We start from the raw sequence: 57,205 nt of genomic DNA, 5'->3' as shown, positions 1-57,205 counted from the left end.
ACAAGACCGGCACGGTCACCACGGGCCGTATGACCCTCCAGGAGGTGTACGCCGCTGCCGACGCCGACGAGAAGCAGGTACTGCGGCTCGCGGGCGCCCTGGAGCACGCCTCCGAGCACCCGATCGCACGGGCCGTCGCGGCGGGCGCGGAGGACCGCATAGGGGAGCCGCTGCCCCCGGTCAACGGCTTCGAGAACGTCGCGGGGCTCGGCGTACGCGGCACGGTCGACGGGCACGAGGTGCTGGTCGGGCGTGCGCGGCTGCTGGACGAGGCCGGTGTCGCGCTGCCGGACGAGCTGGTCGCGCTGAAGACGCGGGCCGAGGCGGAGGGGCGTACCGCCGTGGCCGTCGCCTGGGACGGGGTGGCACGCGGTGTCGTGACCGTCGCCGACGCGGTCAAGGGGACCAGCGCCGAGGCGGTCCGCGAGCTGCGCGCCCTGGGGCTGACGCCCGTACTGCTGACCGGGGACAACCGGACCGCCGCCGAGTCCGTGGCCCGTTCCGTCGGCATCGACGACCGGTTCGTCTTCGCCGAGGTGCTACCGCAGGACAAGGTCGATGTGATCAAGCGGCTCCAGGCCGAGGGGCGGGCCGTCGCGATGGTCGGCGACGGCGTCAACGACGCGGCCGCACTCGCCGTCGCCGATCTGGGCCTTGCCATGGGCACGGGGACTGACGCGGCGATCGAGGCGGGCGATCTGACGCTCGTACGCGGGGATCTGCGGGTGGCCGCGGACGCGATCCGGCTGTCGCGGAGGACCCTTGCCACGATCAAGGGCAATCTTGTCTGGGCCTTCGGCTACAACGTGGCCGCGCTGCCGCTCGCCGCGGCGGGACTGCTGAACCCGATGATCGCGGGCGCCGCGATGGCGTTCTCCTCGGTGTTCGTGGTGACGAACAGTCTTCGGCTCCGGGCATTTCGGTGATGTCGAAGTAAGAACCCCTCTGGAGTCCGACGCGAGCCTCACATAAGCTCTTCACAAGGCTCGCGCATCTTCCTTACGCTTGGGCTCCGATCGGCGTATCAGGTCTCTTGTACATATTCAGGACATATGCAAGAGACGCAGATCACAGTGATGCGAAGGTAACCATCGAAGGGGTTCGTGAGTCTAAGTTGGCGATGTCAGAAGCGTCTTGGGGGGCGTGACTGGCATCTGGGGATGTCTTGGGGGACATTTCCGGACTGCGTTGCCGGGGCACGTACACGGGGAGCTTGAGCGGCCCTCCCGTACGGGTCCCGGCAGACCGCACTCGCTGCAGTACAGAGAGTTTTGCTCGTTTAGATCACAGCGATTCAGGCGCTGTCCTCAGACGCCCGGCCGGATCCCGTGGGGGGAATCCGAACCGGGACAAGGAAGGCGCCCCGACTCCGGCCCGTGGGGGGACCGGCAGCGGGGCGCCTTCCGTTTATTTCGTGCGCCGTAGCTTGCAGAAGCCGTTTAACGCGCCTCGACCGGGACGAAGTCCCGCAGAACCTCGCCCGTGTAAATCTGCCGCGGGCGGCCGATCCGCGAACCCGGCTCCTTGATCATCTCGTGCCACTGGGCGATCCAGCCGGGGAGACGGCCGAGTGCGAACAGGACCGTGAACATCTCGGTCGGGAAGCCCATCGCCCGGTAGATCAGCCCGGTGTAGAAGTCCACGTTCGGGTAGAGGTTGCGCGAGACGAAGTAGTCGTCGGAGAGCGCGTGCTCCTCCAGCTTGAGCGCGATGTCCAGCAGCTCGTCGGACTTGCCGAGGGCCGAGAGGACGTCGTGCGCGGCAGCCTTGATGATCTTGGCGCGCGGGTCGAAGGACTTGTACACCCGGTGGCCGAAGCCCATCAGGCGGACGCCGTCCTCCTTGTTCTTCACCTTGCGGATGAAGGAGTCGACGTCGCCGCCGTTGGCCTTGATGCCTTCCAGCATCTCCAGGACGGACTGGTTGGCGCCGCCGTGCAGCGGACCCCAGAGCGCCGAGATGCCGGCGGAGATCGAGGCGAACATGTTCGCCTGCGAGGAGCCCACCAGGCGGACCGTGGAGGTCGAGCAGTTCTGCTCGTGGTCCGCGTGCAGGATCAGCAGCTTGTCGAGCGCGGACACCACGACCGGGTCCAGCTCGTACTCCTGCGCCGGGACCGAGAAGGTCATACGCAGGAAGTTCTCGACGTAACCGAGGTCGTTGCGCGGGTAGACGAAGGGGTGGCCGATCGACTTCTTGTACGCGTACGCCGCGATCGTCGGGAGCTTGGCGAGCAGGCGGATCGTGGAGAGGTTGCGCTGGGTCTCGTCGAACGGGTTGTGGCTGTCCTGGTAGAAGGTGGACAGCGCGGAGACCACAGACGACAGCATCGCCATCGGGTGGGCGTCGCGCGGGAAGCCACGGTAGAAGTTCTTGACGTCCTCATGCAGCAGCGTGTGCTGCGTGATGTCGCCCTTGAAGGTGGAGAGCTCGTCGACCGTCGGAAGCTCACCGTTGATCAGCAGGTAGGCCACCTCGAGGAAGGTGGAGCGCTCTGCCAGCTGCTCGATGGGGTAACCGCGGTACCGGAGGATGCCCTGCTCACCGTCGAGATAGGTGATGGCGGATTTATAGGCGGCGGTGTTGCCGTAACCACTGTCCAGCGTGACCAGACCGGTCTGAGCGCGGAGCTTCCCGATGTCGAAGCCCTTGTCGCCGACGGTGCTGTCTATCACCGGGTAGGTGTACTCGCCGTCGCCGTACCGCAGTACTACAGAGTTGTCGCTCACGTCATCCCTCACCGACGTTGTGCCTCTTCTTCGAGGTGCCCTGACTGCTTCTACCATCCCCCATTTGGCGCAGGAGAGTGCACTCGGGGTCGACCATGGGGCCTAATGGCGGCACTCAGTGCCGTCACCCTGCTCATCCTGCCCCCCTTCGTGCCGCTTCCGGAAGGGCTCTGTGACCCTTGCGACTCATTTGATCGATCAAATCTGGCTCACGGGTCGAGAGGGCGGGGTGAGAGCCGGAAATCCAGGGCCGTACAACGTCGGCCCGCCGACACCGTGCGCACCGCCTGCCCTATCGCCCTGCGTGAACCGACCAGCACCACAAGCTTCTTGGCGCGGGTGACGGCCGTGTAGAGCAGGTTGCGCTGGAGCATCATCCAGGCGCTGGTGGTCACCGGGATCACCACCGCCGGGTACTCACTGCCCTGGGAGCGGTGGATCGTCACCGCGTACGCGTGCGCCAGCTCGTCGAGCTCGTCGAATTCGTACGGCACCTCCTCGTCCTCGTCGGTCAGCACCGTCAGCCGCTGGTCGTCCAGGTTGAGGGAGGTGACCACGCCGACCGTGCCGTTGAAGACACCGTTCGTGCCCTTCTCATAATTGTTGCGAATCTGCGTGACCTTGTCGCCGACGCGGAAGACCCGGCCTCCGAAGCGCTTCTCGGGGAGGTCGGGGCGGGCGGGTGTGATCGCCTGCTGGAGCAGTCCGTTGAGGGTGCCGGCGCCTACCGGGCCCCGGTGCATGGGGGCGAGGACCTGGACGTCACGGCGCGGATCGAGGCCGAATTTGGCGGGGATACGCCGGGCCGCCACGTCCACCGTGAGCCGGCCCGCCTCCTCCGTGTCGTCCTCGACGAAGAGGAAGAAGTCCTTCAGGTCCTGGGTGATCGGCTGCTTGCCCGCGTTGATCCGGTGCGCGTTGGTCACGACTCCCGACTGCTGGGCCTGGCGGAAGACCCGGGTGAGGCGGACAGCGGGGACTGGGCCGCCTTCGGCGAGCAGGTCGCGCAGGACCTCCCCCGCGCCGACGCTCGGCAGCTGGTCGACGTCTCCCACGAAGAGCAGATGCGCCCCCGGAGGCACCGCCTTCACCAGCTTGTTGGCCAGCAGCAGGTCGAGCATCGAGGCCTCGTCCACGACCACCAGGTCGGCGTCCAGCGGGCGGTCCTTGTCGTACGCGGCGTCCCCGCCGGGCTTCAGCTCCAGGAGCCGGTGCACGGTCGAGGCCTCCGCGCCCGTGAGCTCGGCCAGCCGCTTGGCGGCGCGGCCCGTGGGCGCGGCCAGCACCACCTTGGCCTTCTTGGCGCGGGCCAGCTCCACGATCGAGCGGACCGTGAAGGACTTGCCGCAGCCGGGGCCTCCGGTGAGCACGGCGACCTTCTCGGTGAGCGCGAGGCGGACGGCCTCCTCCTGCTCGGGGGCCAGCTCCGCTCCCGTACGGTCCTTGAGCCAGGCCAGGGCCTTGTCCCAGGCCACGTTCCGGAACGACGGCATGCGGTCCTCGTCGGTGCGCAGGAGGCGCAACAGCTGGGCGGACAGGGAGAGTTCGGCCCGGTGGAAGGGGACCAAGTAGATGGCGGTCACGGGGTCACCGCCGTCGTGGCCGGGGACCTTTTCGCGTACGACGCCGGGGTCGCCGTCGTCCTCCTGGGGCGCCGCCAGTTCCCCGAGGCACTCGATGACAAGGCCGGTGTCCACCTGGAGCAGCTTCACCGCGTCCGCGATCAGCTGCTCCTCCGGGAGGAAACAGTGGCCCTGGTCGGTGGACTGCGAAAGGGCGTACTGGAGACCGGCCTTGACGCGCTCCGGGCTGTCGTGCGGGATGCCGACGGACTGGGCGATCTTGTCGGCGGTGAGGAAGCCGATGCCCCAGACGTCGGACGCGAGCCGATACGGCTGGTTCTTGACCACCGAGATCGAGGCGTCGCCGTACTTCTTGTAGATGCGGACCGCGATCGACGTCGACACCTCGACGGTCTGGAGGAAGAGCATGACCTCCTTGATCGCCTTCTGCTCCTCCCAGGCGTCGGCGATCTTCTTGGTCCGCTTGGGGCCGAGGCCGGGGACTTCGATGAGCCGCTTGGGCTCCTCCTCGATGATCTGGAGGGTGTCGAGCCCGAAGTGCTGGGTGATGCGGTCCGCGAAGACCGGGCCGATGCCCTTGACCAGGCCGGAGCCCAGATAGCGGCGGATGCCCTGGACGGTGGCGGGCAGCACCGTCGTGTAGTTCTCCACCGTGAACTGCTTGCCGTACTGAGGGTGCGACCCCCAGCGGCCCTCCATGCGCAGGGACTCCCCCACCTGGGCGCCGAGCAGCGCGCCCACGACCGTGAGCAGGTCGCCGCCGCCCCGTCCGGTGTCCACCCGGGCGACCGTGTAGCCGTTCTCCTCGTTGGCGTACGTGATGCGCTCCAGCACGCCCTCGAGAACCGCCAGGTTCCGCGCCCCGGTGCCCGCCTGGTTCCCCGCCAGATTCGACATGATCCGACGCTACCGCCCGCCTCTGACAACGCGCGAAGCCTGTGGACAACTTCATCACGATCCGATCCCGAGGGCTTGCCAAGTCTCATGTAATCGATTCCAATCCTCCGTGTAATCGATTCCACAAGGAGGTGGGACGGTGATGGCGAGCATCAAGGACGTCGCCGCGGAGGCGGGTGTCTCCGTTGCCACGGTGTCCCGTGTGCTCAACGACCACCCGTCCGTCAGCTCCGGGGCACGCACCCGCGTCCTCGCCGCCGTCGACGCTCTCGGCTACCGGCGCAACGCCGTCGCCCGTTCCCTGCGCACCGACCAGACCCACACCCTCGGCCTGGTCATCAGCGACGTACTCAACCCGTACTTCACCGAGCTGGCCCGCTCCGTCGAGGAGGAGGCCCGCACCCACGGCTACAGCGTCATCATCGGGAACGCCGACGAGCAGCCGGAGCTGCAGGACCACCACGTCCGCAACCTTCTCGACCGCCGTATCGACGGCCTCCTGGTGTCCCCCACCGACGGCGGCTCGCCCCTGATGCTGGACGCCGCGCGCGCGGGCACCGCGATGGTGTTCGTGGACCGGTGGATCCCGGGCGTGGACGTGCCGGTGGTCAGGGCGGACGGGCGCGAGGCGGTGCGCGATCTGGTCGCCCACCTGCACGGCCTCGGCCATCGCAGGCTCGCCATCATCGCGGGCCCGGCGGCCACCATGACCGGCAGCGAGCGCGTCGAGGCGTTCCGGGAGGCCCTGCGCGAGTACGGGCTTCCCCTGCCCGACGCCTACGTGGGGCAGGGCGACTTCCAGGCGGCCAGCGGACGCCGGGCCACCGAGGCGTTCCTGAACCTCCCCGAGCCGCCCGAAGTGGTGTTCGCGACCGACAACTTGATGGCCCTGGGCGCCCTGGACGCCATCCGCGCGCGCGGGATGTCGGTTCCGCACGACATCGCGCTCGCCGCGTTCGACGACATCCCGTGGTTCGTGCACACCGATCCGCCGATCACGGCGATCGCCCAGCCGACGGGCGAGCTGGGCCGGGCCGCCGTACGCGCCCTCGTCGACCGCATCGAGGGGCGGCCCCCGCAGTCCGTGACCCTCACCGCCCGTCTCGTCGTCCGCCGCTCGTGCGGCGAGCCGCCGGCCATGCACCCGTCCCCGCAAAGGAGCGACACGTGAGCAATCAGGACGAGTTGCCGCGTAACGAAGGCGAGCCGCCTCGAAACGAAGACAAGTTGCCCCGTAACGACGCCAAGTCGCCGCGTAACGAAGACGAGTTGCTGCGTATCGAAGGGATGCGCAAGACCTTCCCCGGTGTGGTCGCGCTCGACAGCGTCGACTTCGATCTGCGCCGCGGCGAGGTGCATGTGCTGCTCGGTGAGAACGGCGCGGGCAAGAGCACCCTCATCAAGATGCTGTCGGGCGCCTACCGGCCCGACTCCGGGCGCGTAGTGGTCGGCGGCAAGGAGGTCCGCGTCCATGGCGCCCAGGACGCCGAACGGCTCGGGATCGCGACCATCTACCAGGAGTTCAACCTTGTCCCCGATCTGACGGTCGCCGAGAACATCTTCCTGGGCCGCCAGCCGCGCCGCTTCGGGTTGATCGACCGGAAGCGGATGGAGGCGGACGCCGCCGAACTCCTTGAGCGTGTCGGCGTGCACGTGTCCCCACGCGCGCGGGTGCGTGAACTGGGAATCGCCCGCCTACAGATGGTCGAAATCGCGAAGGCGCTGAGCCTCGACACACGCGTGTTGATCATGGATGAGCCGACCGCGGTGCTCACCTCCGAAGAGGTCGAAAAACTCTTCTCCATCGTGCGCCGGCTGCGCGAGGACGGCGTCGGCATCGTCTTCATCACGCACCACCTGGAGGAAATCGCCGCCCTGGGAGACCGCGTCACGGTTCTCCGGGACGGCAGGAGCGTCGGGCAGGTACCCGCCGCCACGCCCGAGGACGAACTCGTACGCCTCATGGTGGGCCGGTCGATCGAGCAGCAGTATCCGCGCGAGCGCCCCGCCGAACGGGCCGCTGAACGGGCCGACGCCGGGACCGCGTTGCTCACCGTCAAGGGGCTCACCAGGGACGGTGTCTTCCACGACGTGAGCTTCGAGGTGCGGGCCGGTGAGGTCGTCGGCATCGCGGGCCTGGTCGGTGCGGGACGTACCGAGGTCGTACGGGCGGTCTTCGGCGCCGATCCGTACGACAGGGGCTCCGTGGCGGTCGCGGGCACGCGGCTGCGCGGGCACGACGTCGGCGCGGCGATGACCGCGGGCATCGGGCTCGTCCCTGAGGACCGCAAGGGGCAGGGGCTGCTCCTCGACGCCTCCGTGGAGGAGAACCTCGGGCTCGTGACGATGCGCGCGGCGACCCGTGGCGGGCTCGTCGACCTCAGGGGCCAGCGGGAGGCCGCCGCGCGGATCGCCGGGCAGCTCGGCGTGCGGATGGCCGGACTCGGCCAGCATGTGCGCACCCTCTCCGGCGGCAACCAGCAGAAGGTCGTCATCGGCAAGTGGCTGCTCGCCGACACCAAGGTGCTGATCCTCGACGAGCCGACGCGCGGTATCGACGTCGGCGCCAAGGTCGAGATCTACCAGCTCGTCAACGAACTCACGGCCGCGGGCGCCGCCGTCCTGATGATCTCCAGCGACCTGCCCGAGGTGCTCGGCATGAGCGACCGGGTGCTGGTCATGGCCCAGGGCCGGATCGCGGGCGAGCTCTCGGCCGACGAGGCAACCCAGGACTCCGTGATGGCACTCGCCGTCAGCACGACCCCGGAAAGCACTGCCGCCACCGGCAGCACGTACAGCGCGGACTCGGAAGAGAAGGAGGCCCCCCGTGGCCACTGACACGCTCAAGAGCCGGTCGGGCACGAGCGGCGCCCCAGGGCTGGGTCGCCTCCTGCTCGACAACGGGGCACTCACCGCCCTGATCGTCCTGGTCATCGCCATGTCCGCGCTCTCCGGCGACTTCCTGACGACGGACAACCTGCTGAACGTCGGCGTCCAAGCGGCCGTGACCGCCATCCTCGCCTTCGGCGTGACCTTCGTGATCGTGTCGGCGGGCATCGACCTGTCGGTCGGTTCGGTCGCCGCGCTCTCCGCCACCGTCCTTGCCTGGACGGCGACTTCGGAGGGCGTGCCCGTCTGGATCGCCGTGATCCTCGCGATCGCGACCGGTATCGCCTGCGGCCTGGTCAACGGCGTCCTCATCTCGTACGGGAAGCTGCCGCCGTTCATCGCAACGCTGGCCATGCTGTCCGTGGGCCGAGGCCTCTCCCTGGTGATCTCGCAGGGCAGCCCCATCGCCTTCCCGGATTCGGTCTCGCACCTCGGTGACACCCTCGGCGGCTGGCTGCCCGTCCCGGTCCTGGTGATGATCGTGATGGGCCTGATCACGGCCGTGATCCTGGGCCGTACGTACCTCGGCCGCTCCATGTACGCGATCGGCGGCAACGAGGAGGCGGCCCGCCTCTCCGGCCTCCGCGTGAAGAAGCAGAAGCTCGCGATCTACGCGCTGTCGGGTCTGTTCGCGGCAGCCGCGGGCATCGTGCTCGCCTCCCGCCTCTCCTCCGCGCAGCCGCAGGCCGCCCAGGGCTACGAGCTGGACGCGATCGCCGCGGTCGTCATCGGCGGCGCCTCGCTCGCGGGCGGTACGGGCAAGGCGTCCGGCACCCTGATCGGCGCGCTGATCCTGGCGGTGCTGCGCAACGGGCTCAACCTCCTTTCCGTGTCCGCCTTCTGGCAGCAGGTCGTCATCGGCGTCGTCATCGCGCTGGCGGTGCTGCTGGACACGGTGCGACGCAAGGCGGGCGCGACACCGGGCGCCGCCGGGACCGGCGCGTCGGGCCGCAAGGGGCCACAGGCCGTGAAGTACGCCCTCGCGGTCGTCGTCGTGGCGGCGGTCGTGGGCGCGACCTCCCTCCTCAACGGAGGCTCGTCCTCGTCGAGCGCGTCGAGCCAGAAGATCGGCTTGTCCCTGTCGACCCTCAACAACCCCTTCTTCGTGCAGATCAGGCAGGGCGCGGAGGAGGCCGCGAAGAAGGCGGGCGCGGATCTGACCGTCACGGACGCCCAGAACGACGCGTCCCAGCAGGCCAACCAATTGCAGAACTTCACCAGCGAGGGCGTCGGCTCGATCATCGTCAACCCGGTGGACTCGGACGCGGCAGGCCCGTCGGTGCGCGCCGCCAACAAGGCCGACATCCCCGTCGTCGGCGTCGACCGGGGCGTCAACAAGGCGGACACGGCCGCGCTCGTCGCCTCCGACAACGTCGCGGGCGGCAAGCTGGGCGCCGAGGCGCTGGCCGAGAAACTGGGCGGCCAGGGCACGATCGTGATCCTGCAGGGCCAGGCGGGCACGTCCGCCAGCCGCGAGCGCGGCGCGGGCTTCGCCGAGGGCCTGAAGGCCTACCCGGGCATCAAGGTCGTCGCCAAGCAGCCCGCGGACTTCGACCGCACCAAGGGCCTCGACGTCATGACGAACCTGCTCCAGGCCCACCCCGACGTCAACGGCGTCTTCGCCGAGAACGACGAGATGGCCCTCGGCGCGATCAAGGCGCTCGGTTCGAAGGCCGGCAAGTCGGTCCAGGTCGTCGGCTTCGACGGCACGCCGGACGGCCTCACGGCCGTCAAGAACGGGACACTGTACGCCTCCGTCGCCCAGCAGCCGACGGAACTCGGCCGGATCGCGGTCGAGAACGCGCTGAAGGCCGCGGACGGTGAGAAGGTCACCGCGACGGTCAAGGTCCCGGTGAAGGTGGTGACGTCCGAGAACGTCGCCGACTTCACGTCCTGAGCCGGTCCACACGGGGATTCACGGGGAACTCCACGAGGAGAGAGTGATGTACGACTACGACCTGCTGGTCGTCGGGTCGGCCAACGCCGACCTGGTGATCGGCGTCGACCGCCGCCCCGGAGCCGGGGAGACCGTCCTCGGCTCCGACCTGGCCGTCCACCCGGGCGGCAAGGGCGCCAACCAGGCGGTCGCCGCCGCCCGACTGGGGGCGCGTACGGCTCTGCTGGCGCGGGTCGGCAACGACGGCCACGGGCGGCTGCTGCTCGACTCGATGAGGGACGCCGGCGTCGACACGACCGGCGTCCTCGTCGGCGGGGCGCCCACCGGCGTCGCACTGATCACGGTGGACCCGTCCGGCGACAACAGCATCGTCGTGTCACCCGGCGCGAACGGCCGCCTGACCCCGGAGGACGTCCGCGCGGCATCGGCCCTCCTCGCCGCCTCCCAGGTGGTCTCGGCCCAGCTGGAGATCCCGCTGGAGACGGTCGAGGAGGTCGTACGGAGCTTGCGGCCGGGCACCCGTTTCGTACTGAACCCGTCCCCGCCCCGGGAGTTGCCCGAGGACGTACTCGCCGCCTGCGACCCGCTGATCGTGAACGAACACGAGGCGCGCGTGGTGCTGGGTGCCGACGCGGGCGCCACGCCCTCGGAGTGGGCCGAGGCGCTCCTCGCGCGGGGCCCGCGCTCGGTGGTCGTCACCCTCGGCGAGGAGGGCGCGCTGGTCGCGGACGCCACCGGCACGGTCACCCAGGTCCCGTCCGTGAAGGTGAACGCCGTGGACACGACCGGCGCGGGCGACTCCTTCACCGCCGCGCTGGCCTGGCGGCTGGGCGCTGGGGATTCCCTCGCGGACTCGGCGGCGTACGCGGCACGCGTGGGCGCCGTGGCGGTCACCCGGGAGGGCGCCCAGGCTTCGTTCCCCACCGCCGAAGAGGTCGCAGCCCTGTGAAGAAGGCCGGAATCCTCAACCGTCATCTCGCGGGTGCGATAGCCGAACTGGGCCACGGCGACGGCGTACTGATCTGCGACGCGGGCATGCCCATCCCGGCCGGGCCGCGGGTCGTGGACCTGGCTTTCCGAGCCGGGGTGCCGTCCTTCGCGGAGGTCCTGGAGGGCCTGCTGGACGAACTGGTCGTGGAGGGCGCCACGGCGGCAAAGGAAGTACGGGAGGCGAACCCGGAGGCGTCCGCCCTGCTGACCGACCGCTTCCCGGCCGCCCTGACCCACGTCTCCCACGACGACCTGAAGGCCCTCTCGGCGAACGCCCGCCTGATCGTGAGGACCGGCGAGGCCCGCCCGTACGCGAACGTGCTGCTGCACTGCGGAGTCTTCTTCTAGGCAGCACTGCGAGAAACCTCAGGAAATGCTTCGAGGGGGCCCCGTCCGTCGACCGGGCCCCCTCGCTCTACCCCTCCCCCATCAGAACCCCCGCGGATCCCCCCAGATCCCCCCTCCAGAAGTCCTGATGCCAAATACGACCCACGGGGTGCGGGGAGGGTTGCACTGTGTCTTGAGAATTTTTTGCGGCTCCGGGCGAGCCCTCAGCGACCCTCGGCGCGCACGCGGTCGGCGATGCCCAGGGTCAGCTGCTCCGCCTGGTCCTCGAGGTTCCACTTGCCGTCCTGGTAGGCGTGGTTGCTCACCCAGTAGACCAGGACGCCGTCGCGCAGGGACCTTGTCAGGACCGCCAGCGACCACCCGTTGCCGCCGTCGTGCCAGGCGACCCGGCCGTCGGCGGTCTCGCGGACAGCCCAGCCGTATCCGTACGAGCCGTCGGACCCGGGAACCCGCACTCGGGGCGCGAACAGCTTCTGCCTGGCCCGCGCGGGCAGAATCTCGTCGCCCGAGAGGGCACGGTGCCAGCGGAACATGTCCTGTGCGGTGGAGAGCATGCCGCCGTTGCCGCGCAGGTTCCAGTACGGTCCGTCGGCGGCCCAGGGGTGGTCGAAGGGCCTGCCCTTGCTCCGCCCCTCGCTGTCGTACTCCACCGCGACCAGGTGCCGCGGCCACCGGGGCAGCACGTATCCGGTCCGGTCCATCCCGGCCGGAGCGAACAGGTGCCGGGCCAGGAACGGCTCGTAGCCCTCCCCGGACGCCTCTTCTACGATCACGGCGAGCAGACTGTATCCGGTGTTGGAGTAGTGGAACTCCTCCCCCGGAGCCGACTGCGGCTTCGATGCGAGAGCCCGCCGCACCAACTTGTCGCGTGAGACGGGGTCGTAGTCGTCGCCGAGCCCCTCGACCAGGCCCGACGTGTGTGTGAGCAGCTGCTCGACCGTGATCTCACGCTTGTCCTCGGGCACCGGCCCGAGGAACCGGCTGATCCGGTCGCTCACCCGCAGCCGACCCATCACCTCCAGCTTCAGGATCGCGGCCGCGGTGAACTGCTTCGTGATCGACATGACGTCGTACACGGTCCCGCAGCTCGCGGGGGTACCGGCGGCTCGGTCCGCCGCCCCGAATCCTCCGCAGTACGCGAGTTCGTCGCCGCGCGCGGCGATCACGGTGCCGCCGGGCCCGGCAGGGAGGGTGCGACGGAGGAAGTCGGCAACCGACTCCCCGTCGCGCGCCTTCGGGGCTGCCGCGGCGGATCCGGTGGCCGGCCGCCGGGCGGCGGGCTCTTCGGCGCACGCGCCGACCATCAGCAGTGCCGCCAGGGCGGTGACGGCGGCGCCGGTACGACGGCAGCGAGGCAGACTCATATGACCTCCAACATCGGGAATCCGCACCGAGGTTGACCGTCACTGTCGCCGTTCCTCAAGCTGTCAGGGTGTTCGAGCTTGTGCGAGCCCGTGTACGTCCAGCTCACCAGGGGGGACCACCATCATGACCACCGCACCGCCCACCCCGCCGGACACTGACGCGGCCGCCTTCGTGGCGGCGCTACGACGCCTCAAGGCGTGGTCGGGCCTGAGCTACCGCCAGCTGGAACGCCACGCGGCGGACGCGGGCCGCTGTCTGCCGTACTCCACGGCGGCGACCATGCTCGGCAGGGAACGGCTTCCCCGCGAGGAACTGGTCGCCGCGTTCGTCGCGGCGTGCGGAGTGGGCAAGGACGAGACGGAGGCGTGGGTGGACGCGCGCACCACGATCGCCTGCGGGCATGTGGAAGCCCCACCCGCGTGCAACAGCGGGACCAAGCGGTCGTGGCGGTCGCGGTGGGCGTTCGCCGGTGCGGCGGCGCTCGCCACGGCACTCCTCGGCGGGGCGGTGGCATCCGGTGCCTTCACTGACGAACAGGAGGTACAGGAGACGCGGGAGACGCAGACGTCTCTCGGCCTGTAGCTCGCTTGCGCAGGTGTCGACCGCCCACCAGCCGCCCACCAGCGACAGTGTGCCGTTCGGTCTGATGGCCCAGCGACGCTGCGCCACGGTGTGTCGCGCGATGGAGGGTCCATAGGGGCCGACGGAGGCTCCGATGAACGATCACCCGAACATCGCTGTGTTCCAGCGCGCCATGGCCGCCTTCGCGGCTTGACCGGGAGACGCGGGAACACCCGTCACGTGGCCGACGGCCGTGGCTGTTCCGGCGGGACCGACCCCTCGGCGACCGCCATCCACTGGTCGAGGTCGGCCTGTGTGAACTCCGGCCACGCCGGAATCTCGGGAAGCCGGCGGAGAAGGTCGAATGCCTCCACTGTCTGCGGCCCGCGAAGCACCGGCGTGTGGCAGCCGGCGATGACCTCGGCGTCCAACCGCTGGAAGTCGTCCACCACCGCCCGGAACTTCTGGCCGTCGAGCAACGCGACCCAGGGCGAGACCAGGCGCCCGCCGAAGAACTGGCCGTCGCGAAATTCATCGGCGGACAGGTCGGCGATTTCAGGGATGGGAGTGGGCACGTTCGTCGCGAAGGTGTCCACCGCCCACAGGACATTGGTCTTCGGGTCGAAGAGGGCGCGGGTTGTGGGGTTGTCGTACAACGGCGGCCGCTTGGCCACCAGCGTTCAGTCACCCACATCCACCGTATCGCCGTCGATCATGAAGCGGCACCGGTTGATGGGCGTCTCCCACTCCTCGGCCATGCGCCCGATCGAGAACCACGTCGTCAGCAGTGTCGCGTTCGGGCATTCAGCGAGGACCGCCAAGAGGTTGCCGGCGTGGTCACGGTCGTCGTGGGTGAGGAAGATCCACCGCACGTCCAACGGATCCACCACGGACCACGCGGCCTCCAGCCACTGGGACCGCACCGCTGGTGCCCCGGTGTCCACGAGCACCGGTTCGGCTCCCCGGATCACCATCGAATTCATCGGGAAGTGGCCGACCGGCGGGGCTTCCAGGGCCCACGGGATGACGAACGTCTCCTCGGCGATCCGGTACGGCTGCAGAAGATTGAAAGTTTCCATGGTCGTCATCGCTGCTCTCCCCAGAACGGGGTCCGGCCACAGCGCCCGTGATTCCAGTCCAGCCCCACGGCAGGCCCTCGTCAAACGCAGACAAGCGCGACAAAGTTCGGTGGTGGCACTGTCGGCGTCGTCGCCGAGGTGCCGCCCGGCGGATGGCGGAGCGGATCTGTGCGACGGGGTCGGAAGGGCTCAGTTCGTGCCGCAGGTTCAACAGGTAACCGGCGGGGTGGCCGCGGCGAGGACCTGCCTTCGCTGGTCGAGTGGGATCGATTGCCTGCCGGGTGGTGTGTCTGACTGTGCCGCGTGGCGTTGTTCTGCCTGATCAGGGCCTCGTGGCATGGGGGCAAGGATCAGCGTGTGACGGCTCGTCTCACGCCGTCCGCTCACGCATCGCTCAGGCGCTTCTACAGACGCGCCGGCTCACCGCCGTAGCGTTGCCTCAGGCTGAATCCCGCACGATCGAGCCAGGAACACGGTCGTCTCAGTTTCCGTCTCATTCAGACGGGTTCACTGCGGTTAAGACCGAGGCCCCAGCTGTCGACATCTGCAGTGGCACGGCTATGACCGGAGGTGAACGCCGACGGCAGCAGCGCTCGCCCCCACCAACAGACTTGGAAAGCGTGTTGGGGGGCGAGGTGGGAGCGCAGCGCACACGGCAGGGCGGCGAGAAGAGCCAGTGCCGCGCTGGCGGTGCCCACAATGCGAGTGCTATCAGGGCAAGCCGTGATGTTTCTGGTCATGATGGTGAAACTCTCTCCGAAGGAGGCCAGATGGCTCGGCGCCGCCTCGGGAGCCGCCGAGACCGGGCCGCAGGTAGGGATGCGCTTCCGCCACTGCGGGATGCGCATCGCGCGACCGCGGAGCAAGGAAGACGTCTGCTTCGTCTGCCAGCTTCGTCTGCCAGCGGCAACGCAGGCCCTTTGTCTGAATGCGGGTTCCCTGCCAGGCAGGTCTCACGCCGTGACAGGACAGGCAGGGCTTCTGGAGCGGTCCGCGCGCTCTCATGGCAGAACCGAGGCCGGCCGGTGAATGGGCCGGACCCCAGCAGGCGGGCACCGCCGGGGGCGGTAAAATGGCTGATTTATCCGGAAATGTTTGCGATAGGGGGCCAGAGGGAGTCGGAGGGGGGACAGGAGGCGACCGTGACCGTCCTCGCGATGTTTCTTCTCATCATCGGGACAATCTTGATCCTGCTTGGGACGGTCCTGGTCGCCGTCGGGGTAATCGTGATCCTCATGGGGATTGCCCTGATCGCCATTGCGGCCTTCCTGCTGATCCGGAGAGTGCTGAGGCGCCGACAGTAGAAATGGCAAGGCCTAGGCGGGTGTCTGTGCGTTCGGCCAGGCGGTGGCCGCAGTGTGGTCTGCGCCGAGGGCAGGCCGGAGAAAAGGGACCGGATCAGGCCCAACGTGTCGAGCTGCCGTTGACGCCTGGCTAGGCCGCGGTTTCTGTGATGAGGACGGCGGCGGTGACCGGGTCCGGGGTGTCAGTGGTGGCTGCGTCGGCTACGGCGTCCCGGACGGCGCGGGCGACTTCCAGTGGATGGTGTCCGGGGGCGACCGCGAGCTGAACCTCGATGTGGCGACCGGGTGGATCGTCATGGTCCACCACCTTGACCGGGCGGCTTCCCAGCACGGCGGCGAGGCGGGCGACGCCCGGAACATCCGTCGCGATGTCCGCCAGTTCCCCGACGGGCCCCCTCATGGATCCTGTTCCGGTCACCGGGGGCGAGCTTCGCGCGGCTGCGGCTTCCGGCGCGCGCCTCATGGCTCTCGCTGTGGTCCGCGACTTCACGCCTGTCTCCGGGCCCTCATGGAGATCCGTGACGCGCAGATCAGCTGTCACGGTGGCCAGGCCGAGCCGTTCAGCGGCCGCGTTGAGCAGTGCGCTCCTCAACTGGTCGGTGGTCTCAGGCAGCGGCTGCCCGAGGGATGCTGTGAAGGCGGCTTCGATCCTGAGCGGGCCAGGCGGTAGCGCGCTGGCCGGCGGACGGACGGCCGGCTCGGACACGGGCTCGAGCGGTGCCGACCCGATGCGCAGAGACCCCAGTCGAACACCGGGAATCTCAGCGGCAGCGCGCCCGAGGGCCCGGACGGCCGCTTGCTCGGTGATCCATATCCCGTCGTCGGGCCCGCCGAGCGGGAGCAGCCGGCCCAGGTCGAGCTGGTGCCGTACTGCCTGCGTCCACGCCTCGGTCACCGGCCTCTCACCTCTTTCTTCCATGGCCGCGGTTCTCTTCCCGCCGCACTGCGCCCGGAGTGTTCCGTGAGGGCTCCGGGCAGGGACGCTCGGGCCACTCGTTGGACCACCCCGCCTCACAGTCCGCATATCGGGCAAAACTGCTAACACGAATATAATATGAACAAAGGCTACAAAATGGGCTCTTGAGGGAGAAATGACCTGATGACTGAGAACACCGGCGTAAGGCATGGCGGTGCGCCCGGTTCTCGCGGCCGGACGACCATCGCCGATGTGGTGGTGGAGAAGATCGCCGGAATGGCGGCACGGGACGTGCTCGGCGTCCATGCCCTGGGCAGTGGATTCGCGCGCTCGATGGGAGCCGTGCGGGAGCGGATGCCTGGCGCCGGTAGTGACAGGTCCGTCACGCGCGGGGTCAGTGTCGAGGTCGGAGAGCTGCAGGCGGCCATCGATCTGGAGATCGTCGTCGACTACGGCGTCTCGATCACGGACGTGGCCGGTGCGGTGCGGGAGAACGTGATCTCCGCAGTGGAGCGGATGGCGGGTCGGGAAGTCGTGGAAGTCAACATCATGGTCAGCGACGTGAAGCTGCCCGACGAGGAGGAGGAAGGGGAAGAGCGGCAGCGGATCCAGTAGCCGGGGCGGAGCAGCCCGCTTGAGTGAAGGAGCGCGTGATGAGCAGGGCCGTGGTGGGCTTGATAGCTGGAATGGCGCTGGGTTTCGCCGCGTATTTCGGTGACTTCTGGGCTTTCCTGCTGGTGCTGGGGCTGGGCGTCGTCGGTCTCGTGGTCGGGCGGTTCATGGAAGGTGATCTCGAACCGGGCGACTTCGTCCGCCGCCGAGACCGGCAGGAGCGGATCCGCGATGACCGGCGACGGGCTCGGGGAGACTGGCTGCGGTGACCGGTGAAGCCGATCGGCGTCCGGGCATCCCCCGCGGGGAGCGGGGTGCGATCACCGTCGCCGACCGGGTCGTTGCGAAGATCGCTTCCCAGGTGGCGCGCGAGGCGCTGAGCCGGTTCACCGAGTCGGCCGACCGCGTACCACCCGGCCGCCGAACGCCACGCGTGACCACAGCCGTGCGGCGGGCACCGGAGCGGAATACCGCAGGACGAGACGCCGAGTCTGCCGCCAGACGGCAGGCGGTGCTCGGCGAGGTACGGATGCTCATCACCGTCGAGCTCGGCTATCCGTCCGACATCGGGGCGCAGGGCGCCGCGGTGCGCCGGGAGGTCACCGAACGGCTCAGGACATGGGCCGGCATGGACGTGTCCGACCTCGCGGTGTCGGTCGAGAGACTGCACTCGGTGCATTCGCGGCACACGGACCAGGAGAGGGTGAGATGAGCGCGAACACCTGGCGGCAGCCGACCGGTGACAGCGACCTTCCCTCCGATTCCGGACAGGCAGCTCCGTCCGCCGATGGCACCCCGGGGGCGGGCGCGACGGCGGGGATCGATGAATCAGGCCGGTCGGCGCGCCGTTTCTGGTCGGCGCGGCGGATTCCCGCGGCCTTGGTGGCCCTGCTGTCCGCCGCGGCCGTTGGATTGCTCCTGTACGACGTGGCCTCGGTGCGGGCAGGCCGGTCTGCGATGCGCTGGCGGCGGCGGCTCGCTGAGGAACTGGCCACACGGCCCCTGGATGACATCTGGATGATCGTCGGGGCCGCATTGGCGATGGCCCTCGGCCTGGGGCTTTTCCTGCTGGCGGTGACGCCGGGACTGCGCAGGCTGCTGCCCATGCGGCAGCCCACCGGTATCCCCGGGACAGAGGGGGTCCGCGCCGGGCTCGATCGCCGCGCGGCCGCCCTGGCTCTGCGCGACCGGGCCATGCAGGTGCCCGGTGTCCAGTCGGCACGGGTCGCTGTCGGCCGCCGGAAGGTCAAAGCCCGGGCACGGGCACATTTCCGCGATCTCGAGGAGGTCCGCGCGGACCTGGACGCCACGCTGGGGGAAGCCGTGACGTCCTTGGGTCTCGCCCGGCAACCCACGCTGACCGTGCACGTCCGGCGCCCGAAGAAGGGCTGAGGTGACCCTGATGCTCAAGACAGTGAACCGGGTGCTGCTGGGGCTTCTCGGCCTTGGACTGTTCGCCCTGGGCGGCGGCGTGCTGCTGGGCGGGCTGGATCTGCAGCGCCGCTGGGGTTTCGGCATGCCGGGCTGGTGGCCCTTCCGTGGGCCGGACGATGTGGTGCTGGGCACCGAGGGACGCACTCGGTGGCGGGAAGAAGGCTGGTGGTGGCCGACCGTCATCGCGGTGCTCGCCGTGCTGCTGGCCCTGCTGCTGTGGTGGCTCCTCGCACAGCGCAGACACCGCCTGGGCCGGGTCCTCGTCGACAGCGAAGACGGCGCGGCGGCCCGACTCAACGGCCGCACGCTGGAGGACGTGATCGAGGAAGAGGCGCAGGCCCTGGACGGGGTCTCGCGGGCTCATGTACGGCTGACGGGCCGACGTACTGCTCCCACCGCACGCGTGCGGCTGTTGCTGGAGCCTCACGCGGATCCAGCGCGGACCCTGGGGCGACTGAGCCGGGAAACGCTCGCACACGCACGAGACTCGGCCGGCCTGGACCGCCTCCCGTCGAAGGTCCGACTCCGGGAAGCCCGCCACCGCGCCCAACGGACCGCCTAAGATCCCCTGGGCCGAAGCCCCCATGGGGGTACGGGCTGCGAGGCGTCCCGGATTCCTGGAACCCGAACGTCTTGGCATGCAGAGGATCGGACAAGCCGCACGTTGCCTGGCGCACCGTCATGGTCCTCTTCCTGACCCTGCTCATCGCCGGAATCGCTCTGGTCGCCATCGGCGCGGCCGTCGACGGCATGCTCTACCTGATGTCCGTCGGCGTACTACTCCTCATCGCCGATCTGCTCTACCTGGCGGCCCGCTCCATGTGGCGCTCGCCTCGGCGCCCGGCCCGCTGAAAAAGCCCGGCCACGGCGGCGCTGCTGGTACTGGCTCGCCGGCCAGGTGGAACCGCGCCAGGTGTGGCGGCAGGCCCGACCTGCCGTGGAGGGGCCTGTCCGCCAGCCCGGCGATCCACGCGACGTGAGGGCCCCTGTGGATCTGTATACGACAAATGCGTCTAATGCTGGATAATTGGATGTAAGTATGCCTCCTGTGGGCAGGGGCCGGGAGGTGGCAGGACGAGATTCGGGACGCCTCGGGAAGACCTCGCACACACGTGGCCAGAGTCTGAAACGATCCGACGCGAGTGCGGGGTCTCCGGCAGTGCATCGATTCGATGCAGGAGGAGACAGAGATCATGAAGAACGGCCAGGTAGCACTATCCATCGCCAGCGCCTACTTCCTCGGACGCTCGCACAAGACGCGGTGGGCGCTGGCACTTGCCGGCATGGCGGCGGGCAGTCGCCTCCGTCCTGGCGGCGAGGTGGGGACGAAACTCCTGAAGTCCCCCGAGATCAACAAACTCACGCAGACTTTGCGCGACGAGTTGCTGTCGGCGGGCAAGACTGCCGCCGTGGCTGCGGCCGGCAGTCGCATCGATTCATTGAGCGACCGGATGCAACGACGAGCCTCGTCGCTTCGCGCCGGACTGGAGGCGGAGGAGCCCCGCGACGAGGAAGAAGAGAAAGAGGAGCCGGGCGAGGAAGAAGAGAAGGAAGAGCCGGCCGAGGAGGCCAAGCAGCGGGAGTGGGGGCGCTCTGCGCGGACCCGGGCCCCCAGCGGCAATGGCCGTACGAGGACGCCGGCCACTCGTCCCGCTGCGGACAAGAAGAAGACCAGCGGGAGCAACAGTAAGAGCACGAGCCGCAAGACCGCCAGTAGTCGCAGGACCGCGAGTTCCGGGTCGTCCGGTAGTGGCGGGTCCGCACAGCGAGGCCGAGGGTGATGACGTATGGCTGAACGAACGGACGATCAGACTTCGGGCGGCCTGGGCACGTTGACCAAAGAACTGCCTACCGACCGATTGCTGGAAGAAGCGCAGAACCTCCTCGCCGCCCTCGGAGAGCGAGCAGTCGCCAATATGACGGACAAGGTCCAGGATCTGGCTCACGGCGGGGGACTGGGTGGCGGTCTCAAATCCAAATTGGCGCTCGCGGGGGGCAAGCACTTCCTGAAGTCCGCCGTTGGCGGCGCCATTTCCCATGCGAAGGACAAGATCAAGGAGACGCTGTCCGGCGGTGACAAGAAAAAGAAGCTCAAGGTCGTCAACATCGTTGAACAGATCGATGTGGGCCTTCCCGTCTCCGACGCCTACAACCAGTGGACGCAGCTCGAGGACTTCCCCAGCTTCATGAAGAAGGTGGAGGACGTCGAGCAGGAATCCGAGACGGTAACGAACTGGAAGGCGCAGATCTTCCTCTCTCACCGCAAGTGGAAGGCGACCGTCATCAAGCAGGTGCCGGACGAACTGATCGTCTGGGAGTCGAAGGGTGACAAGGGCCATGTCGACGGGGCGGTGACCTTCCATGAGGTCGAGCCGCACCTCACCAGGATCCTGCTGGTTCTGCAGTACCACCCGCAGGGCATGTTCGAGCAGACCGGGAACGTCTGGCGTGCCCAGGGCCGCAGGGCACGGCTCGAACTGAAGCACTTCCGCCGGCACGCCATGAGCCAGGTACTTCTGCACCCCGAGGAGGTCGATGGGTGGCGGGGCGAGGTGCGCGACGGCGAGGTGGTGCGCAGCGATGAGGAAGTGCGCGGCGAGGAGGCCGCGGACGAGGAGGAGCAGGGCGAAGAGCAGGCCGAGGACGAATTCGAAGAGGAAGAGGAAGAGGAAGAAGAGCCCGAGGCGGAGGAAGAGGAGGAAGAAGAGCCCGAGGCGAAGGAAGAGGAACCGGTTAGCCATCGGCGCCGGCAGTCCTCAGCGAAGGCCAGGTGAGCGCGATAACTCGCGCTGGCGTGGCGGCTAGTACCTCGGCTTGGGAATCAGTGGTGATACCACCCCCCGTCATCTGCTGGCCGGTGCGGTGGGCTTTCTCCTGCTCGGCGCGGGTGGGCCGCTGAGCGGCGGTGCGGTACCGCAGACGTCTTGCTGGAGTCCGTATTCCTTCTCTATGGCGACGAGTTCCTTGTCGGCGGTTAGGTAGTCGTTCCAGTGGCGGGCCAGTCGCAGATCGCCTCGGACCTTGGTGGCGGCGATGTGGATGTGGTCACCGGCGTGGCGCACGGCGACCCACCGACAGCCATCCGGGTCATCGTCGGGCGCGATGCCGGTGGCGGCCACGACGCGGCGGGCGACGCTGGCCCACTCCTCGTCTCTGACGATGCGGTCCCGGGGTGCGGCGCGTACAGAGCAGTGCCACACGTGCTTGTCGGGAGTGCGGCGGTCCTTGTTCCGGGCCTGGTTGACGCGCAGGACCGTCCCTACTGGGGGTCCACTCCGTAACGGTCGAACATGGCCTGGACGTAACCCTCCAGCCGACTGGTCAGCAGGGGTGGGGTCAGATCGGTGCGGCCCAGTTCACGCCAGGGGGCGGCGACCTTCTCGGCGTCCGGAGCGAAGGCCAGCGTGTCCAGCAGCCGCCAGTAGAGGTGGTCGGCGGGGTCTTCGGACAGCGTCCCTCCCGCGGCGACGTAGCGGTCGGCGAAGCGAATGCCCGCAGGCACGCCGTGGAGCAGCGCCAGGGCCGTGGAGCAGTGGGCCACGTCCAGGTCGGCCGGTCCCCAGGAGGTCTCCACCCAGTCGACTACGCCGCTGATCCGCAGACCCTCGCCGCTGCCGTTGCCCGTGAAGAGGACGTTGCCGGGATGGAAGTCCCTGTGCAGAAAGCAGGCCCGGTACTCCGGCGGCTCGCGGCGGATGACGTCAACGGCCCGTTGCCACAGCTCAGGCCGCTCGGTGTCCCCGGGCGGGTGCACACGCTCGGGAGATGTCCACGCCTGATAGGCCCGGGGCCGTTCCTCCGCGGTCACCGGCAGCCTGTGGATACGCAGCAACTGACGGGCCAGCAGCTCGGAACGCCGGTCCGCCCCCTCATCACCGAGGCACACGGCCCCCGGCAGCAGGGACATCAGCAAGGAGGGGTGATCGCAGAACTGCGCCGTCGCATCGACGGCCACCAGCGTGGCCGCGGGCACGTCCGTATCGCCGAGCAGACGCAGAACGCCCGCCTCGCGGCTCAGCAGCCCCTCCGCGTGCCGCACGAAGAAGGGCTTGACGAAGGACCGCAGAACCAGCGAACGCCGACCGCCCGGCCCGTAAACGTCCAAGCGCCGCATCTCCGAAGTCCACCCGCCACGCAACGGCACCACACCATCGATGCGCTCTACCGCCGACAGCTCCTTCTCCACCCAGGCCCGCGTCGCACCCCAGCCCCGGCCGTCAGGCTCCGCACCGATGCGATCGACCCCCTCGCCCGCAACCATGCAGGCAGGTTATCCACCGCAAGGAGCAGCCATCGGCAGTGGACGTCACGTGGGGCGCCCCTTCCCTCGTAGGGCGCCCCACGCGCGTCAGTCCACGCACACCCCTTACGTGGCGTGCTCCACGAACCGCGCCGCCGTCTCCGCCAGCACCTCGCGGCCGTCCCGTGCCCACAACCCGTCGTTGAAGAGCTCGACCTCGATGGGGCCGGTGTAGCCCGCCGCCTCGACGTACCCCTTCCACTCCCGCATGTCGATCGCGCCGTCGCCGATCTGGCCGCGGCCGGTGAGGACGCCCTCGGGGAGCGGGGTGGTCCAGTCGGCCAGTTGGAAGGTGTGGATGCGGCCTCCGGCTCCTGCGCGGGCGATCTGCGCGGGGGCCTGGTCGTCCCACCAGATGTGGTACGTGTCGACCGTTACGCCCACCTGTTCCGCGGGGAAGCGTTCCGCGAGGTCCAGGGCCTGGGTGAGGGTGGAGACGACGCAGCGGTCCGAGGCGAACATCGGGTGCAGCGGCTCGATGGCCAACCGCACTCCCCGCTCGGCCGCGTACGGGCCCAGCTCGGCCAGTGCGTCCGCGATGCGTTCCCGCGCGCCGTGCAGGTCCTTCGAGCCCGCCGGGAGGCCGCCCGAGACCAGGACCAGGGTGCCCGTGCCGAGGGTGGCCGCCTCGTCGATGGCAGCCCTGTTGTCGTCCAGCGCCTTCGCCCGCTCGTCCGGGTCGATCGCCGTGAAGAAGCCGCCCCGGCACAACGTCGTCACGGCGAGACCCGCCTCGCCGATCAGCTTGGCGGTCGCCTCCACGCCGTACGACTGGACCGGCTCGCGCCACAGGCCGACGCCCGGGACGCCCAACTCCAGGCAGGCGTCGACCAGTTCGGGCAGCGACAGCTGCTTGACCGTCATCTGGTTGATGGAAAAACGCGACAGGGCAGGCACCGATTCGCTCACTGTTCCACTCCGTACAGCGACAGCAGGTTCTTCATCCGCGCAGCAGCCAGCGCCGGGTCCGGGAACAGCCCAAGCCCGTCGGCCAGTTCGTACGCGCGGGCGAAGTGCGGGAGTGAGCGGGCCGACTGGAGGCCGCCGACCATCGTGAAGTGCGACTGGTGGCCCGCGAGCCAGGCCAGGAAGACCACGCCCGTCTTGTAGAAGCGGGTCGGGGTCTGGAAGAGGTGGCGGGACAACTCGACCGTGGGATCGAGGAGTTCGCGGAAGCTCTTCACGTCGCCCGTGTCGAGGACCCGGACGGCTTCTGCCGCCAGTGGGCCCAGCGGGTCGAAGATGCCGAGGAGGGCGTGGCTGAAGCCGTGGTCGTCGCCCGCGATGAGTTCGGGGTAGTTGAAGTCGTCGCCCGTGTAGCAGCGGACTCCCTTCGGCAGGCGGCGGCGCAGGTCGATCTCCCGCTGGGCGTCCAGGAGGGAGACCTTGATGCCGTCGACCTTGTCGGGGTGCGCGGCGATGACCTCCAGGAAGGTGTCGGTCGCGGCGTCCAGGTCGGACGAACCCCAGTAGCCCTCCAGGGCCGGGTCGAACATCGGGCCCAGCCAGTGCAGGATCACGGGTTCGGAGGCCTGGCGAAGGAGATGCCCGTACACCTCCAAGTAGTCCTCGGGACCGGACGCCACCGCCGCCAGCGCCCGCGACGCCATGAGGATCGCCTGCGCGCCCGTCCCCTCCACGAGCGCGAGCTGCTCCTCGTACGCGGCCCGGACCTCCGCCAAGGAGCCCGCGGCCATCTGGTCCGTGCCCACCCCGCACGCGATCAGCCCGCCGACGGCCTTCGCCTCGGCGGCCGAGCGGCGGATCAGCTCCGCCGCACCCGCCCAGTCCAGGCCCATCCCCCGCTGAGCCGTGTCCATCGCCTCCGCTACGCCGAGCCCGTGCGACCACAGGTGGCGGCGGAAGGCGAGGGTGGCGTCCCAGTCGACGGCTGCGGGCGAGTCGGGGGACACGTCGGCGTACGGGTCGGCCACGACGTGCGCGGCGGAGAAGACCGTACGGGAGCTGAACGGGGCGCCCGTGGTGAGGGCGAGCGGTTCCGTGCGCGGCGTGTAGGACCTCAACACCCCATTCGCACCGGGCAGTTGGATCGTCACAGCGAGATCTCCGGTACGTCGAAACGGCGGCCCTCGGCCGAGGACTTCAGGCCCAGTTCGGCGAGCTGGACGCCGCGGGCGCCGGCCAGGAGGTCCCAGTGGTACGGCGCGTCGGCGTACACGTGCTTGAGGAACAGCTCCCACTGCGCCTTGAAACCGTTGTCGAACTCGACGTTGTCGGGGACCTCCTGCCACTGGTCGCGGAAGACCTCGGTGGCGGGAATGTCCGGGTTCCAGACCGGCTTCGGGGTCGAACTGCGGTGCTGGGCACGGCAGTTGCGCAGGCCGGCGACCGCCGAGCCCTCGGTTCCGTCGACCTGGAACTCCACCAGCTCGTCACGGTTGACGCGTACGGTCCAGGAGGAGTTGATCTGGGCGATGGCGCCGTTCTCCAGCTCGAAGATGCCGTACGCGGCGTCGTCGGCCGTCGCGGCGTACGGCTTGCCCTGCTCGTCCCAGCGCTGCGGGATGTGGGTCGCGGTCAGCGCCTGTACGGACTTGACGCGGCCGAACAGCTCGTGGAGTACGTACTCCCAGTGCGGGAACATGTCGACGACGATGCCGCCGCCGTCCTCGGAGCGGTAGTTCCAGGACGGGCGCTGGGCGGACTGCCAGTCGCCCTCGAAGACCCAGTAGCCGAACTCGCCGCGGATGGACAGGATCCGTCCGAAGAAGCCGCCGTCGATGAGGCGCTTGAGCTTGAGCAGGCCGGGGAGGAAAAGCTTGTCCTGGACCACGCCGTGCTTGATGCCCTTGGCATTGGCCAGCCGGGCGAGCTCCAGGGCGCCGTCGAGGCCGGTCGCGGTCGGCTTCTCGGTGTAGATGTGCTTGCCGGCCTCGATGGCCTTCTTGATCGCGTCCTCGCGGGCGGAGGTGACCTGCGCGTCGAAGTAGATGTCGACGGCCGGGTCCTCGAGTACGGCGTCGAGGCTGGTGGACCAGTGCTCGATGCCGTGCTGGTCCGCGAGCGCCTTCAGCGCGTACTCACGGCGGCCGACGAGCACCGGCTCGGGCCACAGCACGGTGCCGTCGCCCATATCGAGGCCGCCCTGTTCGCGCAGGGCGAGGATGGAGCGGACGAGATGCTGGCGGTAGCCCATGCGTCCCGTCACGCCGTTCATCGCGATGCGCACCGTCTTGCGTGTCACGTCATTCCCTTCGTACGCGTCCTGCGCCGCGTACGCCCCACAGGTGAACAGGTGAGCGTTACAGCAAGCGCTTTCTATGTGATGAGAAGCTAGCCTCTGTGCAGCGGATCGGACAAGACCGTGCGGTGGTGAGATATGCGAGACATGCGGTCGTGTGCGGGATGTACATACGTAGAGGCCTGACCGGAGGACGATAGATGACCGTGACCCTGGCGGACGTGGCGGCTCGCGCGCAGGTCTCGCCCGCCACCGTGTCCCGTGTGCTGAACGGCAACTACCCCGTGGCGGCAACGACGCGGGAGCGGGTACTGCGGGCCGTGGACGAGCTGGACTACGTACTGAACGGCCCGGCGAGCGCGCTGGCCGCCGCCACCTCCGACCTGGTCGGGATCCTGGTCAACGACATCGCCGACCCCTTCTTCGGGATCATGGCGGCGGCGATCCAGTCCGAGATCGGCGGGCCGGGCGGGCGCGCGGGCGGGGAGCGGCTGGGCGTCGTCTGCAACACGGGCGGCTCCCCGGAGCGCGAACTCACCTATCTCACGCTCCTTCAGCGCCAACGCGCCGCCGCGGTCGTACTGACCGGTGGCGCCGTCGAGAACACCGCGCACGCGACGGCCGTCGCGACGAAGCTGCGCAAGCTGGCGGACGCGGGGACCCGGGTGGTGCTGTGCGGGCGTCCGCCCGCACCGGCCGACACCGACGCGGTGGCGCTCACGTTCGACAACCGCGGCGGCGGCCGGGAGCTCACCGAGCACCTGATCGAACTCGGCCATCGCCGCATGGGCTACATCGCGGGCCCCGAGGAGCGGACCACGACCCGCCACCGCCTCGAAGGCCACCGGGCCGCGCTCGCCGCGCACGGCATACCCGACAACCCCGCGTGGACCGTCCACGGCCGCTACGACCGCGGGGCGGGTTACGAGGTGACCCTCGAACTCCTGCGCCGCGAGTCGTCGTTGACGGCCATCGTCGCGGCGAACGACACCGTCGCGCTCGGCGCGTGTGCCGCTCTGCGCGACTCGGGGCTCCGTATCCCCGAGGACGTCTCGGTCGTCGGGTTCGACGACCTGCCGTTCAGCGTCGATGCGGTGCCCGCACTGACGACGGTGCGGCTGCCGCTGTCGGAGGCGGGGGCCCTGGCCGGGCGGATCGCTATGGGGCGGGAGGAGGCGCCGGAGGGGGGGATTGTGACGGTGCGGGGGGAGTTGATGGTGCGAGGGTCCACTGGGGTGCCCAAGGGTTGATGCGGTTCGCAACTGCGGGTGCGGGTTGGTGGGTGGCTGGTCGCGCCGTTCCCCGCGCCCCTTTGGGTCCGGTGGGTGGGGCGGGGCCGTGGGCCGGTGCGTCAGCCCGTCGCAGGGTGGGCGTACGGCCCTTTGCTGGTACAGGGTCCTGGTTCTCCGAGACCGAACCTACGCGACGGGCATACGACGCACCGGCCCACGGCCCCTCCCGCCGGTGGGAGAGTGCGGGCACGTGGTGGCTGGCGGTTCCGGGAGCGCCCCTTCAGGGGCGCGGGGCTGTATCGATGTGCGGCTCCGCCGCGATGGGGGTCCCCCCGCTCGAGCGAAGCCGAGAGTGGGGGAGCGACCCGCCACGACGGACCCGCAGTCGCCCATGAACCGAACCCACTCTCCCGGTAGGCGACCCCGCCCAACCGCCGGAGGCCAGCGCGGCTGAGCCCGGCCCATGGACGGGGAGCCGGACTCGCCCTAACCTCGGAGTGGCGATATCTCTGACTGAGTCAACCATCTCGAGGTCGGCCCATGACCATCCAGGACATCCGCTCGTTCAACCGCTTCTACACGAACGTCATCGGCGCGCTGGACTACAGCCGCCAGTTGTACGCCCCGTACACGCTGACCGAGGCTCGGGTGCTGTACGAACTCGCGCACTCACCCCGTACGGACGCCGCCGATCTGCGTGGTGAACTGTCGTTGGACGCCGGGTACTTGAGCCGCATCCTGGCGAAGTTCGAGCAGGACGGGCTGATCGAGCGCGCGCCGTCCGAGACGGACACCCGGCGCCGTCGCATCACGCTCACCGCGCGCGGGCGCGAGGCGGCCGATCTGCTGGACGAGCGTTCGCGGGAAGCGGTCGGTTCGCTGCTGGCCACCGTTCCGGCGGACGACCGGCCCCGCCTGACCGAGGCGATGCGCACGATCCGGGACGTGCTGTCCGACGGCCGGCCGCCGCGCCGCGAGGACGTCGTCCTGCGCGACCCCGGACCCGGCGACCTCGGTTGGATCGTTGAGCGCAATGCCGCGCTGTATGCCGCCGAGCATGGGTGGAACGCGGACTACGAGGGCTTGGTCGCCCGTATCGTCGCGGACTTCGCGGAGGATCACGACCCGCATCTGGAGCGGGTGTGGATCGCGGAGCTGGACGGTCGCGCGGTGGGCTGCGTGATGTGCGTACGGGACGAGGCGCCGGGAGCCGCACGTCTGCGGCTCCTCCTCGTCGAACCGGACGCGCGCGGCCTTGGTATCGGCGATCAACTCGTGCGCGCCTGCATCGAGTTCGCGCGGGGCGTCGGCTATCGCGAAATGGTCCTGTGGACGAATGACGTACTGACGGCGGCCCGCAAGATCTACCAGCGCCACGGCTTCGTCCTCCTCGCCGAGAAACCGCACCGCTCCTTCGGAGTGGACCTGGTCGGCCAGGACTGGCGCCTGGACCTGCACGGCACACAGGACTGACTCTGCCCAGCATGCGGGGGCGACAGGTAGGGTCCGCAGCATGAAGCTGGCCTTCTCCACTCTCGGCGTTCCCGGACTCCCCATCTCCGACGTGGTGCGGCTCGCGGCCACGCACGGCTACCACGGTGTCGAGCTGCGCGCGCACCCCGAGGAGCCGGTCCATCCCGGCATAGACCTGAGCCGGCGGGCCGACGTGGCCGCCGAGTTCAAGGGGGCGGGCGTCGAGATCCTGGGCCTTGCGGGGTACGCGCGCGTGGCCGCACCGGGCGACGACGAACCCGTACTCCAGGAGATCCGCGAACTCCTGGAGCTGGCCCGCGACCTGGGCGCCCCCTTCATCCGCGTCTTCCCCGGCGGCGGCACCGACCAGAGCCCCAGGGAGGCGGACGCGACGGCCGCGCGGCGTCTGGGCACGGCCGCGGAGTACGCCGCCGACCTGGGCGTACGCATCCTCCTGGAGACCCACGACTCGCACCGCACCGGCGCGGACGCCATCCGTGTCCTCGGCCTCGTCGGCCACCCCCGCGTCGGCGCCCTCTGGGACGTCATGCACACCTGGCTCGGCGGTGAACAGCCCTCGTCGACGTATGCGGCTCTCTCCCCCTACCTCGGCTATGTCCAGGTCAAGGACATCGCCTCGGCCGACGACACCACCCCGCTGCCGCTCGGCTCGGGCGTCCTCCCCCTCACCGAGTGCGTGGAACTCCTCTCCCGCGAGGGCTGGGACGGTTGGCTGTGCTGGGAGTACGAGAAGCGCTGGTACGAGACCGCCGCCCCGCTTGAGGAGTTGCTGAGGCCCGGCCGGGAGCATCTGGCGCGGTTGCTCAACGAGTCGGCGTAAAAGCGCTGACCGAAAAAATACGGGTGGCCCACGGTGCGTATACGCGGACGTATACTCATGCCATGTCTGACGCCATGATCCGCGTGCCCGCCGAGGTGCGGAACCGCCTTGCAGTGATCGCCGAGTCCCGTGGGACGTCGATCCGGTCTCTGGTCCAGGAGTTCGCCGAGAGCACGCTCACCGATGAGGAGCGGCGCGAGCGGGCGGAGCGGACACGCGAGTATCTGGCCGAGCACTTCGGAGTCGAGGTCACAGACGAGGAGAGCGCGGCGATGGGCCGCAGGCTGCGAGACTCTTTCGTGCGGCAGCAGGGCGGCGCGGCCGCGTGATCCAGCACCATCTCGTCCTCGACACCCCCACGCTGCTCGCCCTGTCGGGAAACCGTCAGGTGTCAGCGCTGATCCACCGGGCGCACTTCGAGCCCGAGACCCGGCTGTGGGCGCCGGTCCTGTCGATCCTCGAAGCCGACGCGGAGTATCTCGGTATCGCCGAGCACGTCGGCCAGCTCGAAGTGATCCACACCGTCGACCTGGACTACTCGGCCACGCTGGCCGTCGCGCAGCTACGCAGGAACGGGGTCCCGCCAGGCATCGCCGCGGCCGTCCACGCCGTGCGCCATCTCCCCGACTGGGGCGCGGACGCGCTGGTCGCCACGGTCACCCCGAAAGCCTACGAGGGGTACGGAGTCCCGGTCTTCGACCTCAACCGCTGACGTACGCGTTCGCGTCGTCCATTCCAACTGGTGCTCCTGTACGGGTTCTGCCTCGTCGCCACCGCGCGCACAACCCTCGTGGATACCTCATTGGTATAGCCCTGTAACACCCCTGACGGAGGCTCAAGGAGCACTCCGGCCTCACCCGCAACTCACCCCCCACCGGGCCGGGTTGATCCAACGATGTGGCCTCGGCCCGCCAGGGCCGTGGGCTGCGGGCGAGGAGGAATTGGATGGTTGCAGAGGCATCTCGCCGCGGCTTCCTGAGATCCGTCGGGATCGCGGGCGGCGCCGGAATGCTGTACTCGGCGATGGGGGCCCTGGGGCTCGCGCCGGTCCCGGAGGCTCGGGCCGAGGCGTACCGGGCGCCCCGGAGCGGTGACTTCGAACTCACCGGGCGGAGCCGTAAGAAGGTCCTCGTGCTCGGCGGTGGCATAGCCGGCCTGGCGACGGCGTACGAGCTGGGCAAGGCGGGCTACGACTGCCGGATCCTGGAGGCCAAGGACCGCCCGGGCGGACGCAACTGGACGGTCCGCGGCGGTACCACGCTGACCGATCTGGACGGGCGTACGCAGAAGGGTGCGTTCTCCAGGGGCCAGTACATGAACGCGGGCCCGGCCCGGCTGCCGCAGTCCCACGTCACGCTCGAGTACTGCCGCGAACTCGGCGTTCCTCTCGAGGTGTTCACCAACCAGAACGCCAACGCGTACATCTACCACGAGAAGAGCGCCGCCCTCGCGGGCAAGCCGGTCCGCTGGCGCACGGCGAAGGCCGATGTCTACGGCTACGTCTCCGAGTTGCTCGCCAAGGCCACCGACCAGGGCGCCCTGGACCGGGAACTCACCGCCGCCGACAAGGAAGGCCTCATCGCGTTCCTGCAGAACTTCGGCGCCATCAAGGGCAGGGCGGACGGCTTCGCGTACACCGGCAGCGACCGTCGCGGCTACTCGGTCGAGCCGGGCGCGGGCTTCGAGGAGGGCACGGTGCTCGGCCCGGTGCCCTCCCTGTCGGACGTGGTCGCGAGCGGCGTCGGGCAGCGCTTCTCCTTCGAGTTCGGCTACGACCAGGCGATGCTGATGTTCCAGCCGGTGGGCGGGATGGACGCGATCCCGTACGCGCTCGCCAAGGCCATCGGCCAGGACCGGATCACCTACGGCGCCAAGGCGATGGAGGTGAAGAACCTTCCGGACGGCGCCGAGGTCACGTACGAGGACGCCGAGGGCCGTATCCGCACCCGCCGCGCCGACTTCGTCGTGGCGGCGATCCCGCCGATGGTCATGGCCCGGGTCAAGCACAACCTGGGCGCAGACGTCACGGCAGCGCTGAAGTACCCCACAGCGACCCCCGTCGGCAAGATCGGGCTCGAGTACCGCAGCCGCTGGTGGGAGACGGACGAGCACATCTACGGCGGCATCACGCCGACCGACACGGACCTGGCCACCATCTGGTACCCGTCGTACGGCTATCAGGGCCGCCGCGGCACGCTCATCGGCTACTACAACTTCGGTGACAACGCTGTCGCGTACGGCGATCTGCCGCACGCCGAGCGGCTGAAGCGGGCGGTGAGCCGGGGCGTGAAGATCCACGGCGACAAGTACCGCACCGAACTCGACCAGTCCTTCAGCGTCGCCTGGCACCGCACGCCCCACATCGAGGCCGGCTGGGTCGGCTGGCCCTCGCAGACCGGCCCCGAGTACAGGCTGCTCAACCAGCCCGCGGGACATGTCTACTTCGCCGGCGACTGGCTCAGCCATGTCATCGCCTGGCAGCACGGAGCGTTCACCTCGGCACGCAAGGTCGTGACCGGGATCCACGAGAGGGTGATGGCGGGATGAAGCGGCGTACGAAGATTGTCGTCGGTACGGCCCTGACCGGGGCGCTGCTGACCGGCTCCGCGACAGTGGCCGGCGCCAAGGGCTGGTGGTCGCCGGGCCCGAAGGAGGTACGGGTCATGCTGCCCGAGGGGCAGTCCAACCCGGCCATCGCGAACGGCGTGGCGACGGGCGGGGAGGTCGCCGTCTACCAGAGCAGCGGTCTCGGTCCGTCCGCGCTGAACCCGGCCGCGCCCGAGGGCACACCCGAGCGCTACACCGACCCCGCCCTCACCGAAGGGGCGCAGGGCGTCACGATCACCGAGGCGCAGGCGCTCGTCGTGCTCCGCAACATCAAGACCAACCTCGAGACCGCGGGCGTGAAACCGGCCGACGTCATCACGATGAAGGCCTATCTGATGAAGCCGCCGGGTGCCGAGATCGCGGACTACGCGGGCTGGAACCGCGCGTACCGGCAGTACTTCGCGAACATCGACCTGAAGTCGCTCCAGGTCGTGCCGGTGCCCATGGGCACCTCGGCCCCCAAGCCGCCGTTGCTCGCCAACAAGGCCCGCCCGGCGCGGGCGACGATGGAGGTCGCCTCGCTGGCCGTGCCGGGGTGGCTCGTGGAGGTCGAGGTGACGGCGACGTACAACAAGAAGCGCTGATCGGCGAGTTCGGCGGGTTCACAGGTTGGCTGCGGCGCTCCGGCCCAAAACAGTGCCGCAGCAACCTCCTCGGGCACGGTGGTGCGTTCCCGTACCAATTTCCGGGAATCGGCCCGATCCGGGGAACCCATCCCCGCCACCCCTCGTCCAATCCGCAGGCTGCCGGATGAGTCTCCGCGGTGCGGTGTCGGCCCTCGCTGCTGGCTGCGATCGCTGACCTACCCTCTCCAACCGCCTGCGGCCGGCAGCATGCCGCCATCGGCGCGCCCCCCTCCAACTGCGCCGATGGCGGCCCCTCCGCTGGCCGCTGGAAGCACGGTATGAACCCGCGGGTCCGTTGTGGCTGGTCGCGCAGTTCCCCGCGCCCCTGAAGGAAGGCCTGCGGCCTCCTTTCAGGGGCGCTGTGCCGTACCGGACTTTTCTTGTGCCGCGTGGTCTTGACTGGCAGAAAGTTCCCGGATATCCGTGACTTCTCGGAAGTTTCCTTCATGCTTGCCCCTCCACGGGCCCTCGAGCCCTCTTCGGAAGGAGCGCACGTGTACGAACGCACGAGGAAGTCCGGCACCTCCAGACGTACGCTGCTCGCCGCCACGGCGGGCACGGCGGCGGCCGTCGCGATCGGCCAGGCCCCCGCCCGAGCGGACGGCAACGACAGGCAACTGCGCGCCCTCATCTCCCGTATGACCCTCGAAGAGAAGGTCGGCCAGCTCTTCGTGATGCGGGTGTACGGGCACTCGGCGACCGCGCCCGACCAGGCCGACATCGACGCGAACCTCGAGGAGATCGGCGTACGGACGGCCGCCGAGCTGATCGCCAAGTATCACGTGGGCGGGATCATCTACTTCGCCTGGGCGCACAACACCCGTGACCCGCACCAGATCGCGGACCTCAGCAACGGCATCCAGAAGGCCTCGCTGGAACTGCCCCGGGGCCTGCCCGTTCTCATCTCCACCGACCAGGAGCACGGCATCGTCGCCCGCGTCGGCAAGCCCGCGACCCTCCTGCCGGGCGCGATGGCCCTCGGTGCGGGCAGCTCGCGGTCCGGCGCCCGCAGGGCCGGGCAGATCGGTGGCGCGGAGCTGCGCGCGATGGGCATCCGGCAGGACTACGCGCCGGTCGCCGACGTGAACGTGAACCCGGCCAACCCGGTCATCGGCGTACGCTCCTTCGGCGCCGATCCGCAGGCCGTGGCCGCCCTGGTCGCCGCCCAGGTGAAGGGCTACCAGAGCTCCCGGGTGGCCGCCACGGCCAAGCACTTCCCGGGGCACGGCGACACCGAGACCGACAGCCACTACGGTTTCCCGGTCATCGAGCACACCGAGGCGCAGTGGGCCGAGCTGGACGCACCGCCCTTCAGGGCCGCGATCGCCGCCGGTATCGACTCGATCATGACTGCGCACATCATGGTCCCCGCGCTCGATCCCTCCGGCGACCCGGCCACGCTCTCCCGCCCGATCCTCACCGGCATCCTGCGCGAACGGCTCGGCTACGACGGGGTGGTGGTGACGGACTCGCTCGGCATGGAGGGCGTCCGCACGAAGTACGGCGACGACCGGGTGCCGGTGCTCGCCCTCAAGGCCGGTGTCGACCAGCTGCTCAACCCGCCGAAGCCGGCCCTCGCCTGGAACGCGGTCCTGACGGCCGTTCGCGGCGGCGAGCTGACCGAGGCCCGCCTCGACGAGTCGATCCTGCGCATCCTCCGGCTGAAGGCCAAGCTGGGGCTGCTGAAGGACCCGTACGTCTCCCCTCGCGGCGTCGACCGCACCGTCGGCATCCCGGCGCACCTCAGGGCGGCCGACCGGATCGCCGACGGTACGACGACGCTGCTGGTCAACTCGGGTGGCCTGCTGCCGCTTTCGCGCCGTACGCACCCGAAGGTGCTCGTCGTCGGCGCCGATCCCGCCTCGCCGTCCGGGACCACCGGGCCGCCGACGACCGTACTCGCGGGTGCGCTCAGGGAGTTGGGCTTCACCGCCACCGCGCTGTCCACCGGTACGGCCCCCTCCGCGGCGACCATCGCGCAGGCCGTGGCGACGGCGCGGGACGCGGACGCGGTGGTCGTCGGCACGTACAACGTCACGGCGACCAGCTCCCAGAAGACGCTCGTGGGCGAGCTGCTCGCGACCGGCCGCCCGGTGGTCGCAGTCGCCGTCCGCAACCCGTACGACGTGGCCCAACTACCCGCTGTTCAGTCTTACTTGGCGACGTACTCCTGGACCGATGTCGAACTGCGCGCCGCGGCCCGGGTGATCGCGGGCCGTGTCGATCCGGCGGGCAGGCTGCCGGTGCCGGTGCAGTGGGCGGACGATCCGGATCGGGTGCTGTATCCGATCGGGCACGGGCTGAGTTACTAGGCACTAGTCAGTCCACGGGCTGAGTTACCAGCCCCTAGTCCGACATCAGATGACGTACGGCTGTACAGTCCGCCGTACGCCACGTACGGCGCACACCCGACACACAGCCTCCAAAAGACGCAAAGCACCCTGTACGTCTGGCGTGGGCCCGCTGTGGCGGGTCACGCTGGGCGGGGGTATCGGGGGGAGCAGTCATGCACAAGGCACGGTGTGGGTGGGTGGTGTGCGCGCTGCTGGTGATCGTGGCGGCGCTTACCGGGTGCGAGCGGCTTTCGGGATCCGCGGATTCCGGGGAGGGCCGGCTCGGCGAAAGCGAGCAGGTGACGCCTACGCGGACCGCCGGGTACGGGGCGCAGTTCCTCGGGGTGGACGAGTGCAGTTCGTTCGGGCGCACGTCATTCACCGAGGTGCCGTGCACCAGTGAGCGGGCGGCGGCGCGGGTCGTGGCGCGCCATGACGGCAAGCAGAGCGAAGGTCCGGCGTGCCCCGACACCACGGACTTCGTGCTGCACATCAGCGAGCAGAAACCGTCCGCGGACGAGGACGGCGACGGCGCGGTCCCGCAGGGCTACGCCTGTATGCGCAATCTGCAGAAGCCGCACCCCGGCGACCCGGGCGGCGGCGGAGGCCCGCGCACGATCGTCGGCGACTGCGTCTACAGCGCGGGCGAGGGCGAGGTCCGTGAGACGGCGTGCGACGGCAAGGGCGAGAAGTCGCCCGAGTACAAGGTGACGTCGGCGGTCGAGAAGCGTGCCGACTGTCCCGCGTCGACAGCCCTGTACGTCCAGCTCGGCGGGCCGAAGCCGGTGGGCTGCGCCCGCCCGCTGTGATCAACGGACGGGCGCAGCAAGGCAGTTACGGAGTCAGGGCAGTTACGGCCGCAGCTGGCGCTCCGCGCTGTGCTTGTCCAGCTTCTTGTCGAACTTGGCCAGCGGCTTCGCCTTCGACGGGTCCTCCTGGACCGTGGCGGAGGCGACGCCCGCCCACTTCAGGATGCGGGCCGTGGCGAGGGCCTTCTCGTCGGCGACGAGGCCGGCGACATTGGCGCCGTGATTCGCCCCGGGAGCCGTGAAGATGTACGAGTCACGGGCGCCCTTGCCCAGGTGGAACGGCTCGGCGCCCCACGGGTCGTTCTCGCCGTACACGTACAGCATCTGCTGGGCGTTGTGCTTGACCCAGGTGTCGACGTCGCGCATCGCCCACGGCTGGAACTTCATGGAGATGTCGCGCGGCACGAAGTTCCGCGGCGGCTGGTAGCCGTAGCGGATCAGCCCCGACTCGATGTGCGGGAACTCGATGGTGGGCGCCCCGAGTTGCGTACCCGCCTGGTAGTAGTACGGCGTGTACGGCTCCAGGCCCTGGTCGGCGTAGGCGGAGAAGCCGACGATCGTGTCGATCGTGCTCCAGATCTCGTCGTCGGTGGCGTTCGCGGCGTCCGCCGGGATCGTGTCGCAGTCGCCGAGCAGGCTGTACTGCCAGAAGCCCCACACATAGTCGAGCACGACGGCCTCGTAGGCCTTGTCCAGGCTGCCGACCGTGGTGAAGGTCAGGCCCTCCGCGTCGGCGTAGTCCTTGTAGCGCTTCTCCAGCGGCTCACGGCGTACGAGCGCCTCGCGCTGCACGGCGTTCAGCTTGTCGCGGCACTCCTTGGTGCCGACGTTCGCGAAGAACCGGTCGTACGCCGAATCCTCTTTGTTCACCACGTCGTTGGGGGCGACGTACGCGACGACGCCGTCCATGTCGCGCGGGTAGAAGCGCTCGTAGTACGTGGCGGTCATGCCGCCCTTCGAACCGCCCGTGGACAGCCACTTCTTGGCGTAGATCTTCTTGAGCGCCTTGAAGATACGGTGCTGGTCGCTGGCCGCCTGCCAGATGTCGAGCTTGGACCAGTCGGCCGGGTCGGGGCGGGACGGAGTGAAGAAGCGGTACTCCATCGAGATCTGGTTGCCGTCCACGATCTGGGTCGGCTCGCTGCGGCGCGGCGTCGTCGAGACGTTGTAGCCGCTGGTGAAGAACACCGATGGACGGGCCGTGTCCTTGTGCAGCACCGTGATGCGCTGCTGGAACGTGCCCTTGGACGGGCGCCGGTGGTCAATCGGCTGGGTGTAGTTGAGGACGAAGTAGCGGTAGCCGGTGTAGGGCTTCTCCTCGATCAGGCTCATGCCCGGTATCGCGAGGAGACGGTCCTTGATGTCGGCGGTTGCCTCCGGCTGGGCGGCGGTGGCTTCCGGCTGGGCGGCGGTGGCCGCGCCGGCCGTGCTCAGGGTGCCTATGAGCACCACGAGCGACAGCAGCCATCTGAGCGTCTTGCGCATGCACACTCCCCTGGAAAACACAGATGTCCGCCGGAACCTAGCGGAGCAACTCCGTTGAGGCCAGGGGATGTTGGGTGCATACCGGACAGTTCTAAGCTGCGGGTTCGTTGTGGCTGGTCGCGCCCGCGCGGCGGAGCCGCAAATCGATACAGCCCCGCGCCCCTAAAAGGGGCCTGCGGCCTCCTTTTAGGGGCGCGGGGTCACAGGCGGATCCAGCCCGAGCTCACCGAGACCGAGCCGACGGTGCCCTTCACCAGTACGCGGCGGTGGCCGGCGTGGACCGTTACCGGGCCTGCGTGGTGTTTGAAGAGGCCTTTGTTCACGGCTGGGCGGGCTCGCCATGCTCGTACGCTCACGGACATGTAGGTGCGGGTGCCCTGCCTCTTACGGATGGTCACCGCGCAGACGTAGCCGCGCTTCTTGTAGACCTGCACGGATCCGGTGGAGAAGGACAGCGTGCGGACTTTGCGGCCGGAGCAGAGCGCCGCCGCCTCCGCGGTGCCCGTGCCCGGGCTTGCGAGGGACAGCAGTCCGGAAGCGGTCAGTACAGCCACACCGAGCGCCATATGACGGCGTATCGCGCTCTTGTCCACTGTTGTCCTCCCGCAGCAATCGGCGTACTCCGTCTACGGACGCATGCCGTAGGCCGTCTGGTTGCCTGGCGGAAGAAAACCCGAGGAAAAGCCGCAGAAAGACTACGTAAGCGGGGCGGTGACCGGCTCCCCGAGGAACATCTGCCACAACTCCGCGTACTGGCCGCCGCGTTCGAGCAGTTCCTCGTGTGTGCCGTCCTCCGCCACCCGGCCGTGGTCCATGACCACGACCCGGTCCGCGCGGGCCGCCGTCGTCAGGCGGTGGGCGACCACCAGCGTGGTGCGGCGGCCCGCGATGCGGTCGGTGGCCTGGTTGACCTGGGCCTCGGTGGCCAGGTCGAGGGCGGCGGTGGCCTCGTCGAGGAGGAGGATGTCCGGGTCGACGAGTTCGGCTCGGGCGAGGGCGATCAACTGTCGTTGCCCGGCGGAGAGATTGCGGCCGCGTTCGGCGACCTCGTGGAGGTAGCCGCCGTCGAGCGTGGCGATCATGTCGTGCGCGCCGACCGCGCGGGCGGCGGCCTCCACCTCGGCGTCGGTGGCGTCGGGGCGGCCGTAGGCGATGGCGTCCCGGACCGTGCCCTGGAAGAGGTACGCCTCCTGGGGGACGACCCCGAGACGGTGCCGGTATGAGGTGAGGTCCAGCGCACGCAGATCCGTGCCGTCGACGGTCACCCGCCCGCCCGTCGGGTCGTAGAACCGGGCGACCAGCTTGACCAGCGTCGACTTGCCCGCGCCCGTCTCGCCGACGAAGGCCACGGTCTGTCCGGCGGGGATGTGCAACTTCACGCCGCTCAGGGCCTCTTCGTCGTCCTTGTACGCGAAGTCGACGTCCTCGAAGGCGATCTCCCCCCGCAGGGACCGGACTTCGAGCGCCTTGTCGGCGGCCTTGGTGGAAGTCGGCTCCTGGAGCAGTTCCTGGACGCGGCCCAGCGAGACGCTCGCCTGTTGGTAGCCGTCGAAGACCTGGGAGAGCTGCTGCACGGGCGCGAAGAACAGGTCGATGTAGAGCAGATACGCGACCAGCGCACCGGTGGTGAGTGTCCCCGCGTCGATTCGCCCCGCGCCCACGATGATCACCGCGGCCGCCGCGACCGACGACAGGAACTGCACGAAGGGGAAGTACACCGAGATCAGCCACTGTCCCCGGATCCGCGCCTTGCGATAGCTGTCGCTGCCTTCCGCGAACCGCTGCCTGCCGCCCCGCTCACGCCGGAACGCCTGCACGATCCGCAGTCCGGCCACCGACTCCTGAAGGTCGGCGTTCACCACGGAGACGCGCTCACGGGCGAGTTCGTACGCCTTCACACTCGCCCGGCGGAAGAAGACCGTGGCGATGATCAGCGGCGGCAGTGTCGCGAAGACGACGAGCGCGAGCTCCACGTCGATCACGAGCAGCGCGGCCATGATGCCGAAGAAGGTGACGACCGAGACGAAGGCGGTGACGAGTCCCGTCTGCAGGAACGTCGACAGGGCGTCCACATCGGTCGTCATCCGGGTCATGATCCGGCCCGTCAACTCCCGCTCGTAGTAGTCGAGTCCGAGCCGCTGGAGCTGCGCGAAGATCTTCAGCCGGAGCGCGTACAGAACCCTTTCGCCCGTACGTCCCGTCATGCGGATCTCACCGGTCTGTGCCACCCACTGGACGATCACGGTGAGCAGGGCCAGCAGGGACGCCGTCCACACCGCGCCCTCGGCGACTTTGGTGACACCGTCGTCGATTCCGTTCCGGATCAGGACCGGCAGCAGCAGTCCCATGCCCGCGTCGACGGCGACGAGGCCGAGGCTGACGAGAAGGGGGAGCCCGAAGCCTCTCAGAAGTCGTCGGAGGCCGTACGACTCCTCCGGGGTGACCGCCCGCGCCTCGTCGATGCCGGGCTTGTCGTTCGCCGGGGGCAACGCCTCGACCTGGGCGAGGAGTTCGGGTGTCGCCGGCATCCCGTCCATGGCCGCGTTCCGGGGCTCACGGTTCCCGGTCCACAGCTTGGGCGTAATCCCGCGTTCGGCGTCGAACTCGGCGTCCAGTTCATCCCGTACGGACGTGTCCTCGCGCGGGCAGGCGGGCTGGGTGTGACCGGGCGAGACTCCGCCCAGCTCGTCCGGGTCGGTGAGCAGCTGCCGGTACAGGGGTGAGCGCTGCTGAAGCTCCTCGTGCGTACCGATGTCGGCGAGCCGTCCGCCGTCGAGGACGGCGATGCGGTCGGCGAGGTTGAGCGTGGAGCGGCGGTGGGCGATGAGGAGGGTCGTACGACCCTCCATGACGTGCTTGAGGGCCTCGTGGATCTCGTGCTCGACGCGGGCGTCCACGGCCGAGGTCGCGTCGTCGAGGACCAGCAGGCGCGGATCGGTGAGGATCGCGCGGGCCAGGGCGACGCGCTGGCGCTGCCCGCCGGAGAGCGTCAGGCCCTGCTCGCCGACCTTGGTGTCGTATCCCTCGGGCAGCTCGGCGATGAACCGGTCCGCCTGCGCGGCCCGCGCGGCGGTCTCGATCTCCTCCTGGGTGGCGTCGGGGCGGCCGTACGCGATGTTGGCGCGCACGGTGTCCGAGAAGAGGAAGGAGTCCTCCGGGACGAGCCCGATCGCGGCGCGCAGTGATTCGAGCGTGAGCTCGCGCACGTCGTGGCCGCCGACGAGGACGGCGCCGCGTGTGACGTCGTAGAAGCGCGGAAGGAGGAGGGACACCGTCGACTTGCCGGACCCGGAGGAGCCGACCACGGCGAGCGTCTCGCCCGGCCGGATCTCGAAGCTGAGCCCGTCGAGAACGGGTTGTGAGGCGTCTTCGTACCCGAAGGCCACGTCGTCGAACTCGACGGTCGCGGGCGCGTCGGCCGGCAGCGGCTTCGTGCCGTCCTCGATGGCCGGCTCGGTGTCGATCAGCTCGAGGACGCGCTCGGCACCGGCACGGGCCTGCTGCCCGACGGTCAGCACCATGGCGAGCATGCGGACGGGTCCGACGAGCTGGGCGAGATACGTCGAGAAGGCGACGAACGTACCGAGCGTGATGTGCCCGCGTACGGCGAGCCAGCCGCCGAACGCGAGCATCGCGACCTGGCCGAGGGCGGGCACGGCCTGCAGGGCCGGGGTGTACCGGGCATTCAGCTTGATGGTCCGCAGCCGCCCCGCGAAGAGCCGCCGCCCGACCTCCCTCAGCTTCCCGGTCTCCTGGTCCTCCTGCCCGAACCCCTTCACCACGCGTACGCCGCTGACGGCGCCGTCGACGACTCCCGCGACGACGGCTGCCTGGCCCTGCGCGTACCAGGTGGCGGGGTGCAGCCGGGTGCTGCTGCGCTTGGCGATGAACCACAGGGCGGGGGCGACGGCCAGCGCGACGAGGGTGAGCGGGAGGGACAGCGCGGCCATGATCCCGAGGGAGATCAGAAAGAGCAGTACGTTCCCGATGGTCATCGGGAGCATGAACAGCAGGCTCTGGATCAGCTGGAGGTCACTGGTCGCCCGGCCCACGACCTGCCCGGTCGACAGTTCGTCCTGCCGTCTCCCGTCGAGACCGGTGATCGCCTTGTACATGTCGGTCCGCAGGTCGTGCTGGACGTCGAGGGCGAGTCGGCCGCCGTAGTAGCGCCGGATGTACGTGAGGACGTAGACGAGGAGGGCCGCCCCGATGAGGGCACCGGCCCATGGGGCCATGTCCCGGCTGTGACCGACGATGACGTCATCGATGATCACCTTGGTGACGAGCGGGACCAGCGCCATGACCGCCATGCCGGCGAGCGAGGAACCGAGCGCGAGCACGACGTCCTTCGGATACCGCCATGCGTATCCGGCGAGCCGCCGTGCCCAGCCGCTCGTCTCCCCCTGTTGCGCTGCCACGCCGGTGCCTCCCGTAGATCCTTCAGATCCTTGTCCGCCGGAAGGCACCAACGCGTTCGGAACCGGATTTCATCCCTCCGCAATAGTCGGAGGCGAAATGGTCAGAGGCGTACGCGCAGCGAGTAGAAGCGGGTGATCTGTGCTGTGTTCTGGTTGTCGTCGCTGGCCAGGAGGACCTTGAGGCGGCCGTGGCGGTGGCCGGTGATGGTCATGGCCTCGATGTTGTCGAGGAGGGGGTTGGGCTGGGGCTGCTTGGCGGTGGCGCCGAGGGTGGGGCAGTTCACGAGGTCGGCGAGGAGGGTTTTCTTGATCAGGCGTACCTCGTTCTGGCCGGTCAGGTTCTCGACGCCGCTCGTGTCCGTGGCGCGGCGCAGATCCGCGACGTACAGACGGACCGTGTTGCCGACACCCGACGTGAAGCCGCGTTCCAGGACGAGGAGGCGGCCGTCGGGGGTCGCGGCGGTCTCGACGACGCCGAGGCCGGTGTCCGTGCGGTAGCCGTACTGGGCCGCGAGGCGGAAGTCCTTCGAGCCGTGGCGGTGCCAGGTCTGGAAGCGGACGATGCCCGGGGTGTCACCGGACAGGGAGCCCTCCATGCCGGCCAGCAGGGTGTGGCCGCCGGGGAAGAGGGTCAGGGCCTCGAAGGTCTGGTTGGTGGCGGCACGCCCGGCGGGGGCGACGCGCAGGTACTCCGGCACGGGGAGGCGGGTGAGGATCGCGCCGTCCCGCCCGTACCGACGGACAGTCGGCTCCCCCTCGGACGACACGAGCCGCGTACCGTCCCGCTCGACGACCAGCCCTTCGGAGTCGAGCGCGCCCTTGTTCTCGTCCGCGAGCGCGACGACGGAGCGGGGCTGGAGCGTCTTCGGGTCCAGGGTGAAGAGGGACGACCGGTCGGAGAGGGCGGCGAGCTTGCCGTCCCGGTCGACGGCGAGCGCGGAGAAGTTGCCGACGTAGGTGCCTTCGTACGTCGTCTTGTCGAGGGCGTCGGAAAACCCGTCGATGGAGACGGAGGGCGAACAGGCGTTGCGGGCGGCGGGTGCGGCTGTCGCTCCGGCCGCGGCGGGCCCGGCGGCGGTGAGGCAGGTGGCCGCGGTCAGGCCGGCGGTCAGGGTCGCGAGTACGGATCTCAAGCGCATGGGATCACGGTAGGGCGGGGGTGGTGGAGGGGGAGCGTACGGGCCGTTAATTCGCGGGCTGAGTTTCCAGGGCCCGGCGGCGTACCGCTGCTGGACAGCGGTACGCGCTCGCCGGAGGTGACCGCTCAGCTCACCTCGTGGGCCATTCCCATGACGAGTTTCGCGACAGTGGGTGGCGGGATGTGAGTGGTGTCGATCAGCTCTGCTTCCCGGCGCAGCCACAGGAGGGCCTGGTCGTAGTCGTCGAGATGGTCCAGCCGCCACCCGCGGGCGTCGGCGCCCTCCGGGTCCATGTCGTCCTGGATGCGCTCGACCAGCGTGTTGTGGTCGGTGTGGAGGACGAAGTGGCGTAAGGGGATGCCCGCTTGGGCCAGCCCGGTACGGATCTCCCCCCAGTACGGCTTCTCCAGCACGGTCTGCGTGACGACCAGCGTGCCGCCCACATAGTCGAGCACCTGACGCGCGGTCTCCACCACCAGCCCGCGCCACGGCGGAAAGTCCTGGAAGTCCCGCGCGGGTTTCCCGAGGACGTGCCGGAGCATGTACCCGACCTGTTCGGCGTCGAAGAGTCTGGAGTCCGGGAGGAGGGTGGTGAGTTCGTTCGCGGTCGTGGTCTTGCCGACGCCGAAGGCGCCGTTCAGCCAGATGATCATGACGTCGGCACCGCCAGGAAGGCTTCCTGCGGTGTCGTGGCCGCGGTCGCCGGCGTCGCGGTCATGGTGGGCGGCACTGGGACCCCGGCGTCGAGGCCCGCGCAGAGCACACGGGTACGCCGGGATATCCGGTGAGTCATCGAGTCATTCCGTCCTCTTGAAGTACGTACGAGTGCGCCTCGGCACACTCGTCTCTCGACTCGCCGGAGTGGCTGGGGGTTGTACGGGCGTTCCTTGAAGGGGAGTTGGGGACCTCTCGGCGGAGTGCACACCGAAACGCCTGTCGGTCGAAACTCCCGTAAGGTGCGCGGGTCGTGGCGATGGAGAGGCGGTCCGGAAAATGGCACCGGGGACAGTGACACGGGATCAGCTGGCAGGCGCGGCGCGGGCCGCACTGGGAGCCGGGCGGCGGCTGGAGGGGGTCGAACGGGTCGCGGGCGGCAGCAAGAAGGGCGTGTACCGCCTGACGATGGACGACGCGACAACGGCCATCGCCTACCTGTGGGACGACGCCGAGAACTACTGGCCGTCGGCCGAGGGCGACGACGACCTCACCGATCCGTTCTCGCCCGGCCTCGGCCTCGACCTGTTCGAGGCCGCCCACACACGGCTGGACGCGCTCGGCGTCCGCGTCCCAGCGATACGCCTCCTCGACCGCGACGGCACGCACTACCCCGCCGACCTGGCGATCGTCGAGGACGTCCCCGGCGAAAACCTGGAGCAACTCCTCGCACGCGACCCGCGCACGGCCGCCCCCGTCATGGCCCGCCTCACAGAGGCACTGGAGGCGATGCGCCACCACCGGGCACCGACGTACGGCAAGGTGGCCGTGGTCGACGCCGGCGGGACCTCACGCGGAACGTCATGCGAGGAAGTCGTCCTCGAGCGCGCGCTACGGGACCTCGCCGAGGCAGCCTCCCGCGACCCCAGGATCGCGACCGCTCGCGACCAACTGGAGGACCGGCTGCACGTACTGGCCGAGCAGGTGCAGCCGCGCACGGAGTACTCGGTCGTGCACGGCGAACTGGGCCCGGACCACGTACAGGTGGACGCGAACGGCAACCCCGTACTGATCGACATCGAGGGCGTGACGTACTTCGACGTCGAGTGGGAACACGTCTTCCTGCGCATCCGCCTGCACGACGAGTACGGCCCCCTGGCGGCGTCCGGCCTGGACGAGACCCGACTCGCCCTCTACATACTCGCGCAACGCCTCTCCCTAACGGCGGGCCCACTACGCCTCCTCGACGGCGACTTCCCCGACCGCACCTTCATGAAGAACATCGCCGAACACAACCTGAAGGAGGCGCTGGCATTGGTCTAGGACGGGGCTGTGACTGGGGCGGAGCCCGGCTCAGCCGGACGTCGGCACGAGGTCCTTGTGGATCGCCCGCGCCACACCCTGAATCGTGGTGACGCCGTAGTTCATCGTGCTGTTGCCGTGGGTGAGGACGGAGATCATGTAGTCGCGGCCGCCGCCCTTGAACGTACCGACGCTGTGTACGCGCCAGCCGTGCGTGGACCGCGACAGCCAGCCGTTCTTGACGTGCACGGACACGGAGGAGGGCGCTCCCGCCGGCGTACCCCACCTCTGCGAGGAGATGACCCTCCCCATCAACTTCGATATGTACGCACGGGAGTTGTCGCTCAGGAGGGAGTTCCTCGCGGTGATGAAGGCGAGCAGCTTCTGCTCGTCGCGGACGGTGATCTGGGTGAGTCCCCAGTAGCCGTTCGCGCCGGGCTTGGTCTGGGTCATCCCGGCGGCGGCGAGGAAGCCCTTCACCTTGGTCACGCCGAGCTGTCTCCAGAGCGTGCTGGTCGCGGAGTTGTCCGACTTGGTGATCATGGCGTTGGCGAGATCGGTCTCGCGCTGCGTGAGATACCGGCCCTGTTTCTTCGCGTCCCACAGCAGCGTGGCGAGCACGGTCACCTTCACGACGCTGGCCGAGTCGTACGCCGAACTCGACCGCAGCGTGCAGGTCGTCCTGGTCGTACGGTCGTAGAGGCCGACTGCGATCGTGCCGTTGCGGTTCGCGAGGGCAGTGGTGATGTCCTTCTGCAACTTGACGGCCAGGCCCGCCTTGCCGGACGTACAACTGACCTGCGGCGTCGCCGCAATGACGGGCCCCGCCCCCGCCACGAACGGCACGAGCACCCCCGCGCCGAGCCCCACGCACAGCACACGGGCACGCCGGGACATCCGGTGAGTCATGAAGTGCTCCCCATCCCCTTGAAGCAGAACGAGCGCGCTTCAGCACACTCGCCTTTCTGACTCATTGGAGTGGCCGAAAGTTGCACATACGTTTCCCGCACGGAAGTTCTGAACGTGAGGCCCCAACGTTCAGCGATGCACGCCATGATGAGCCCGTGGACTTCGAGCCGTACCGGAGTGAGTTGGTGGCGTACTGCTACCGGATGCTGGGCTCGTTCCACGAGGCCGAGGACCTGGTGCAGGAGACGATGCTGCGCGCCTGGAAGGCCCGCGACCGTTACGACAGCACGCGCGCGTCCATACGGACCTGGCTGTACCGGATCGCGACCAACGCGTGCCTGACCGCGCTGGAGGGGCGTGTGCGGCGGCCGTTGCCGTCCGGGCTTGGCGCGCCGAGCGAGGATCCCGGGGCGCCGCTCACGCCGACGTTCGACATCCCCTGGCTGCAGCCGTTTCCCGACGCGCGGTTCGACGCGGAGGTACGGGCCGACCTGCGGCTCGCGTTGGTGGCGGCGATGCAGGTCCTGCCGCCACGGCAGCGGGCGGTGCTCGTGCTCCGTGAGGTACTGGAGTTCACCGCCGCCGAGGTCGCCGAGCAGTTGGGCACCACGGCGCCGGCCGTCAACAGCGCGCTGCAGCGGGCCCGCGCCGCTCTCGCGGACGTGGGTGGCCTGGACGAGGTCACTGAGCCGGACGATCCCGAGGTACGCGCCGTGATCCAGCGGTACATGCAGGCCTTCGAGGCGGCCGACGTCCCCGCGCTCGTGCGGCTCCTCACCGACGAGGCGGTCCTGGAAATGCCGCCGGTGCCGCTGTGGTACCGGGGCAGCCGCGACTACGGCCTGTTCATGGGCCGTGTGTTCCAAATGCGTGGGACCGGCTGGGGCATGAGGCAACTCACCGCCAACGGGCAGCCCGCGCTCGCCGCGTACGCGCCGGAGCCGGGCGGCGGGCTTCGGCTGCACACGCTCCAGGTCTTCACGGTCACCGGCGGCCGCATCGCGCACAACGTCGTGTTCGCCGATCCGCGCGCATTCAAGGCATTCGACCTGCCCCAGCAGATTTCTTCCGACGAATTCCGCCGGGCGCGATGAGTGGGGCCGATGCCGCCGGTACGTAACGGTGAGCATCGATCGAAGGGACACCCATCGTGAGCGTCATCGTCATTCAATTCATCACCCTGGACGGGATCGTGTCCGACCCGGACGGCTCCGGGGGAACGCCGACCGGCGGCTGGGCGTTCCGGCACGGCCCCGAGGCGGTGGCCGGGGACAAGTTCCGGCTGGGGAGCACACTGGACGACGGGGTCATGCTGCTGGGACGTACGACCTGGCAGTTGTTCTCGCGGCTGTGGCCGGGACGCGATGACCCTCCCCCAGCCTTCGGCCGGGGGGACCCCCATCTCGCTACGCTCGCCGCGCGGATGAACGCCGTGCCGAAGCTGGTCGCCTCCCGCACACTGACCGACACCTCGGCGTGGGTGAACTCGCGGATCATCGACGGCGACATGGTCGACGCCGTCAAGCGCGAGCAGCGCGATGTGATCATCACCGGCAGCCTGAGCGTCGTGCACGCGCTGATGGCCGAGGACCTGATCGATGAGTACCGGCTGCTGGCCTTCCCCACGATCCTCGGCACAGGCCGGCGGCTCTTCCCCGCCGGCAACCCGCCCGCGTACCTGGAGTGCCTGTCGGCCGAGCAGACCGGCGCCGCCGTGCTCGCGCGATACCGGAGGGCAGCATGATGACGTTCGCACCCGCGCCTTCGCCGACACCGTCACCCGCAGCTGCGCGAAGAAGGACGCGCGGCCAGCGTTGAGCGACCCGCAGCCCACGCGATACCGCCTAGACGTGTCGGACGTCAATTAGAGCAAGCCCTCCACGATTTGGGGATAACCCTCGCGCAACGCAGCCCCTGGCCACTCCAAGGCCAAGGGCTGCTTTCGATTCCAGAACGTCACACAAACGCCTCGTCCCGGTTACGCCGCGAACCCCTCCCCCGTGCCACTCTCCCGATTGACCAAGTGGTCAACACGCGTAGAACACAGGCCCTTTGAGCCGGACACCGCGTTCCACGCGTGCCGTCCCGGGAAAGGACACCCCCATGTCCGTTGCGCAGACAGGCAGTCGAATACGCGGCTGGAAGCCGCTCGCACTGACCGCCGCCGCCGTACTCGTCGGCCTCACCCTGCCGGCCGCGGTCGCGACCCCCGCCGTGGCCACCACCACCGCGTACGACGACACGTACTACGAGGACGCGATCGGCAAGACGGGCCCGGCCCTGAAGGACTCGCTGCACACGATCATCAGCGACCAGACCAGGATCTCGTACTCCGCGGTCTGGAACGCCCTCAAGGCGACCGACCAGGACCCGAACAACAGCAACAACGTGATCCTGCTCTACACCGGCACCTCCCGCAGCAAGTCCCTCAACGGCGGCAACACCGGTAACTGGAACCGCGAGCACGTCTGGGCCCAGTCCCACGGCGACTTCGGCACCTCGGCGGGCCCCGGCACCGACCTGCACCACCTGCGCCCCGAGGACGTGCAGATCAACAGCATCCGCGGCAACAAGGACTTCGACAACGGCGGCAGCTCGGTCAGCGGCGCGCCCGGCAACTACACCGACTCGAACTCCTTCGAGCCGCGCGACGCCGTCAAGGGCGACGTGGCCCGCATGATCCTCTACATGGCCGTCCGCTACGAGGGCGACGACAGCTGGGCGGACCTGGAGCCCAACGACTCGGTCTCCAACGGCAGTTCCCCGTACCACGGCCGCCTGTCGGTCCTGAAGCAGTGGAACGCCGAGGACCCGCCGAGCGCCTTCGAGGAGAACCGCAACGAGATCATCTACGACACCTACCAGCACAACCGCAACCCGTTCATCGACCACCCGGAGTGGGTGGAGGCGATCTGGTAGCGGACCCGATCCGGTAGCGCACCGCGCAGAGGCCTGAACTCCCCGTGTTCAACGGGGAGTTCGGTTTCAAGCCAAGATTATGGATGAACAATGAATGTCGCCCGGACGTACAACCGGTGATGCACCGCCCGAGTCGCACTCCATGAACGCGCGCACTCCGACGCGCCGAACGGACCGACTCGAAAGGCACATGCATGTCCCGAGCACGACGCAGAACCCCCACCGCCCGGCTGACCGCGCCCGTGGCCGCCGTGGCGCTGCTCGCCGGAGGGATCGGCACCTGGACTCTCACCGGGACCTCGGCCCAGGCGGCCGAATCCGTGGAGATACAGGACGACTTAAACGGAGACGGCTACGCCGACCTGGTCGTCGGCGCGCCGAACGCCACGGTGTCCGGCGCGGCCAAGGCCGGCTACGTGGCTGTCACGTACGGCTCGTCCAGCGGCCTCTCCGCCACCAACAAGAAGCTCATCAGCCGCTCCACCAGCGGCGTCCCTGGCTCCGCCACGGCCAACCAGCGCTTCGGGTCCACCTTCACCAAGGGCGACCTGGACGGCGACGGCTACGGCGACCTCGTGATCGCGGGCGGCACCGCGGGCTCCGTCATCCTCTGGGGCTCCCCATCGGGCCTCACCGGCGGCACGAACATCGCCGGGTACGGGGCCGCCCCGCAGGCCGGCGACTTCGACGGGGACGGCACCACCGACCTCGCCCTGTTCTCCGCGCAGTCCGTCGGCGGCGACGACCCGGAGGGCGCCCCGGCCACCCTGTGGAAGGGCCCGGTCTCCCGCACGGGAACGCCCGCCGCCACCCTGAACATCCTCGACAAGTCGGAATGGTGGGGCTACCAGGAGGACGACGCCTCCTGCGCCACCGGCGGCGGCTGCGAGGACGGCCCGGACTCGATCACCGGCCCCGTCGTCTCCGGCCAGGTCGGCGACGTCAACGGTGACGGCAAGGACGACATCGTCCAGTGGACCTACACCGGCGACGGCACCTGGGGCAACCAGCTGCTGTATGGCGGCAGTTCGGGCTTCACCACCGAGCGGGCGCCCGGAGACACCGCGGGCGGCAGCACGCCGGGCACCGGCGTGGGTGACGTGAACGGCGACGGCTTCGACGACGTGGTGGTCGGCGCCGACGGCTGGTCCGAGCAGGTCCGCGTCGCCTACGGCTCGGCCTCCGGCCTGTCCACCTCCGGCCCCGAGACCTTCGACCAGAGCCTGCCCGGCTTCTACGGCGCCCAGGAGGACGGCGACAACGTCGGCTCCGCGGTCTCGGTCGCCGACATCAACGGCGACGGCTACGCCGACATCGCACTCGGCATCTCCGGAGAGGACTTCAGCGGCCTCACCAACGCCGGTTCGTTCGCCCTCGTCCCCGGCAGCGCCTCCGGCGTCACGGGCACCGGCACCCAGGTCTTCCACCAGAACACCTCGGGTGTGCCCGGAGTCGCCGAGACGAACGACGAGTTCGGCACGGCCGCCGCGCTCCTGGACGTCGACGGCAACGGCCACCGCGACCTCGCCGTCGCCTCCACGGCCGAGAACGCCGACAACGGGGCGGTCTGGCTCCTGCGCGGCGCCTCGAGTGGCCTCACCACCACGTCGGCCTTCGCCTTCGGCCCCAAGACGCTGTCGGCGCCGTACACGGACGCACTGTTCGGCTCGGCCCTGCGCTGAGCGGCCGACAAACGAGTGACCCAGGACAGGTGGCTTCCGCGCCGCTCCTGGGTCACTCGTGTCTGAGCTGCCGGAGCGCGAACCACAGCTCCATCCGTACGTCCGGATCGTCGAGGTCCATGCCCAGCAGGGCCGCACACCGCGCGACCCGCTGCCGCACCGTGTTCCGGTGCACGGACAGGGCGACCGCAGTGCGGTCCCAACTGCCGTGCAGGGAAAGCCAGGTACGGAGGGTCTCGGGGAGCGCAGGGTTCGTGGCGATCGGGGCGAGGAGCATACGGGCGTGAGCCCCGGCCTCGGTCGGCGGGATCAGTTCGGCCAGGCCGGGGCGTTCCCTGTGGCGGACCAGGGGCGTACGGGTGGCCCGCGCGCGAGCCAGTGCGCGGGCGGCCTGCATGTCGGCGGTAGCCCACTCCTGCGGGCCGACGACCGAGCTGACCCCGCACGTCCAGCCGGACTGCGGGGCCGGCTCGCGGTCTGCGGGCACGAGGACGCGTACGACCTCCCCGTCCACGTCCAAGTCCACAAGCGCCGAGCCGAGCGCCGCCCCCAGCCCGGACGCGGCGACGGCATCCGGCGCGGGGCCGTCCGGACACGCGTGCACCACGACCCACTGCTTCCCACCCAGGAGAGGCGCAACGGCCTCTGGCGAGGCCCCCAGCAGCAGTCGTACGAGAGCCGAGGAGCGGGCGGCGCCGGTACCGCTCTGGTGCTCGCCGGTGAGGAGGGACAGGAGCACGACGGCGACGGAGGCGATGGTGTGGTCACCGGGTTCACGCCGGGGCGCCGCCACCCCGAGTACGAAACCTTGTCCAGTACCGAGGGCGTACGCGGCCAGATGCGCGCCGTCCACGGTGTCGGTCGCGGAGGAGGGGGCGGGAGCGAGGGGCACACCAGGGCCCTCGGTCGGCCGCACCACCCCCGCCAGCTCCGCCAATCCCCCGTCCACTCCCGCCCCCAACTCCCGCCCCGCAGCCGCCACTTCCCCTCCATCCGGCCCATACAGCACCGCCCGGCCGCCCACCCGCCGAGCCAGTTGACGCAGGACCGACGGCACCGGATCCTGCCGCGAGGCGGCAGCGGCCAGGCTCTGCTGGGCCTCCGTCACCCGGCGCAGCTCCGCGTGCCGGGCCTGGGCCATGAGCTGCCAGACCGCCCGGGCCACGCCCGAGAAGGTCGTACGTGGCGGAACCTCCAGCAGCGGCAGCCCGTAGTGGTCGCAGGCCGCGACCAGAGCCCGCGGAACCGTGTCATGCACCGGCGCCAGCCCGAAACCGAGCGCCGCGCCGCCCGCCTCGACAATCCGCGAGACGTAGTCGTCGAAGTAGGTACCCGAACCCGCCGCCTCCGGAATGTGAACCCCCGCCGTCAGCAGCAGCTCGCCACCGAGCAGATACGGGTACGGGTCCGCCATCTCCGACGTATGCGCCCAGTGGATCACCGTGGCCGAATCCTCCGGCCCCGCGATCTGCCGCAGGCCGAGGTCCTCGCGGGCCAGGAGGGAGGCGAGAGGTACGGGAGGTGTGGGGGGGACGGCTGAGTCCGGCATGGTGGATGTTTCTTCCATCGGATCCGGTGACAGTGGATGAAACGTACACTTCAGCGCCGCTTTCCGGCCACCTAGGGTCGACCCCCGAACCACCTAAACCGTCGAGAAGGGTGGGCCCCATGGCCGTCGACTACGCAGTGATCGTCGTCTATCTGGCCGGCATGCTGGCAATGGGCTGGTGGGGCATGCGCCGCGCCAAGTCCAAGAGTGAGTTCCTCGTCGCGGGACGGCGTCTCGGCCCGTCGATGTACTCCGGCACCATGGCCGCGATCGTCCTCGGCGGCGCGTCCACCATCGGCGGCGTCGGCCTCGGATACCAGTACGGGCTCTCCGGCGCCTGGATGGTCTTCACCATCGGCCTCGGGCTCCTCGCCCTGTCGGTCTTCTTCTCCGCCCGCATCGCCCGACTCAAGGTCTACACCGTCTCCGAGATGCTCGACCTGCGCTACGGCGGACGGGCCGGCGTCATCTCCGGCGTCGTCATGTGGGCGTACACGCTGATGCTCGCGGTCACGTCCACGATCGCGTACGCCACGATCTTCGACGTCCTCTTCGACATGAACCGCACGGTCGCGATCGTCCTCGGCGGCTCGATCGTGGTCGCGTACTCGACGCTCGGCGGCATGTGGTCCATCACGTTGACGGACATGGTGCAGTTCGTGGTCAAGACGATCGGCGTGCTGCTCCTGCTGCTCCCCATCGCGGTCGTCAAGGCGGGCGGCTTCGGCGCGATGAGGGACGAGCTGCCGACGTCGTACTTCGATCCGCTGGGCATCGGCGGCGAGACGATCTTCACGTACGTCCTGATCTATACCTTCGGCATGCTGATCGGGCAGGACATCTGGCAGCGCGTGTTCACCGCGCGCAGCGACCGGACCGCCAAGTGGGGCGGCACGATCGCGGGCACCTACTGCCTGGCGTACGCGCTCGCCGGCGCCGTCATCGGCACGGCGGCCAAGGTGCTCTACCCGAAGCTCGGCAGCGCGGACGACGCCTTCGCGACCATCGTGAAGGACGAACTCCCCATCGGTGTACGGGGGTTGGTGCTCGCCGCGGCCCTGGCAGCCGTGATGTCGACGTCCTCGGGCGCTCTCATCGCCTGCGCGACCGTCGCGAACAACGACATCTGGTCGCGGTTGCGAGGGGCCGTCCGACCGTCCGGGGAACAGCACGACGAGGTCAGGGACAACAGAGCTTTCATCCTCCTCATGGGCGTCGCGGTGATCTGCACGGCCATCGCGCTCAACAACGTCGTCGAGGCCCTGACCGTCGCGTACAACCTCCTCGTCGGCGGCCTCCTCGTCCCCATCCTCGGCGGCCTGCTGTGGAAGCGCGGCACCGCCCAGGGCGCGCTGGCCTCCGTCGCGGTCGGCGGCCTCGCGGTCATCGCCCTGATGGCGACGTACGGAATCCTCGCCAACGAGCCCATCTACTACGGACTGCTGTCCTCGCTGGCCACGTACGTGATCGTCTCGCTGGCCACCCCCGCGACCGACGCCGCCGTGCTCGCCGCCTGGCGCGAGCGACTGGCGGGCCGGACCCCCGAACCCGTGTCCGAAGCCGTTCCGGCTTCCCAGTAAAGTCGGCCGTGCAGTACATACGCGACGAAGCGTAAGAAAGAAGGCATCTACCTCATGAGCAGCAACGAGACGCCCCGCGGGCCCGTCGACTCCTCCCGTATCCCCCGGTACGCGGGCCCGGCGACCTTCGCCCGGCTGCCCCGCCTCGACGAGGTCGGCCGCACCGACGTCGCCGTCGTGAGCGTGCCGTTCGACTCGGGCGTCTCGTACCGGCCTGGTGCCCGCTTCGGCGGGAACGCGATCCGGGAGGCCTCGCGTCTGCTGCGCCCGTACAACCCGGCGCAGGACGCGTCCCCGTTCGCGCTGGCCCAGGTCGCGGACGCGGGAGACATCGCGGCCAACCCGTTCGACATCAACGAGGCCGTGGAGACGGTGGAGGGCGCTGCCGACGAGCTCCTGTCGACCGGCGCCCGTCTCATGACCCTCGGCGGCGACCACACCATCGCCCTCCCGCTCCTGCGCTCGGTCGCGAAGCGGCACGGTCCGGTCGCCCTGCTCCACTTCGACGCACACCTCGACACCTGGGACACGTACTTCGGCGCGGAGTACACGCACGGCACGCCGTTCCGCCGGGCCGTGGAGGAGGGCATCCTCGACACCTCGGCGCTCTCGCACGTCGGTACGCGCGGTCCGCTGTACGGCAGGCAGGACCTGGACGACGACGAGAAGATGGGCTTCGGCATCGTGACGTCGGCGGACGTGATGCGACGCGGCGTGGACGAGGTGGCGGACCAGCTGCGGCAGCGCATCGGCGACCGCCCGCTCTACATCTCCATCGACATCGACGTCCTCGACCCGGCGCACGCGCCCGGCACGGGGACGCCGGAGGCGGGCGGCCTGACGTCGCGCGAACTCCTGGAGATCCTCCGGGGGTTGGCGTCCTGCAACCTGGTCTCGGCGGACGTCGTCGAGGTCGCGCCCGCGTACGATCACGCCGAGATCACGTCGGTCGCCGCGTCCCACACGGCGTACGAACTGACGACGATCATGTCCCGCCAGATTGCAGAGGCCCGCACGAAGTGACTCACGACCACGACCTGGTGCTCCACCCGACCGCCGCCCAGACGGAGGCGGCGCTGAACCCTCCCCCCGGCCGAAGCGGCGGAGACCTGGTCGTGGAGACCCTGGCGGCGCTCGGTGCGACGACGGTCTTCGGCCTGCCCGGCCAGCACGCGCTGGGCATGTTCGACGCGCTGCGCCGCTCGGACCTCAGGTACATCGGCCTGCGGGTGGAGAACAACGCGGGGTTCGCGGCGGACGCGTACGGCCGGATCACGGGCGAGGCGGCCCCGCTGCTCCTTTCGACGGGCCCGGGCGCGCTGACGTCGCTGGCGGCCCTTCAGGAGGCCGCGGCCGCTTCCGCCCCCGTCCTGGCGATCAGCAGCCAGATCCCGACGGCCGGTCTTGGCGGCGGCCGCCACGGCTATCTGCACGAACTCCCCGACCAGGCAGCCTCGTTCAGGGGTGTGGTCAAGTCGGTCCACACCGTCCGGACCCAGTCCCAGATCCCGTCCGCGGTCGAGGCGGCCTGGAAGTCGGCGCTGACGGCCCCGCACGGGCCGGTGTGGGTGGAGATCCCGCAGGACGTACTGCTGGCCGAGACGGCGATCCCGGTGGTGACGGGCGGCGACGCCTTCCCCGAGGAGCTGCCTCCGCGCCCCGAACTGACGGCCGTGGCCGCCGACCTGCTGTCCCGTGCCGCCCGTCCGGCGATCATCGCGGGCGGGGGAGTCGTACGGGCGGACGCGTCGGGCAAGCTGAAGCAGTTGGCCGAAGCGCTGAACGCCCCCGTGGTCACCACGCCCGGCGGCAAGGGCGCCTTCCCCTGGACGCACCCCCTCTCACTCCAGTCCTGGATCGAGGACCGCCACACCACGGACTTCCTGGAGGACGCGGACGTACTCCTGGTGGTCGGCTCGGGCCTCGGCGAACTCTCCTCGAACTACCACACGTTCAAGCCGCGCGGCCGGGTCATCCAGATCGAGGCGGACCTCGGCAAGCTGGAGTCCAACCATCCGGCGCTGGGCATCCACGCGGACGCCCGACTGGCGTTGCAGGCCCTGCTGGAAACGGTGGACGAGCGCGCGGACCCGTCCGCCGCGGAGCGTGTGCGTACGGTGCTCGACCTCGTGCGTGAGCGCATCGACGCCCAGGAACTCACCCTGGAGCAGCGGGTGTTGGCCGCCGTCCGCAAGGCGTTGCCTGACCGGTCGCCGAGCTTCTGGGACATGACGATCCTCGCGTACTGGGCCTGGTCCGCCTTCGACGCCCGCCACCCGAACACCATGCACTCCGCCCAGGGCGCCGGCGGCCTCGGCTACGCCTTCCCCGCGGCACTGGGCGCCGCGGCAGCGGACCCCACCCACCCGGTCCTCGCGGTCTCCGGCGACGGCGGCGCCCTGTACTCCGTCGCCGAACTGGCCACAGCAAAGCAACACGAATCCAACGTCACCTGGCTGATCATCGACGACGGCGGCTACGGCATCCTCCGCGAATACATGACGGACGCCTTCGGCGAGACGACGGCAACGGAACTGTCGCGCCCGGACTACGTGGCGCTGGCGGAGTCGTTCGGGGTGCCGGGGGTCCGTACGACTCCGGAGACCCTCGAAGCGGACCTGTCCAAGGCCCTGACGACACCCGGCCCTTCGGTGGTCGTCCTGCCGGCGGTGCTGCGGATGTTCGCACCCACGCATCTGGGCTGACGGGAGCCGCGCGCGGCCTCTCCCGACTGGTATGAGGTCCAACTGGCATGAGCGCCTAGACTGTTGCTCATGACGTTCTTCTTCCACCTGCGTTAGGCGCCGCCGGCGAAGCGAGGATCCCCCGTCGCCGGCGATGCGGGGCAGCGAAGCGCTGCCCCGAGTGCTGACGTGGGAGAAGAACGATCACCATGCACACGCCCCTCGTGGCGCGCTGCGTCCGCGGCCTTGAGTCCATGGTCGCCGCCGAGGTTCTGGCATCCGGGCTCGGCGTCGTCACCGGCCTGCGCCACCGCGAGGTCCATTTCCGGGCCTCCTGGCCCGCGCCCAGGCTGCGCACCGCGGACGACGTCTTCCTGCTCGCCGCCCAGCGGGCAGACATCGGGACGACGAAGCACGGCCTCCAGGCCCTCGCCGAACTCGCCGAACTCACCGACACCGACCGCCTGTTGCGCCTCCGCCGCGGACTGACCGAATCGGACGAGCTCACCGGCATCGACGTCTCGGCCTCCTTCCTCGGCCGACGCACCTTCAACCGCTATGACGCCGAGGACGTCGTCGGCCCGGCCCTGGCGCGGCGGCTCGGTGTCCCCTACCACTCGCGGCGCACAGGCGTCGCGTCCCCGCCGGGCCACTGGGGATGGCGGCTGACCCTGGACGGCACGCGAGCCACGCTCATGCTGCGGATCACCGACCACCCGCAGCATCGCCGCGCGTACAAGCGCCGGACCATCCCGGGCACCCTGCACCCGCCACTGGCCGCCGCCATGGCCACGATGGCCGACATCGGCCCTGGTCAGGTCGTCGTCGACCCGTGCTGCGGCGCCGGCACCCTGCTG

At 69.5% G+C, this 57,205-nt stretch carries 51 protein-coding genes and 1 pseudogene (2 of these 52 running past the window's edge); 34 read left to right on the top strand and 18 right to left on the bottom strand.

Going from position 1 to position 57,205, the window contains the following annotated elements; genetic code table 11:
* Positions 1–926, top strand: partial view of a heavy metal translocating P-type ATPase gene (locus tag ACYVO6_RS05410; protein WP_461058219.1) — the 3' end only. 1,270 nt of this gene lie to the left of the window's left edge; the window shows 926 of its 2,196 coding nt (coding positions 1,271–2,196); its start codon lies beyond the left edge, outside the window; the stop codon is at positions 924–926.
* Between the two features lie 513 nt (positions 927–1,439).
* Here ACYVO6_RS05410 and ACYVO6_RS05405 read toward each other — a convergent pair.
* Both ACYVO6_RS05405 and recD2 read right to left on the bottom strand, forming a co-directional pair.
* On the bottom strand, positions 1,440–2,729 hold the full coding sequence (locus ACYVO6_RS05405; protein ID WP_461057789.1) for a citrate synthase: 1,290 nt from the start codon (positions 2,727–2,729) through the stop codon (positions 1,440–1,442).
* Positions 2,730–2,938: 209 nt separating this feature from the next.
* A complete protein-coding gene (gene recD2 / locus ACYVO6_RS05400) occupies positions 2,939–5,209 on the bottom strand; it encodes an SF1B family DNA helicase RecD2 (protein ID WP_461057786.1) in 2,271 nt (756 codons plus the stop codon).
* 142 nt (positions 5,210–5,351) lie between these two features.
* Between recD2 and ACYVO6_RS05395 the strand changes: the two genes are divergently transcribed.
* The 5 genes from ACYVO6_RS05395 (at position 5,352) to rbsD (ending at position 11,333) form a co-directional block, all read left to right on the top strand.
* Positions 5,352–6,380 (top strand): LacI family DNA-binding transcriptional regulator, encoded by a 1,029-nt coding sequence (locus tag ACYVO6_RS05395; protein ID WP_461057784.1) that lies wholly within the window; start codon positions 5,352–5,354, stop codon positions 6,378–6,380.
* 116 nt (positions 6,381–6,496) lie between these two features.
* Entirely contained in the window at positions 6,497–8,047 is a 1,551-nt protein-coding gene (locus ACYVO6_RS05390; RefSeq protein ID WP_461058217.1) for a sugar ABC transporter ATP-binding protein, read from the top strand.
* A complete protein-coding gene (locus tag ACYVO6_RS05385; RefSeq protein ID WP_461057782.1) occupies positions 8,037–9,995 on the top strand; it encodes an ABC transporter permease/substrate-binding protein in 1,959 nt (652 codons plus the stop codon). Before ACYVO6_RS05390 ends, ACYVO6_RS05385 begins: the two co-directional genes overlap by 11 nt.
* Before the next feature lie 46 nt (positions 9,996–10,041).
* Positions 10,042–10,944 carry a ribokinase gene (gene rbsK / locus ACYVO6_RS05380; protein ID WP_461057780.1) on the top strand — a complete coding sequence of 301 codons (903 nt, stop codon included), beginning with the start codon at positions 10,042–10,044 and terminating at the stop codon, positions 10,942–10,944.
* Complete coding sequence (rbsD, locus tag ACYVO6_RS05375) at positions 10,941–11,333, top strand: D-ribose pyranase (protein WP_461057778.1); 393 nt, start codon at positions 10,941–10,943, stop codon at positions 11,331–11,333. The genes rbsK and rbsD overlap by 4 nt, the downstream gene beginning before the upstream one ends.
* A gap of 203 nt (positions 11,334–11,536) precedes the next feature.
* On the opposite strand, the gene ACYVO6_RS05370 is transcribed toward rbsD, so the two are convergent.
* Positions 11,537–12,697 carry a serine hydrolase domain-containing protein gene (locus tag ACYVO6_RS05370; protein ID WP_461057776.1) on the bottom strand — a complete coding sequence of 387 codons (1,161 nt, stop codon included), beginning with the start codon at positions 12,695–12,697 and terminating at the stop codon, positions 11,537–11,539.
* A 124-nt stretch (positions 12,698–12,821) separates the two neighbouring features.
* Between ACYVO6_RS05370 and ACYVO6_RS05365 the strand changes: the two genes are divergently transcribed.
* Positions 12,822–13,280, top strand: coding sequence for a helix-turn-helix domain-containing protein (locus tag ACYVO6_RS05365; RefSeq protein ID WP_461057774.1), 459 nt, complete (start codon positions 12,822–12,824; stop codon positions 13,278–13,280).
* Positions 13,281–13,495: 215 nt separating this feature from the next.
* Here ACYVO6_RS05365 and ACYVO6_RS05360 read toward each other — a convergent pair whose 3' ends face one another.
* Both ACYVO6_RS05360 and ACYVO6_RS05355 read right to left on the bottom strand, forming a co-directional pair.
* On the bottom strand, positions 13,496–13,933 hold the full coding sequence (locus ACYVO6_RS05360; protein ID WP_461057772.1) for a hypothetical protein: 438 nt from the start codon (positions 13,931–13,933) through the stop codon (positions 13,496–13,498).
* A 6-nt stretch (positions 13,934–13,939) separates the two neighbouring features.
* Positions 13,940–14,347: an MBL fold metallo-hydrolase gene (locus ACYVO6_RS05355; RefSeq protein ID WP_461057770.1), complete on the bottom strand. Its 408-nt coding sequence runs from the start codon at positions 14,345–14,347 to the stop codon at positions 13,940–13,942.
* 1,133 nt (positions 14,348–15,480) lie between these two features.
* On the opposite strand from ACYVO6_RS05355, the gene ACYVO6_RS05350 reads away from it, so the two are divergent.
* Positions 15,481–15,642 (top strand): hypothetical protein, encoded by a 162-nt coding sequence (locus ACYVO6_RS05350; RefSeq protein WP_461057768.1) that lies wholly within the window; start codon positions 15,481–15,483, stop codon positions 15,640–15,642.
* A 130-nt stretch (positions 15,643–15,772) separates the two neighbouring features.
* Here the strand turns inward: ACYVO6_RS05350 and ACYVO6_RS05345 are convergent, their stop codons facing one another.
* Entirely contained in the window at positions 15,773–16,537 is a 765-nt protein-coding gene (locus ACYVO6_RS05345; RefSeq protein WP_461057766.1) for a hypothetical protein, read from the bottom strand.
* 204 nt (positions 16,538–16,741) lie between these two features.
* Between ACYVO6_RS05345 and ACYVO6_RS05340 the strand changes: the two genes are divergently transcribed.
* The 8 genes from ACYVO6_RS05340 (at position 16,742) to ACYVO6_RS05305 (ending at position 21,378) form a co-directional block, all read left to right on the top strand.
* Positions 16,742–17,173, top strand: a complete 432-nt coding sequence (locus ACYVO6_RS05340) for an Asp23/Gls24 family envelope stress response protein (RefSeq protein ID WP_461057764.1) — start codon at positions 16,742–16,744, stop codon at positions 17,171–17,173.
* Between the two features lie 38 nt (positions 17,174–17,211).
* Complete coding sequence (locus ACYVO6_RS05335; protein ID WP_461057762.1) at positions 17,212–17,439, top strand: hypothetical protein; 228 nt, start codon at positions 17,212–17,214, stop codon at positions 17,437–17,439.
* The gene (locus tag ACYVO6_RS05330; RefSeq protein ID WP_461057760.1) at positions 17,436–17,882 is read left to right on the top strand and encodes an Asp23/Gls24 family envelope stress response protein; all 447 of its coding nucleotides are present in this window, start codon (positions 17,436–17,438) and stop codon (positions 17,880–17,882) included. Before ACYVO6_RS05335 ends, ACYVO6_RS05330 begins: the two co-directional genes overlap by 4 nt.
* Positions 17,879–18,562, top strand: a complete 684-nt coding sequence (locus tag ACYVO6_RS05325) for a DUF6286 domain-containing protein (protein WP_461057758.1) — start codon at positions 17,879–17,881, stop codon at positions 18,560–18,562. Before ACYVO6_RS05330 ends, ACYVO6_RS05325 begins: the two co-directional genes overlap by 4 nt.
* A 10-nt stretch (positions 18,563–18,572) precedes the next feature.
* Positions 18,573–19,166: an alkaline shock response membrane anchor protein AmaP gene (gene amaP / locus ACYVO6_RS05320; RefSeq protein ID WP_461057756.1), complete on the top strand. Its 594-nt coding sequence runs from the start codon at positions 18,573–18,575 to the stop codon at positions 19,164–19,166.
* Between the two features lie 71 nt (positions 19,167–19,237).
* On the top strand, positions 19,238–19,456 hold the full coding sequence (locus ACYVO6_RS05315) for a hypothetical protein (RefSeq protein WP_461057754.1): 219 nt from the start codon (positions 19,238–19,240) through the stop codon (positions 19,454–19,456).
* Between the two features lie 341 nt (positions 19,457–19,797).
* On the top strand, positions 19,798–20,385 hold the full coding sequence (locus tag ACYVO6_RS05310) for a hypothetical protein (RefSeq protein WP_461057752.1): 588 nt from the start codon (positions 19,798–19,800) through the stop codon (positions 20,383–20,385).
* 6 nt (positions 20,386–20,391) lie between these two features.
* Entirely contained in the window at positions 20,392–21,378 is a 987-nt protein-coding gene (locus ACYVO6_RS05305; protein WP_461057750.1) for an SRPBCC family protein, read from the top strand.
* A gap of 67 nt (positions 21,379–21,445) precedes the next feature.
* Here the strand turns inward: ACYVO6_RS05305 and ACYVO6_RS05300 are convergent.
* From ACYVO6_RS05300 to ACYVO6_RS05280, 5 genes and pseudogenes are all read right to left on the bottom strand, one after another.
* Positions 21,446–21,855, bottom strand: a pseudogene (locus ACYVO6_RS05300) (relaxase/mobilization nuclease domain-containing protein); the annotation flags it as partial.
* A gap of 8 nt (positions 21,856–21,863) precedes the next feature.
* On the bottom strand, positions 21,864–22,865 hold the full coding sequence (locus ACYVO6_RS05295; protein ID WP_461057748.1) for a phosphotransferase family protein: 1,002 nt from the start codon (positions 22,863–22,865) through the stop codon (positions 21,864–21,866).
* 105 nt (positions 22,866–22,970) lie between these two features.
* A complete protein-coding gene (locus ACYVO6_RS05290) occupies positions 22,971–23,768 on the bottom strand; it encodes a sugar phosphate isomerase/epimerase family protein (protein WP_461057746.1) in 798 nt (265 codons plus the stop codon).
* A 41-nt stretch (positions 23,769–23,809) separates the two neighbouring features.
* Positions 23,810–24,961: a dihydrodipicolinate synthase family protein gene (locus ACYVO6_RS05285; RefSeq protein WP_461057744.1), complete on the bottom strand. Its 1,152-nt coding sequence runs from the start codon at positions 24,959–24,961 to the stop codon at positions 23,810–23,812.
* Positions 24,958–26,109: a Gfo/Idh/MocA family protein gene (locus ACYVO6_RS05280; protein WP_461057742.1), complete on the bottom strand. Its 1,152-nt coding sequence runs from the start codon at positions 26,107–26,109 to the stop codon at positions 24,958–24,960. Before ACYVO6_RS05280 ends, ACYVO6_RS05285 begins: the two co-directional genes overlap by 4 nt.
* Positions 26,110–26,306: 197 nt before the next feature.
* Between ACYVO6_RS05280 and ACYVO6_RS05275 the strand changes: the two genes are divergently transcribed.
* The 9 genes from ACYVO6_RS05275 to ACYVO6_RS05235 all read left to right on the top strand — a co-directional run bounded on the left by ACYVO6_RS05275 (position 26,307) and on the right by ACYVO6_RS05235 (position 36,027).
* On the top strand, positions 26,307–27,356 hold the full coding sequence (locus tag ACYVO6_RS05275) for a LacI family DNA-binding transcriptional regulator (protein WP_461057740.1): 1,050 nt from the start codon (positions 26,307–26,309) through the stop codon (positions 27,354–27,356).
* A 522-nt stretch (positions 27,357–27,878) separates the two neighbouring features.
* The gene (locus tag ACYVO6_RS05270; RefSeq protein ID WP_461057738.1) at positions 27,879–28,811 is read left to right on the top strand and encodes a bifunctional helix-turn-helix transcriptional regulator/GNAT family N-acetyltransferase; all 933 of its coding nucleotides are present in this window, start codon (positions 27,879–27,881) and stop codon (positions 28,809–28,811) included.
* Positions 28,812–28,851: 40 nt separating this feature from the next.
* Positions 28,852–29,652 (top strand): sugar phosphate isomerase/epimerase family protein, encoded by an 801-nt coding sequence (locus ACYVO6_RS05265; RefSeq protein ID WP_461057736.1) that lies wholly within the window; start codon positions 28,852–28,854, stop codon positions 29,650–29,652.
* 62 nt (positions 29,653–29,714) lie between these two features.
* Positions 29,715–29,981, top strand: coding sequence for a hypothetical protein (locus ACYVO6_RS05260; RefSeq protein ID WP_461057734.1), 267 nt, complete (start codon positions 29,715–29,717; stop codon positions 29,979–29,981).
* Positions 29,978–30,364: a PIN domain-containing protein gene (locus ACYVO6_RS05255; protein WP_461057733.1), complete on the top strand. Its 387-nt coding sequence runs from the start codon at positions 29,978–29,980 to the stop codon at positions 30,362–30,364. The genes ACYVO6_RS05260 and ACYVO6_RS05255 overlap by 4 nt, the downstream gene beginning before the upstream one ends.
* Positions 30,365–30,597: 233 nt before the next feature.
* Positions 30,598–32,199 (top strand): flavin monoamine oxidase family protein, encoded by a 1,602-nt coding sequence (locus ACYVO6_RS05250; protein ID WP_461057731.1) that lies wholly within the window; start codon positions 30,598–30,600, stop codon positions 32,197–32,199.
* Positions 32,196–32,843 (top strand): Rid family hydrolase, encoded by a 648-nt coding sequence (locus tag ACYVO6_RS05245; RefSeq protein WP_461057729.1) that lies wholly within the window; start codon positions 32,196–32,198, stop codon positions 32,841–32,843. The genes ACYVO6_RS05250 and ACYVO6_RS05245 overlap by 4 nt, the downstream gene beginning before the upstream one ends.
* Positions 32,844–33,331: 488 nt before the next feature.
* The gene (locus ACYVO6_RS05240; RefSeq protein WP_461057727.1) at positions 33,332–35,197 is read left to right on the top strand and encodes a glycoside hydrolase family 3 protein; all 1,866 of its coding nucleotides are present in this window, start codon (positions 33,332–33,334) and stop codon (positions 35,195–35,197) included.
* Positions 35,198–35,391: 194 nt separating this feature from the next.
* A complete protein-coding gene (locus ACYVO6_RS05235) occupies positions 35,392–36,027 on the top strand; it encodes a hypothetical protein (RefSeq protein WP_461057725.1) in 636 nt (211 codons plus the stop codon).
* A gap of 42 nt (positions 36,028–36,069) precedes the next feature.
* Here the strand turns inward: ACYVO6_RS05235 and ACYVO6_RS05230 are convergent, their stop codons facing one another.
* From ACYVO6_RS05230 to ACYVO6_RS05210, 5 genes are all read right to left on the bottom strand, one after another.
* On the bottom strand, positions 36,070–37,512 hold the full coding sequence (locus ACYVO6_RS05230) for a S28 family serine protease (RefSeq protein ID WP_461057723.1): 1,443 nt from the start codon (positions 37,510–37,512) through the stop codon (positions 36,070–36,072).
* Positions 37,513–37,712: 200 nt separating this feature from the next.
* The gene (locus tag ACYVO6_RS05225; RefSeq protein WP_461057721.1) at positions 37,713–38,105 is read right to left on the bottom strand and encodes a hypothetical protein; all 393 of its coding nucleotides are present in this window, start codon (positions 38,103–38,105) and stop codon (positions 37,713–37,715) included.
* Between the two features lie 102 nt (positions 38,106–38,207).
* On the bottom strand, positions 38,208–41,930 hold the full coding sequence (locus ACYVO6_RS05220) for an ABC transporter ATP-binding protein (RefSeq protein WP_461057719.1): 3,723 nt from the start codon (positions 41,928–41,930) through the stop codon (positions 38,208–38,210).
* Between the two features lie 101 nt (positions 41,931–42,031).
* Positions 42,032–43,069 (bottom strand): esterase-like activity of phytase family protein, encoded by a 1,038-nt coding sequence (locus ACYVO6_RS05215; RefSeq protein ID WP_461057717.1) that lies wholly within the window; start codon positions 43,067–43,069, stop codon positions 42,032–42,034.
* 125 nt (positions 43,070–43,194) lie between these two features.
* Positions 43,195–43,722, bottom strand: coding sequence for an AAA family ATPase (locus ACYVO6_RS05210; protein ID WP_461057715.1), 528 nt, complete (start codon positions 43,720–43,722; stop codon positions 43,195–43,197).
* A 340-nt stretch (positions 43,723–44,062) separates the two neighbouring features.
* Here ACYVO6_RS05210 and ACYVO6_RS05205 point away from each other — a divergent pair, with 340 nt between their 5' ends.
* Positions 44,063–45,046 carry a phosphotransferase family protein gene (locus ACYVO6_RS05205; RefSeq protein WP_461057713.1) on the top strand — a complete coding sequence of 328 codons (984 nt, stop codon included), beginning with the start codon at positions 44,063–44,065 and terminating at the stop codon, positions 45,044–45,046.
* 30 nt (positions 45,047–45,076) lie between these two features.
* On the opposite strand, the gene ACYVO6_RS05200 is transcribed toward ACYVO6_RS05205, so the two are convergent.
* Positions 45,077–45,934: a serine hydrolase gene (locus tag ACYVO6_RS05200; RefSeq protein ID WP_461057711.1), complete on the bottom strand. Its 858-nt coding sequence runs from the start codon at positions 45,932–45,934 to the stop codon at positions 45,077–45,079.
* Between the two features lie 86 nt (positions 45,935–46,020).
* Between ACYVO6_RS05200 and ACYVO6_RS05195 the strand changes: the two genes are divergently transcribed.
* From ACYVO6_RS05195 to ACYVO6_RS05180, 4 genes are all read left to right on the top strand, one after another.
* A complete protein-coding gene (locus tag ACYVO6_RS05195) occupies positions 46,021–47,028 on the top strand; it encodes a sigma-70 family RNA polymerase sigma factor (protein ID WP_461058215.1) in 1,008 nt (335 codons plus the stop codon).
* Between the two features lie 56 nt (positions 47,029–47,084).
* Positions 47,085–47,678, top strand: a complete 594-nt coding sequence (locus ACYVO6_RS05190; protein WP_461057709.1) for a dihydrofolate reductase family protein — start codon at positions 47,085–47,087, stop codon at positions 47,676–47,678.
* Positions 47,679–48,037: 359 nt separating this feature from the next.
* On the top strand, positions 48,038–48,853 hold the full coding sequence (locus tag ACYVO6_RS05185; RefSeq protein ID WP_461057707.1) for an endonuclease I family protein: 816 nt from the start codon (positions 48,038–48,040) through the stop codon (positions 48,851–48,853).
* A 194-nt stretch (positions 48,854–49,047) separates the two neighbouring features.
* The gene (locus ACYVO6_RS05180; RefSeq protein WP_461057705.1) at positions 49,048–50,535 is read left to right on the top strand and encodes an FG-GAP-like repeat-containing protein; all 1,488 of its coding nucleotides are present in this window, start codon (positions 49,048–49,050) and stop codon (positions 50,533–50,535) included.
* 52 nt (positions 50,536–50,587) lie between these two features.
* Here ACYVO6_RS05180 and ACYVO6_RS05175 read toward each other — a convergent pair whose 3' ends face one another.
* Positions 50,588–52,084: a PucR family transcriptional regulator gene (locus ACYVO6_RS05175; protein ID WP_461057703.1), complete on the bottom strand. Its 1,497-nt coding sequence runs from the start codon at positions 52,082–52,084 to the stop codon at positions 50,588–50,590.
* Positions 52,085–52,203: 119 nt separating this feature from the next.
* On the opposite strand from ACYVO6_RS05175, the gene ACYVO6_RS05170 reads away from it, so the two are divergent.
* From ACYVO6_RS05170 to ACYVO6_RS05155, 4 genes are all read left to right on the top strand, one after another.
* Complete coding sequence (locus ACYVO6_RS05170) at positions 52,204–53,664, top strand: sodium:solute symporter family protein (protein ID WP_461057701.1); 1,461 nt, start codon at positions 52,204–52,206, stop codon at positions 53,662–53,664.
* Positions 53,665–53,718: 54 nt separating this feature from the next.
* Complete coding sequence (speB, locus tag ACYVO6_RS05165; protein ID WP_461057699.1) at positions 53,719–54,687, top strand: agmatinase; 969 nt, start codon at positions 53,719–53,721, stop codon at positions 54,685–54,687.
* On the top strand, positions 54,684–56,369 hold the full coding sequence (locus ACYVO6_RS05160; protein ID WP_461057697.1) for a thiamine pyrophosphate-binding protein: 1,686 nt from the start codon (positions 54,684–54,686) through the stop codon (positions 56,367–56,369). The genes speB and ACYVO6_RS05160 overlap by 4 nt, the downstream gene beginning before the upstream one ends.
* A gap of 188 nt (positions 56,370–56,557) precedes the next feature.
* Positions 56,558–57,205, top strand: the 5' portion of a protein-coding gene (locus ACYVO6_RS05155; RefSeq protein ID WP_461057695.1) for a methyltransferase. Its footprint extends 528 nt past the window's final position; only the first 648 of its 1,176 coding nucleotides appear in the window; it begins with the start codon at positions 56,558–56,560; its stop codon lies beyond the right edge, outside the window.

It is taken from the genome of Streptomyces pseudoechinosporeus (assembly GCF_054783935.1).
This window is presented reverse-complemented; position numbering and strand designations above follow the sequence as displayed.

Excerpts from the sequence above, each read along its gene's own strand:
- recD2 (WP_461057786.1), bottom strand. The coding sequence starts at position 5,209 with ATGTCGAATCTGGCGGGGAACCAGGCGGGCACCGGGGCGCGGAACCTG.
- ACYVO6_RS05395 (WP_461057784.1), top strand. The coding sequence starts at position 5,352 with ATGGCGAGCATCAAGGACGTCGCCGCGGAGGCGGGTGTCTCCGTTGCC.
- ACYVO6_RS05390 (WP_461058217.1), top strand. The coding sequence starts at position 6,497 with ATGCGCAAGACCTTCCCCGGTGTGGTCGCGCTCGACAGCGTCGACTTC.
- rbsK (WP_461057780.1), top strand. The coding sequence starts at position 10,042 with ATGTACGACTACGACCTGCTGGTCGTCGGGTCGGCCAACGCCGACCTG.
- ACYVO6_RS05370 (WP_461057776.1), bottom strand. The coding sequence starts at position 12,697 with ATGAGTCTGCCTCGCTGCCGTCGTACCGGCGCCGCCGTCACCGCCCTG.
- ACYVO6_RS05365 (WP_461057774.1), top strand. The coding sequence starts at position 12,822 with ATGACCACCGCACCGCCCACCCCGCCGGACACTGACGCGGCCGCCTTC.
- ACYVO6_RS05355 (WP_461057770.1), bottom strand. The coding sequence starts at position 14,347 with ATGACGACCATGGAAACTTTCAATCTTCTGCAGCCGTACCGGATCGCC.
- ACYVO6_RS05340 (WP_461057764.1), top strand. The coding sequence starts at position 16,742 with ATGACTGAGAACACCGGCGTAAGGCATGGCGGTGCGCCCGGTTCTCGC.
- ACYVO6_RS05335 (WP_461057762.1), top strand. The coding sequence starts at position 17,212 with ATGAGCAGGGCCGTGGTGGGCTTGATAGCTGGAATGGCGCTGGGTTTC.
- ACYVO6_RS05325 (WP_461057758.1), top strand. The coding sequence starts at position 17,879 with ATGAGCGCGAACACCTGGCGGCAGCCGACCGGTGACAGCGACCTTCCC.
- amaP (WP_461057756.1), top strand. The coding sequence starts at position 18,573 with ATGCTCAAGACAGTGAACCGGGTGCTGCTGGGGCTTCTCGGCCTTGGA.
- ACYVO6_RS05310 (WP_461057752.1), top strand. The coding sequence starts at position 19,798 with ATGAAGAACGGCCAGGTAGCACTATCCATCGCCAGCGCCTACTTCCTC.
- ACYVO6_RS05305 (WP_461057750.1), top strand. The coding sequence starts at position 20,392 with ATGGCTGAACGAACGGACGATCAGACTTCGGGCGGCCTGGGCACGTTG.
- ACYVO6_RS05295 (WP_461057748.1), bottom strand. The coding sequence starts at position 22,865 with ATGGTTGCGGGCGAGGGGGTCGATCGCATCGGTGCGGAGCCTGACGGC.
- ACYVO6_RS05290 (WP_461057746.1), bottom strand. The coding sequence starts at position 23,768 with ATGACGGTCAAGCAGCTGTCGCTGCCCGAACTGGTCGACGCCTGCCTG.
- ACYVO6_RS05275 (WP_461057740.1), top strand. The coding sequence starts at position 26,307 with ATGACCGTGACCCTGGCGGACGTGGCGGCTCGCGCGCAGGTCTCGCCC.
- ACYVO6_RS05270 (WP_461057738.1), top strand. The coding sequence starts at position 27,879 with ATGACCATCCAGGACATCCGCTCGTTCAACCGCTTCTACACGAACGTC.
- ACYVO6_RS05265 (WP_461057736.1), top strand. The coding sequence starts at position 28,852 with ATGAAGCTGGCCTTCTCCACTCTCGGCGTTCCCGGACTCCCCATCTCC.
- ACYVO6_RS05260 (WP_461057734.1), top strand. The coding sequence starts at position 29,715 with ATGTCTGACGCCATGATCCGCGTGCCCGCCGAGGTGCGGAACCGCCTT.
- ACYVO6_RS05250 (WP_461057731.1), top strand. The coding sequence starts at position 30,598 with ATGGTTGCAGAGGCATCTCGCCGCGGCTTCCTGAGATCCGTCGGGATC.
- ACYVO6_RS05245 (WP_461057729.1), top strand. The coding sequence starts at position 32,196 with ATGAAGCGGCGTACGAAGATTGTCGTCGGTACGGCCCTGACCGGGGCG.
- ACYVO6_RS05240 (WP_461057727.1), top strand. The coding sequence starts at position 33,332 with ATGCTTGCCCCTCCACGGGCCCTCGAGCCCTCTTCGGAAGGAGCGCAC.
- ACYVO6_RS05235 (WP_461057725.1), top strand. The coding sequence starts at position 35,392 with ATGCACAAGGCACGGTGTGGGTGGGTGGTGTGCGCGCTGCTGGTGATC.
- ACYVO6_RS05230 (WP_461057723.1), bottom strand. The coding sequence starts at position 37,512 with ATGCGCAAGACGCTCAGATGGCTGCTGTCGCTCGTGGTGCTCATAGGC.
- ACYVO6_RS05215 (WP_461057717.1), bottom strand. The coding sequence starts at position 43,069 with ATGCGCTTGAGATCCGTACTCGCGACCCTGACCGCCGGCCTGACCGCG.
- ACYVO6_RS05210 (WP_461057715.1), bottom strand. The coding sequence starts at position 43,722 with ATGATCATCTGGCTGAACGGCGCCTTCGGCGTCGGCAAGACCACGACC.
- ACYVO6_RS05205 (WP_461057713.1), top strand. The coding sequence starts at position 44,063 with ATGGCACCGGGGACAGTGACACGGGATCAGCTGGCAGGCGCGGCGCGG.
- ACYVO6_RS05200 (WP_461057711.1), bottom strand. The coding sequence starts at position 45,934 with ATGACTCACCGGATGTCCCGGCGTGCCCGTGTGCTGTGCGTGGGGCTC.
- ACYVO6_RS05185 (WP_461057707.1), top strand. The coding sequence starts at position 48,038 with ATGTCCGTTGCGCAGACAGGCAGTCGAATACGCGGCTGGAAGCCGCTC.
- ACYVO6_RS05180 (WP_461057705.1), top strand. The coding sequence starts at position 49,048 with ATGTCCCGAGCACGACGCAGAACCCCCACCGCCCGGCTGACCGCGCCC.
- ACYVO6_RS05175 (WP_461057703.1), bottom strand. The coding sequence starts at position 52,084 with ATGCCGGACTCAGCCGTCCCCCCCACACCTCCCGTACCTCTCGCCTCC.
- ACYVO6_RS05170 (WP_461057701.1), top strand. The coding sequence starts at position 52,204 with ATGGCCGTCGACTACGCAGTGATCGTCGTCTATCTGGCCGGCATGCTG.
- speB (WP_461057699.1), top strand. The coding sequence starts at position 53,719 with ATGAGCAGCAACGAGACGCCCCGCGGGCCCGTCGACTCCTCCCGTATC.